Annotated in this window: 53 protein-coding genes and 1 tRNA gene (1 of these 54 cut by a window edge); 34 read left to right on the plus strand and 20 right to left on the minus strand. The window is 69.5% G+C overall.

The features are described 5' to 3' along the window. From O2L52_RS21000 to O2L52_RS21030, 7 genes are all read left to right on the plus strand, one after another. Window positions 1-876: carbohydrate ABC transporter permease (locus O2L52_RS21000; protein WP_333490222.1), on the plus strand; the 876-nt coding region annotated here is incomplete at its 5' end. After that, window positions 873-1745, plus strand: coding sequence for a carbohydrate ABC transporter permease (locus O2L52_RS21005; protein ID WP_270118001.1), 873 nt, complete (start codon window positions 873-875; stop codon window positions 1743-1745). The genes O2L52_RS21000 and O2L52_RS21005, both read left to right, overlap by 4 nt. After that, a complete protein-coding gene (locus O2L52_RS21010; RefSeq protein WP_270118003.1) occupies window positions 1726-3420 on the plus strand; it encodes a hypothetical protein in 1695 nt (564 codons plus the stop codon). The genes O2L52_RS21005 and O2L52_RS21010 overlap by 20 nt, the downstream gene beginning before the upstream one ends. A gap of 241 nt (window positions 3421-3661) precedes the next feature. After that, entirely contained in the window at window positions 3662-4408 is a 747-nt protein-coding gene (locus O2L52_RS21015; protein WP_270118005.1) for an AfsA-related hotdog domain-containing protein, read from the plus strand. Then, entirely contained in the window at window positions 4392-5117 is a 726-nt protein-coding gene (locus O2L52_RS21020) for an HAD family hydrolase (protein WP_270118007.1), read from the plus strand. Before O2L52_RS21015 ends, O2L52_RS21020 begins: the two co-directional genes overlap by 17 nt. Before the next feature lie 75 nt (window positions 5118-5192). Next, window positions 5193-5813: a hypothetical protein gene (locus tag O2L52_RS21025; RefSeq protein WP_270118009.1), complete on the plus strand. Its 621-nt coding sequence runs from the start codon at window positions 5193-5195 to the stop codon at window positions 5811-5813. A 274-nt stretch (window positions 5814-6087) separates the two neighbouring features. After that, window positions 6088-7125, plus strand: a complete 1038-nt coding sequence (locus O2L52_RS21030) for a 3-oxoacyl-ACP synthase III family protein (RefSeq protein ID WP_270118011.1) — start codon at window positions 6088-6090, stop codon at window positions 7123-7125. Window positions 7126-7187: 62 nt separating this feature from the next. Here the strand turns inward: O2L52_RS21030 and O2L52_RS21035 are convergent, their stop codons facing one another. Next, window positions 7188-7787, minus strand: a complete 600-nt coding sequence (locus O2L52_RS21035) for a TetR/AcrR family transcriptional regulator (RefSeq protein ID WP_270118012.1) — start codon at window positions 7785-7787, stop codon at window positions 7188-7190. Window positions 7788-8064: 277 nt separating this feature from the next. Between O2L52_RS21035 and O2L52_RS21040 the strand changes: the two genes are divergently transcribed. After that, window positions 8065-8859, plus strand: coding sequence for a carboxymuconolactone decarboxylase family protein (locus O2L52_RS21040; RefSeq protein ID WP_270118013.1), 795 nt, complete (start codon window positions 8065-8067; stop codon window positions 8857-8859). 51 nt (window positions 8860-8910) lie between these two features. On the opposite strand, the gene O2L52_RS21045 is transcribed toward O2L52_RS21040, so the two are convergent. Further along, complete coding sequence (locus O2L52_RS21045; protein WP_270118014.1) at window positions 8911-9288, minus strand: DUF4267 domain-containing protein; 378 nt, start codon at window positions 9286-9288, stop codon at window positions 8911-8913. Window positions 9289-9391: 103 nt separating this feature from the next. Between O2L52_RS21045 and O2L52_RS21050 the strand changes: the two genes are divergently transcribed. From O2L52_RS21050 to O2L52_RS21060, 3 genes are all read left to right on the plus strand, one after another. After that, window positions 9392-9967 carry a TetR/AcrR family transcriptional regulator gene (locus O2L52_RS21050; RefSeq protein WP_373897026.1) on the plus strand — a complete coding sequence of 192 codons (576 nt, stop codon included), beginning with the start codon at window positions 9392-9394 and terminating at the stop codon, window positions 9965-9967. A 40-nt stretch (window positions 9968-10007) separates the two neighbouring features. Next, complete coding sequence (locus O2L52_RS21055; RefSeq protein WP_270118017.1) at window positions 10008-10391, plus strand: VOC family protein; 384 nt, start codon at window positions 10008-10010, stop codon at window positions 10389-10391. 181 nt (window positions 10392-10572) lie between these two features. Beyond that, window positions 10573-11052 (plus strand): GNAT family N-acetyltransferase, encoded by a 480-nt coding sequence (locus O2L52_RS21060; protein WP_270118019.1) that lies wholly within the window; start codon window positions 10573-10575, stop codon window positions 11050-11052. Window position 11053: 1 nt separating this feature from the next. Here O2L52_RS21060 and O2L52_RS21065 read toward each other — a convergent pair whose 3' ends face one another. Both O2L52_RS21065 and tig read right to left on the minus strand, forming a co-directional pair. Further along, the gene (locus O2L52_RS21065) at window positions 11054-11884 is read right to left on the minus strand and encodes an NmrA family NAD(P)-binding protein (protein WP_270118020.1); all 831 of its coding nucleotides are present in this window, start codon (window positions 11882-11884) and stop codon (window positions 11054-11056) included. Window positions 11885-12001: 117 nt separating this feature from the next. Further along, window positions 12002-13402: a trigger factor gene (gene tig, locus O2L52_RS21070; protein WP_270118021.1), complete on the minus strand. Its 1401-nt coding sequence runs from the start codon at window positions 13400-13402 to the stop codon at window positions 12002-12004. A gap of 332 nt (window positions 13403-13734) precedes the next feature. Here tig and O2L52_RS21075 point away from each other — a divergent pair, with 332 nt between their 5' ends. The 7 genes from O2L52_RS21075 to O2L52_RS21105 all read left to right on the plus strand — a co-directional run bounded on the left by O2L52_RS21075 (window position 13735) and on the right by O2L52_RS21105 (window position 20127). Further along, window positions 13735-14403, plus strand: a complete 669-nt coding sequence (locus O2L52_RS21075; RefSeq protein WP_270118022.1) for a ThuA domain-containing protein — start codon at window positions 13735-13737, stop codon at window positions 14401-14403. Between the two features lie 42 nt (window positions 14404-14445). Continuing rightward, window positions 14446-14516 (plus strand) — tRNA-Gly (locus O2L52_RS21080). Between the two features lie 146 nt (window positions 14517-14662). Then, complete coding sequence (locus O2L52_RS21085; RefSeq protein WP_270118024.1) at window positions 14663-15217, plus strand: hemerythrin domain-containing protein; 555 nt, start codon at window positions 14663-14665, stop codon at window positions 15215-15217. Between the two features lie 318 nt (window positions 15218-15535). After that, window positions 15536-17167: a glucuronyl esterase domain-containing protein gene (locus tag O2L52_RS21090; protein WP_270118025.1), complete on the plus strand. Its 1632-nt coding sequence runs from the start codon at window positions 15536-15538 to the stop codon at window positions 17165-17167. A 98-nt stretch (window positions 17168-17265) separates the two neighbouring features. After that, a complete protein-coding gene (locus tag O2L52_RS21095; protein WP_270118026.1) occupies window positions 17266-18474 on the plus strand; it encodes an MFS transporter in 1209 nt (402 codons plus the stop codon). Between the two features lie 86 nt (window positions 18475-18560). After that, a complete protein-coding gene (locus O2L52_RS21100; RefSeq protein ID WP_270118027.1) occupies window positions 18561-19217 on the plus strand; it encodes a hypothetical protein in 657 nt (218 codons plus the stop codon). A 103-nt stretch (window positions 19218-19320) separates the two neighbouring features. Further along, the gene (locus O2L52_RS21105; RefSeq protein WP_270118028.1) at window positions 19321-20127 is read left to right on the plus strand and encodes an alpha/beta hydrolase; all 807 of its coding nucleotides are present in this window, start codon (window positions 19321-19323) and stop codon (window positions 20125-20127) included. 1 nt (window position 20128) lies between these two features. On the opposite strand, the gene O2L52_RS21110 is transcribed toward O2L52_RS21105, so the two are convergent. Further along, the gene (locus O2L52_RS21110) at window positions 20129-21322 is read right to left on the minus strand and encodes an ROK family protein (RefSeq protein ID WP_270118029.1); all 1194 of its coding nucleotides are present in this window, start codon (window positions 21320-21322) and stop codon (window positions 20129-20131) included. A gap of 59 nt (window positions 21323-21381) precedes the next feature. On the opposite strand from O2L52_RS21110, the gene O2L52_RS21115 reads away from it, so the two are divergent. Continuing rightward, window positions 21382-22008: an HAD-IA family hydrolase gene (locus tag O2L52_RS21115; RefSeq protein WP_270118030.1), complete on the plus strand. Its 627-nt coding sequence runs from the start codon at window positions 21382-21384 to the stop codon at window positions 22006-22008. Then, window positions 21998-23110 (plus strand): MFS transporter, encoded by a 1113-nt coding sequence (locus O2L52_RS21120; protein ID WP_270118031.1) that lies wholly within the window; start codon window positions 21998-22000, stop codon window positions 23108-23110. The genes O2L52_RS21115 and O2L52_RS21120 overlap by 11 nt, the downstream gene beginning before the upstream one ends. Window positions 23111-23196: 86 nt before the next feature. Here the strand turns inward: O2L52_RS21120 and O2L52_RS21125 are convergent, their stop codons facing one another. From O2L52_RS21125 to O2L52_RS21150, 6 genes are all read right to left on the minus strand, one after another. Then, window positions 23197-24198, minus strand: a complete 1002-nt coding sequence (locus O2L52_RS21125; RefSeq protein WP_270118032.1) for a TerC family protein — start codon at window positions 24196-24198, stop codon at window positions 23197-23199. Between the two features lie 216 nt (window positions 24199-24414). Next, entirely contained in the window at window positions 24415-24957 is a 543-nt protein-coding gene (locus O2L52_RS21130; RefSeq protein ID WP_270118033.1) for a hypothetical protein, read from the minus strand. 85 nt (window positions 24958-25042) lie between these two features. Then, window positions 25043-25609 (minus strand): TetR/AcrR family transcriptional regulator, encoded by a 567-nt coding sequence (locus tag O2L52_RS21135; RefSeq protein ID WP_270118034.1) that lies wholly within the window; start codon window positions 25607-25609, stop codon window positions 25043-25045. A gap of 100 nt (window positions 25610-25709) precedes the next feature. Next, window positions 25710-26114: a YchJ family protein gene (locus tag O2L52_RS21140; protein WP_270118035.1), complete on the minus strand. Its 405-nt coding sequence runs from the start codon at window positions 26112-26114 to the stop codon at window positions 25710-25712. A gap of 54 nt (window positions 26115-26168) precedes the next feature. After that, on the minus strand, window positions 26169-26984 hold the full coding sequence (locus O2L52_RS21145; protein ID WP_270118036.1) for an SGNH/GDSL hydrolase family protein: 816 nt from the start codon (window positions 26982-26984) through the stop codon (window positions 26169-26171). A 122-nt stretch (window positions 26985-27106) separates the two neighbouring features. Then, entirely contained in the window at window positions 27107-27928 is an 822-nt protein-coding gene (locus O2L52_RS21150; RefSeq protein ID WP_270118037.1) for an SGNH/GDSL hydrolase family protein, read from the minus strand. A 267-nt stretch (window positions 27929-28195) separates the two neighbouring features. Between O2L52_RS21150 and O2L52_RS21155 the strand changes: the two genes are divergently transcribed. Continuing rightward, entirely contained in the window at window positions 28196-29233 is a 1038-nt protein-coding gene (locus O2L52_RS21155) for a LacI family DNA-binding transcriptional regulator (protein ID WP_270118038.1), read from the plus strand. Between the two features lie 25 nt (window positions 29234-29258). Here O2L52_RS21155 and O2L52_RS21160 read toward each other — a convergent pair whose 3' ends face one another. Then, entirely contained in the window at window positions 29259-29579 is a 321-nt protein-coding gene (locus tag O2L52_RS21160; RefSeq protein WP_270118039.1) for a DUF2218 domain-containing protein, read from the minus strand. 247 nt (window positions 29580-29826) lie between these two features. Beyond that, complete coding sequence (locus O2L52_RS21165) at window positions 29827-30234, minus strand: MarR family transcriptional regulator (protein ID WP_373897072.1); 408 nt, start codon at window positions 30232-30234, stop codon at window positions 29827-29829. A 194-nt stretch (window positions 30235-30428) separates the two neighbouring features. Here O2L52_RS21165 and O2L52_RS21170 point away from each other — a divergent pair, with 194 nt between their 5' ends. Further along, window positions 30429-31271: an NAD(P)H-binding protein gene (locus O2L52_RS21170; protein ID WP_270118041.1), complete on the plus strand. Its 843-nt coding sequence runs from the start codon at window positions 30429-30431 to the stop codon at window positions 31269-31271. Window positions 31272-31296: 25 nt separating this feature from the next. Here O2L52_RS21170 and O2L52_RS21175 read toward each other — a convergent pair whose 3' ends face one another. Beyond that, window positions 31297-32457: an MFS transporter gene (locus tag O2L52_RS21175; RefSeq protein WP_270118043.1), complete on the minus strand. Its 1161-nt coding sequence runs from the start codon at window positions 32455-32457 to the stop codon at window positions 31297-31299. A gap of 76 nt (window positions 32458-32533) precedes the next feature. Between O2L52_RS21175 and O2L52_RS21180 the strand changes: the two genes are divergently transcribed. From O2L52_RS21180 to O2L52_RS21195, 4 genes are all read left to right on the plus strand, one after another. Continuing rightward, window positions 32534-33292 (plus strand): AraC family transcriptional regulator, encoded by a 759-nt coding sequence (locus tag O2L52_RS21180; RefSeq protein ID WP_270118044.1) that lies wholly within the window; start codon window positions 32534-32536, stop codon window positions 33290-33292. Window positions 33293-33496: 204 nt separating this feature from the next. Continuing rightward, a complete protein-coding gene (locus tag O2L52_RS21185) occupies window positions 33497-35740 on the plus strand; it encodes a rhamnogalacturonan lyase family protein (protein WP_270118045.1) in 2244 nt (747 codons plus the stop codon). A gap of 111 nt (window positions 35741-35851) precedes the next feature. Next, a complete protein-coding gene (locus O2L52_RS21190) occupies window positions 35852-36427 on the plus strand; it encodes a TIGR03086 family metal-binding protein (RefSeq protein ID WP_270118046.1) in 576 nt (191 codons plus the stop codon). Window positions 36428-36708: 281 nt separating this feature from the next. After that, entirely contained in the window at window positions 36709-36939 is a 231-nt protein-coding gene (locus tag O2L52_RS21195; RefSeq protein ID WP_270118048.1) for a hypothetical protein, read from the plus strand. An 80-nt stretch (window positions 36940-37019) separates the two neighbouring features. On the opposite strand, the gene drmC is transcribed toward O2L52_RS21195, so the two are convergent. The 3 genes from drmC to drmA are packed head-to-tail and all read right to left on the minus strand — an operon-like array spanning window position 37020 to window position 43323. Next, window positions 37020-37766 carry a DISARM system phospholipase D-like protein DrmC gene (gene drmC, locus O2L52_RS21200; RefSeq protein ID WP_270118049.1) on the minus strand — a complete coding sequence of 249 codons (747 nt, stop codon included), beginning with the start codon at window positions 37764-37766 and terminating at the stop codon, window positions 37020-37022. Then, window positions 37763-39619, minus strand: coding sequence for a DUF1998 domain-containing protein (gene drmB, locus O2L52_RS21205; protein ID WP_270118050.1), 1857 nt, complete (start codon window positions 39617-39619; stop codon window positions 37763-37765). Before drmB ends, drmC begins: the two co-directional genes overlap by 4 nt. A 2-nt stretch (window positions 39620-39621) precedes the next feature. Next, on the minus strand, window positions 39622-43323 hold the full coding sequence (drmA, locus tag O2L52_RS21210) for a DISARM system helicase DrmA (protein ID WP_270118052.1): 3702 nt from the start codon (window positions 43321-43323) through the stop codon (window positions 39622-39624). A gap of 178 nt (window positions 43324-43501) precedes the next feature. On the opposite strand from drmA, the gene O2L52_RS21215 reads away from it, so the two are divergent. After that, window positions 43502-46738: a leucine-rich repeat domain-containing protein gene (locus O2L52_RS21215; RefSeq protein WP_270118053.1), complete on the plus strand. Its 3237-nt coding sequence runs from the start codon at window positions 43502-43504 to the stop codon at window positions 46736-46738. 82 nt (window positions 46739-46820) lie between these two features. On the opposite strand, the gene O2L52_RS21220 is transcribed toward O2L52_RS21215, so the two are convergent. Continuing rightward, complete coding sequence (locus O2L52_RS21220) at window positions 46821-47195, minus strand: hypothetical protein (RefSeq protein WP_270118054.1); 375 nt, start codon at window positions 47193-47195, stop codon at window positions 46821-46823. 553 nt (window positions 47196-47748) lie between these two features. Next, window positions 47749-49383, minus strand: a complete 1635-nt coding sequence (locus O2L52_RS21225) for an LPXTG cell wall anchor domain-containing protein (RefSeq protein WP_270118055.1) — start codon at window positions 49381-49383, stop codon at window positions 47749-47751. 270 nt (window positions 49384-49653) lie between these two features. Between O2L52_RS21225 and O2L52_RS21230 the strand changes: the two genes are divergently transcribed. From O2L52_RS21230 to O2L52_RS21260, 7 genes are all read left to right on the plus strand, one after another. Continuing rightward, window positions 49654-49884, plus strand: a complete 231-nt coding sequence (locus O2L52_RS21230; RefSeq protein WP_270118056.1) for a nucleoside triphosphate pyrophosphohydrolase family protein — start codon at window positions 49654-49656, stop codon at window positions 49882-49884. 375 nt (window positions 49885-50259) lie between these two features. Then, window positions 50260-51021 (plus strand): hypothetical protein, encoded by a 762-nt coding sequence (locus tag O2L52_RS21235; RefSeq protein WP_270118058.1) that lies wholly within the window; start codon window positions 50260-50262, stop codon window positions 51019-51021. After that, window positions 51011-51454, plus strand: coding sequence for a hypothetical protein (locus O2L52_RS21240; RefSeq protein ID WP_270118059.1), 444 nt, complete (start codon window positions 51011-51013; stop codon window positions 51452-51454). Before O2L52_RS21235 ends, O2L52_RS21240 begins: the two co-directional genes overlap by 11 nt. A gap of 305 nt (window positions 51455-51759) precedes the next feature. After that, complete coding sequence (locus O2L52_RS21245) at window positions 51760-52941, plus strand: hypothetical protein (RefSeq protein ID WP_270118060.1); 1182 nt, start codon at window positions 51760-51762, stop codon at window positions 52939-52941. Further along, window positions 52932-53348: a hypothetical protein gene (locus tag O2L52_RS21250; protein WP_270118062.1), complete on the plus strand. Its 417-nt coding sequence runs from the start codon at window positions 52932-52934 to the stop codon at window positions 53346-53348. Before O2L52_RS21245 ends, O2L52_RS21250 begins: the two co-directional genes overlap by 10 nt. A 118-nt stretch (window positions 53349-53466) precedes the next feature. Next, window positions 53467-54321, plus strand: a complete 855-nt coding sequence (locus tag O2L52_RS21255; protein WP_270118063.1) for a hypothetical protein — start codon at window positions 53467-53469, stop codon at window positions 54319-54321. Beyond that, the gene (locus O2L52_RS21260; RefSeq protein WP_270118073.1) at window positions 54318-54794 is read left to right on the plus strand and encodes a hypothetical protein; all 477 of its coding nucleotides are present in this window, start codon (window positions 54318-54320) and stop codon (window positions 54792-54794) included. Before O2L52_RS21255 ends, O2L52_RS21260 begins: the two co-directional genes overlap by 4 nt. A gap of 684 nt (window positions 54795-55478) precedes the next feature. Here O2L52_RS21260 and O2L52_RS21265 read toward each other — a convergent pair. Next, on the minus strand, window positions 55479-57199 hold the 3' portion of the coding sequence (locus tag O2L52_RS21265; RefSeq protein WP_270118074.1) for an Eco57I restriction-modification methylase domain-containing protein. 2524 nt of this gene lie beyond the right edge of the window; only the last 1721 of its 4245 coding nucleotides appear in the window; its start codon lies off the right edge, out of view — the gene reads right to left on this strand; its stop codon occupies window positions 55479-55481.

Genomic DNA, 57199 nt, shown 5'->3' on the forward strand with positions numbered 1-57199 from the left:
GGCCGGGGCCGCCGCGCCCAGTACCGGCTCGCGCCGCTCGCGCTCGCCGGCCTCAGCATCGTCCTGTTCCTCGTGTTCTTCGTGTGGCCCGGCGGACTGGGCCTCATCTACTCCTTCACCGACTACTCCGGCATCGGCACGCCCGAGTTCATCGGCCTGGACAACTACGAGAAGCTCTTCGCCGACCCGACCTTCTACGAGTCGCTCACCCGCACCCTGCTGTTCGCGGTCATCAGCGTCCCGCTCATGTACGTCATGTCGCTCTCGATCGCCGCGCTCGTGGTCTCCAACTACGCCAAGGGCTCCTCGTTCGCGAAGGTCGTGTTCTTCTTCCCGTGGCTCATCTCCCCCATCGTCGCGGGCGTGGTGTGGCGCTGGATGTTCGGCGAGAGCTTCGGCTTCGTCAACTACGTGATCTCGCGGCTCGGCGCCGACCCGCTCGCCTGGCAGACCGACCCCGACCTCGCGCTCATGGTCGTCGTCATCGCCGCGACCTGGGGCGGCACCGCCTTCAACATGCTCATCTTCATCGCGGCGCTCAAGAACGTGCCGCGCGCCTACTACGAGGCCGCGCAGATCGACGGCGCGAACGCCTGGCAGCGCTTCCGCCACATCACGCTCCCGTCCATCGCGCCCACCTCGTTCCTGGTGATCCTCCTGTCCTCGCTCGGGGCCATGAAGGAGTTCGCGATGGTCCAGGCGCTCAACGGCGGCGGGCCCGGCACCTCCAACGTCATGATCATCCAGTACATCTACGAGACCGGCTTCAAACGCGCCGACATCGGCTACGCCAGCGCCGTCTCCATGATCCTGCTGCTCATCCTGCTCACCATCGCCCTGGTGCAGATGGCCGTCAACCGGAGGCGCTCCGCATGAGCACCACGACCGCACCGCAGAAGCCCGTCCGCAAGGCGCGCAAGGCGAAGGAGCTCGGCACCGTCGTCCCGGTGACCACGTTCATGTGGCTGCTGGCGGCGCTGTACGCGTTCCCGCTCGTCTGGTTCCTCCTGAGCGCCTTCAAACCCGGCTCGGAGTTGTTCCAGTACCCGCTCACGATCCTCCCGGAGAACCCCACCATCGCGGGGTTCGAGAAGGCCTGGGACCGGTTCGACTTCATGCTGTACTTCTCGAACACGCTCGCCGTGGCGCTCACGACCACCGTGCTGACGGTGTTCGCCAGCGCGATGTGCGGGTACGCGCTCGCGAAGTACCAGGACAAGGTCTGGATCCGGATCTTCTTCGTGTGCCTGCTGGCGACGACGATGCTGCCGACCGAGGTCATCCTCTCGCCCACGTTCCTGGTGATCCGGGACCTCGGCATGTACGACTCGATGGCGGGCCTGGTCGTGCCGTCCATCCTCACGGCCACCGGCGTGTTCATGTTCCGGCAGTTCTTCGTGTCCATTCCGGACGACATCATCGAGGCGGCCCGCATCGACGGGGCGCGCGAGACGGGGATCTTCTTCCGGATCATGCTGCCGATGTCGCGGCCGATCATCATGACGCTGGCGATCTTCTCGTTCCAGTGGCGCTGGAACGACTACATCTGGCCGCTGATCGTGGTGGGCGACGAGCGCAAGTTCACGCTCCAGATCGCGCTGCGGTCCATTGTGGGGGCCGAGAACATCGACTGGCCGCTGCTGCTGGCGGCCTCGGTGATGTCGATCCTGCCGCTGGTGCTCATCTTCATCGTGTTCCAGAAGTACGTCATGAACGAGGACATCAATGCAGGGCTCAAGGACTGACACCGCTTTTCTCACCGCCGTGGCCGCGGCGGCCGACGAGCGGGCCCGGGAGGTGCTCGCCGGGGTCGACGGGCTCCTCGCGGGCGCGCCGCACCACCGCCGGGTGATGTCGGCCGCGAAGACGCTGGTCGCGTGCGCGGTGCATCCGGGCTCGGCGCTGTTCGGCTCGCCGGAGGCGGCCGGGGCCGCGGCGCGGCTGGTCGCGTTCCTGGCCGGGATGCAGGGCGCGAACGGGCTGTTCGACGGCGAGAACCTCGCCTCACCGCCCGACACGGCGTTCACGGTCAACGACCTGTGCGACACGTACGGGCTGCTGCAGGGCGAATCGGTGCCGGAGCCGCTGCGGCCCTTGGCCGGGGCGCTGGAGGCGATCGCGGCGGCCGCGGCCGGGCCGCTGCGCCTGGGCGGCGTGCACACGCCGAACCACCGGTGGGAGCTGAGTGCGGCGCTGGCGCGGCTCAACGCGCACTGGCCCGATGCGCGCCTGGTCGCGCGGGTCGACGAGTGGCTGGCCGAAGGCGTGGACATCGCGCCTGACGGGATGTACTCGGAGCGGAGCCCGAACTACGCGCTGTTCGTCTCGAACCCGTCGTTGACGGCGATCGGCACGCTGCTGGAGCGGCCGGAGCTGCTCGACGCGGTGTGCCGGAACCTCGAGGCGGTCGCCGCCACGGCGCTGCCGGACGGCACGGTGGAGACCGTGCACTCGCGGCGGCAGGACCAGCTGGGTTCGATCGCGTTGGCGCCGTTCCTGATGCAGTTCCGGCGGTACGCGATCGCACGCGGGCGCGGCGACTTCGCGGCGGTGGTGGCGCGGATCCTTCAGGAGCAGGGCCTCCAGGAGCCGGTCGCCTACCCGGCGGACGCGCTGGCGGAGATCCTGCTGGAGCCCGAACTGGCCGGTGTCCTGCCCGAACCTGAAGCGCCGCAGGCGGTGAGCACCGTGTTCCCTTCGTCGGGGCTGGCGGTGGTGCGGGACGGGGCGTTCGCGGTGACCGTGTTCGGCGGCACGGACTACGCCGAGCACGGCTGGATCCGTTCGGGGCTGTCGAGCAATCCGACCTTCCTGCGGATGTACGCCGGCGGGGCCGTGCTGGACTCGGTGCGGCTCTCGCGGGACTTCTTCGGCATGGGGCCGTTCAGGGCCGGCGAGTTCGCGTTCGAGGACGGCGAGTTCGTCCTCCGCGAGCGAGTGGCGGCGGCCTACTACCAGCCGCTCCCGGCGGAGCACCGGCGCGCGGGCGGCGACTACGCGCTCATGGACGACGGCCGGTTCTCGGCCTCTATGGACTTCGCGAATCGGCCGAATGACGCGTTCGCGCTGTCGACCGAGGCGCGGGTGCGCATCGGCGATCGCGAAGTGCGCCTGGAGGTCGAAGCGGATCCGGGCGGCGTGCGGCAGGTGCTCGAACTGTCCTTCCGGGACGGCGGCGAGCTGGAGGGCGTGCGCCCCTCGGTGGGCGGCGGCTTCGAGCCGGTGGACGAGGGGTTCGTCTATCGTCTCGGTGACGACCGGATCGCGGTGCATGTGAACGGGAGGGGTCGGGCCGGGCTCGGCTACCACCCCGGCGAGGACTACACGCACCTGTCGGGAACGGATGCGGCCCAAGGCATGCGGGTCTACGTGCCGCTCCCCGCGTCGGGCCGTTGCGTGGTCGCACTGGTGTCGCACTAGTCCGTTGTGCGGCGAGACGTAATGATTTGTCAATCGATACGTAATCCTCTGTCAATAGTATAATTTGTGATAGCTATCACACAACCAACTAGATGGTTGCCACGAGGCGGTTACTCCTATACGTTGAGTTTCAACACGCTTCGTTACCCTCTGATCCCCTTGCGGAGCAACGGTTTCTTCTTGACACCCTCTATCTAAAGAGGTCAATGCCATGTTGACTGACCACTCCACCCTGCTACTCGTGGGCAATCGATTCTCGGGATTCAGCGCCGCCCACCCAGGAGTCCTCACCGTCAGTGAGTTCATCCGCCGCCTCCGCAATGATGCGAACGGCACCGCTCCCGGACACCTCACCCTCCAGCCCGGACAGGGCATCGGCGAGTCCCAATGGGACCTGCTGCGGATCGAGATCGCCGAGCGCGGCCTCGCGCACCGCATCCACCTCATGCCGGCCATCCCGGCTCCGGCCGCACGCCATGAGACCCACAAGCACGTCGAGGCCAACCGGCTCATCGCCCGGCCCCGGCAGACCGGCCCCGGCCGGTACCGCGCGGACCTGCGCGTGCACAACGACAACGAGCTGCTCATCGACCACCAGACCGGCCAGCACGTGCAGGGCATGGTCGCGGTCGAGGCGGCCCGCCAGATGTTCCTCACGGTCACCGAGCGGTTCCTGCTCCCCGACGAGCGGAAGCGGTACTTCGTCATCAACTCGATGGGCACCGAGTTCGAGAACTTCCTGTTCCCGCTGGCCGCCGAGATCGACTACCTGATCACCGAGTCGGACACCGCGAACCCCGACCGGCTCGCGTTCACCGTGGAGATCGCCATCGAGCAGGCCGGGCGCCGCTGCACCCTGACCTCGGTGCGGTTCACGGCCTTCGAGAACCGGCTCATCGAGTCCAAGGAGCAGCGCCGGGCCGAGCAGGCCGTCGCCGCGGTCGTGGCGCAGCACGGAGGGGCCCTCGCCGATGCAGCGGTCCACTGAGCACGCCGCGGCGTACGACTCCGCTTCCTACGACGCCGCGTTCTTCGACGTCGACGAAACGCTCCTGGCGCACAAGAGCATGTTCCGCTTCCTGCGGTTCTACCTGCAGCGCAAGGGTGAACCGGAGCTCCTGTACGAGCGGCTCGCCGCCGAACTGAGCGCGCTCGCCGCCGCGGGCGTGCCGCGCGAGGAGGTCAATCGCGCGTACTACCGGCTCTACGCCGGCGAGTCCGCCGAGTACCTCTCCACAGTGGGCCGGGAGTGGTTCGACGCCGAGCTCGCCGACCCCGGGTTCCTCCTGGAGGCGCCCGTGGCCGAGCACGAGGCATTGCGCGAGCAGGGCGTCCCGACCCACTTCGTCTCCGGTTCGTTCTTCGCCTGCCTGGAGCCCGCCGCCGCGCTCCTCGGGGCCTCCGAAGCGCACGGCGCGCCGGTGCGGATCCGCAGAGGACAGCTCACCGGCGAGATCGACTACCCGGTCATCGGCGCGGGCAAGGCCGAGACCGTCCAGGCGGTCGCCCGCCTGCGCGGGTACCGGCTCGACCACTGCATCGCCTACGGCGACCACGCGACCGACCTGCCGATGCTCGAGACCACCGGCACCGCCGTCGTCGTCGGTGACGACCCGGTGCTCCGCCGCCGCGCCGAGACGGCCGCGTGGCGGACCCTGCCGCAGACACCGCGCACCGCCGCGCGACTCCCCGCCTGAGCGGGAGCGTTTCCCCACGCTCCGCTCGAACCGGTCCCCCCACATCGCATCCGCACACCCCATGGAGGCACCGCCATGTCCGCGACCTATCTGCTGACCACCGAACTCCCAGTGCAGGCCGACCGCGCCGACGAGGCCGTCGACGCCTGGAGCGAGCTCCTGGCCGCCGCGGCCGACAAGGACCGCGCGCTCTACCGCTGCTTGGAGGCCAACACCCTGCTGGAACTGCGCGCGCTCACCGGGCTCGACGAGATCGCCGCGGCCGACGCGGACTTCGAGCCCCAGTGGAACACCGTGGGGCCGTACGCCGCCGGGGACTTCCGCCGCCAGGCGCTGCGCTTCGTCGAGGCCCCCAAGGAGCCCGGCACCGCGCTCCCGGTGACCCCGTACGTGCAGCTGCGCTACGTCGAGGTCAAACCGCAGGCGTACGAGGCCTACCGGGCCTGGCGCGAGGCCACCGTCTTCGACGTCGTCCGCGACGCCGAGGAGGTGGAGTCCTTCAGCACCTACCACACGGTGGTCAGCACCCAACCCGGCGTGCTCTTCCTGAGCGGCTTCTCCTGCGCTCCGGAGCAGTACCAGCGGCCGTTCTCCTCCGACCGCTTCACCGAGATGGTGCAGCAGGCCGGCGACCGCTACTTCGCCGGCGGCCCCGGCGGGCTCCAGACCCGCTGCTACGAGCGGGTCGACGCCTGAGCGGGGGTCGACGTCCACGTCCTGGGCGTCACCGCAGCCGCCGAGGAACGCGCTTACCCTCCATCATGGACGACGCGGGCGTCGTCCCGGGCGGGGACCTCCACGAGCGCCGCGCCGACCGCACCGTTCCTGCAAGACCTGATCACGCACCCAATGCATCGCGCTCGCGACCGAGCGAGGCGAGCGATCCCCGGGACCCCGGGGCCGCGACGATGCGGCACCGGGGCGTACACCCTCCCACCACCGATCGCCGACCCGATTCGAGGTACCGATCATGGCTACGCACCTGTCGACTTCTCCCACCTACACGCCCGATTCCCGCAGCGCCGCAAGGCGACCCGTGGGCGTCCTGGGCACCGGCTCCTACCTGCCCTCCCGCGTCGTCAGCAATGACGAGGTCGCGGCGAAGGCAGGCGTCGACGCCGACTGGATCCTCCGCAAGACCGGCATCGGCGCCCGCCGCTACGCCGCGGCCGGCGAGGCCACTTCGGACCTCGCCGCCCGCGCCGGAACGGCGGCGCTCGAGGACGCCGGGGTCGATCCGGCCACGCTCGACTGCATCATCGTCGCCACGTCCACACCGGACCACCCGCAGCCGGCGACGGCCGCGATCGTCCAGCACCGCATCGGCGCCGACGGCGTCCCGGCGTTCGACGTGAACGCCGTCTGCACCGGGTTCCTGTTCGCGCTCGCCGCGGCCTGGAGGCTCGTCGCCGACGGCGGCCGCGCGCTCGTCATCGGCGCGGACATCTACTCGCGCATCATCAACCCCGCCGACCGGCGCACCGCGGTGCTCTTCGGCGACGGCGCGGGCGCGGTCGTCCTCGGGCCGGTCCCCGACGGGCGCGGCATCACCGCCGCGGCACTGCGCACCCACGGGGCCCACCACGAGATGATCAACGTCCCGGTGGGCGGCAGCCGCCACCCGGCACGGCTGCGCGACGCCGACGACGACGCGCACTACTTCGCGATGGACGGCAGGGCCGTGCGCGCCTTCGTCACCGAGCAGCTCCCGCTCTCGGTGAAGGAGGCCGTGGAAGAGGCCGACACGACCGCCGACGACATCCGGCACTTCGTCCCCCACCAGGCGAACGGCCAGATGCTCGACGAGATCCAGCCGAGCCTCGGCCTGGTGAACGCGGCCAGCCACCGCACCGTCGCGGAGTTCGGCAACACCGGGTCCGCGTCGGTCCCGGTCACGCTCGACCGGGCCAACCGGTCCGGCGCGCTGAAGGACGGCGACCAGGTGCTGCTCTCCGGCTTCGGCGGCGGCATGTCGATCGGCAGCGCCGTGGTGCGCTGGAGCCGCTGATGCGACTGGGCCCGACCGGCGGTGTCGCCGGTCGGGCCTTTTTCGTTGTCGCGGAAGCCGACCTAGCCTTTGAGCAGCCGCACCGCCCCGGGCGGGAAGTCGTCCGGGGCGCTCGCGACCGCTTCGATGCTCGCGCGCCCGAACGCGTTGAGGGAGGAGCGCAGCGCCTCGATCGTCGTGACGCCCGGACACAGCTTGATGAAGAGCAGGTTGCGCTGCTGTGGCATCACGAACGGCCAGGAGGAGATCCCGATCAGGGTGATCAGGAGCGCGGCCACCGCGGGCGCGTTGTCGACCCCCAGCGCGCGCTGGAGCGCGGCGATCTTGTCCTCGTAGAAGGCCTGGCGCTCCTCGCGCCACGGCAGCGGCGAGTCGCCGAAGGTCAGTCCCTCCCAGGCGATGAGCCGCACCATGCTGGGGTCGTGGAGGTGGAAGTCGAAGACGGCGCCCACGTACTCGTCGAGTCCGGCGCGGTCGGTCGGCAGCGGCACCGCGTCGCCGAGCCGCTTGTGCGCCTCGCGCAGCACTTCCGCGAACAAGTTCTCCTTGCTCTGGAAGTACGCGTAGAGGCGCTGCTTGTTGCAGCCCGCGAGGGCGGCGATACGGTCCACGCGGGCCCCGGCGGGGCCGTGCTCGGTGAACTCTTCATAGGCGGCTTGCAATATGGCATCCCGAGTCCGGTTCGATGCCGGCCGGGTGATGGGTTGAGCAGGCATCGCCGCATCATATCGCGCCAACTAACCGGTTGGGTAGTGTCGTCCCGACTGATAGAACCGACCCGGGCGGCCCGCGGCGGACGCCCGGTGCGCGAGGGCCTGAAGCTCCACAGTGGGGCTCGGCAGCAATCGGCGCCGGACGCCGGTCAACGAGCATAACGCGGCCGCGTCACGAGTTCGCGGGCGCGCCTGCGGGTACGAACCAACGAAAGGACTGTCTGGAATGGATGAGCAAGCCGAACTCGGTCGCTACGACCGGGGCCTGGAGATCCTGCGGCGCCTGGCCGGTGAGGACGAGCCCGCGGTGACGCGCGACTTCGCCGACGTGGCACCGGATCTGGGACGCCTCACCGTGGAGTTCCCGTACGGGGACGTGTACCACCGCTCCGAGCTGGCCCTGCGCGAGCGGCAGCTGGCGACGATCGGCGGCCTGGCCGCCCTCGGCTACGCGCTGCCGCAGCTGCGGTTCCACATCGCGGGGGCGCTGAACATCGGCTGCGGCAGGCGCGAGGTCGTCGAGGCGATCATGCACCTGGCGTCCTACACGGGGTTCCCGGCGGTGCTCAACGCGATCACCGTCGCGAAGGAGGTCTTCGCGGCGCGGGACGACGACGAACCCGGATACGCGGACGCGGCGCCCGAGCTGGAGGGCTCGCGGTACGAGCGGGGTTGGAAGGCCCTGTCGGAGATCGACGGGCACGCGGGCGAGGCCGTGATCGAGAACCTGAAGTCGATCGCTCCGGACCTGGGGCGGTACATCATCGAGTTCGCGTTCGGCGACCTGTACTCGCGCGGCGGTCTGGACCTGCGCTCGCGCGAGATCGTGTCGGTCGCGGCGTGCACCGCGCTCGGCAGCGCGCTGCCGCAGCTGAAGGTGCACGTCCACGGCCTGCTCAATGTGGGCGGGACGCGGGAGGAGGTCGTGGAGACGATCATGCAGATGGCCGTCTACGCGGGCTTCCCGGCGGCGCTCAACGCGATGAACGCCGCGAAGGAGGTCTTCGCCGACCGCGACTGACCGCTCCGACCCCGAAGGCCGGTCCGCACGGGGACCGGCCTTCGGCGCGTCTCAGGCGAGGAGCAGGAGCACGCCGATGACCGCCATCGCGGCGGCGGTGGAGCAGTGGACGCCGTAGGCGGCGGCGCGGGGTCCCTTGGCGCGCAGCACGACCAGCGTGTCGCAGACGGGCATCACGACGGCGGCGAGCATGACCCAGCCGGCGAGCGTGGTGGTGCCGAGCGCGACGGCGACGACGAGCATGAGTCCGCTGCCGATGTCGCGGCCGGCCTTGACGGCGAGCCAGGCGCGCAGGACCGGGTCGTCGGCCTGCGTGCCGGGGATGCCGAAGCCGGCGAGGACCTGGGGGCGGAGCAGGTTGTTGACGCCCATGGCGACGACGGCGACGCCGACGAGCCAGGCGAGGACGATGGCGGTGGTGGCGAGCATGGGGTGGTTCCTTCCGAGAGGCGTGGCAGTGAATCTAGCATTGCTAGGTTCTTGTGCAAAGATAGGCTTCGCTTGCACAAAAATCTAGCGCTGCTAGAATAATGTGGTGACTGCCACCGAACGCCGCGAACGGCAACGCGCCGAACGACACCAGCTGATCATCACCGCCGCCCGCGAACTGGCCGAATCCGAAGGCTGGGAGGCGGTGACCACCAGGAAGCTCGCCGACAAGGTCGAGTACAGCCAGCCCGTGCTGTACGGGCACTTCGCCAACATGGAGGCCATCCGGGACGCCGTCGCCATCGAGGGCATCGCCGAGATGGCCGAGCAGCTCCGCGCCGCGCGCGAGGCCGCCCCCGCATCGGAGGGCGTCCGCGCGGTCTGCACCGCCTACCTGGCGTTCGCCGCCGCGCACCCCGCGGCCTACCAGGCCATGTTCACCCTGCCGACCAAGGTCAAATTCGCCCACGCCGAGACGCCGGCCCCGCTGCGGGCGGCGTTCGGCGAGATCGTCAGCGCCTTCGGCCCCTTCGACGACCGGAACGCGGCGCTGGCCGAGCTCATCTGGGGTTCGCTGCACGGCATGGCGGTCCTGCTGCGGAGCGGGCGGATTCCGGAAGCGGCGCAAGAGCAGCGGCTCGACCTGCTCATCGCGCTGTTCGCGAACGCCCCCGCCTGAGCGGGGCCGCCGGGCCCGCCGCGTTCGTATACTGGCGGGCATGGCATCCCGCATCAGCGAGCTGGTCCTCGACTGCGAGGACCCCGAACGGCTGGCCGCCTTCTGGAGCGCGGTCCTCGACTACGTCGAACTCGACCGCGAAGAGGACGGCAGCATCGAGATCGGCCCGGCCGGCGTCGGCTTCGGCGGCCTCCAGCCGACCCTGATCCTCAGTCCCAGCACCGATCCGAAGCCCTGGAAGCTCCCGCTCCACCTCGACGTCAACGCCACCGACCGCGACCAGGACGCCGAGCTGGAGCGCCTGCTCGCCTTGGGCGCCAGGCCCGCCGACGTGGGCCAGACCGGCGAGGAGAACTGGCACGTGCTCCAGGACCCCGAGGGCAACGTGTTCTGCCTCCTCCACCGGCGGCTCAAGCCGGTCTGAGCGGGCCCGCTCGGTCGACGGCCGGACGGCGCACCGTTCCCGTGCCGGTAGCGGTGCGCCGCCGTTCCCGACCCGCCCGGATCGCCCCCGGCATCGCGTTCCCCCTCGGCTACAGCCCGCGTCTAGACGGTTCGGGCGCTGGGGCCCGTCCGGACCGTCCATTCGTGACAGCATGTGAGGCATGGACATCCCAGAAGTGATCGAGATCAGCCTCGCCCGTCCCGACGAGTACCCGGCCGTCGCCGAGTTCCGATGGGAGGAGGAGGTCAAGGGCGATGCGGTGCCGAGCGTGACGCAGGAGGCCTTCACGAAGGACTTCGCCGAGTGGGCGCTGCGGAACGCCGACACGCATCGGTGCATCCTGGTGCGCCGCAACGGAATCATCATCGGCATGGCCTGGCTCGCGGTCGTCGCGCGGGTGCCGTCGCCCGGCAACATGTCACGCGCGGGCGGCGATCTGCAGGCCGTGTTCATGTCGGAGCAGGCGCGCGGAGGCGGCTATGGCCGCCGTCTCATGACCGCGGTCGTCGACGAAGCGCGGCGGCTGCACCTGAAGAAGATCACCGTGCAGGCGACCACCACCTCCAAGGAGTTCTACCTCCGCACCGGCTTCGTCGACGCCCCCAAGATCCTCCAGTACAAGGTCAAGGCGAACCTCTGACTCAGCGGAAGTCGCGCACGTGGGCTTCGGCCCACTGCTCGAACGTGCGCGGCGGGCGGCCGAGGAGCTCCTCCACGGTGGGCAGCACCAGGGACTCGTCGAGCGATCCGTCCACATAGAAGTCCCAGAAGGCGTGGACGTACTTCTCAGGCATGGTCGCCTCGAGCTGCGCCCGGGTCTCCTCCAGCGTCAGCCCTTCGAAGCGCAGCCGGCGGTCGAGGACGCGGCCCAGGACCGCCAACTGCTCGGCCGGGAGCATCGCGCGCGACCCCGTGAGTCGGTACACGGCTCCGGCATGGGCGTCGTCGAGCATCGCGGCGACCGCGACGGCGGCGATGTCCTCCGCGTCGATGCAGGCGACCGCAATGTCGCCCCAAGGCGCGCGGACCACGTCGCCGGCCCGGAGCTCGGGAAGCCAGCGCAGGGTGTTCGACATGAAAGCGCTGGGGCGCAGGACGGTCCAGGAGATGCCGGACTCGCGCGCGGCGGCCTCGGAGTCCATCATCATCGCCGTCACGGCATTCGTGGTGTCACCGCTCCCGGCCGAGCCGCCCGAGAGCTGGACGGCCCGCTTCACGCCCGCGTCCCGCAGCCGCTCGTACAGTGCGGGCATGTCCGGGTAGCCCGGGAGGACGAACGCCGCTTCCACGCCGTCGAGCCAGGGCACGAGCGAATCCGGGTCGTCCAGGTCGCCCACGGCCGCGGTGACCCCTTCGGGGAGTTTCGCGCGGGCCGCGTCGCGCACCAGCGCCCTGACGGGCAGGCCCTGCCCGGCCAGCGCCCGGACCACTGCCCCACCGATGTTGCCTGTCGCTCCTGTTACGAGGTACATGGCGCGATCTTATCGCGGAGCCCTTGCGCCGCAACCGACTCCGCGTCCCGGTGGAACGGCGCGAAAAAGGGGCCCACCGCTGATGCGGTGGGCCCCTTCGAAAACCGTTGCGAGGAACTAGTCCTCGGTCTTCTCCTCTTCGTCGTCCTCAGCCTCGGCGTCGGCCTCGGCGGCCTTGCGGCCCGGGAAGAGGTCCTCCTCGGTGAGCTCGGTGCCGGAGGCGTCGGTGATCGAAGCCTCCTTGACGACCTCTTCGAGGGCGAGCTGCTGGCGCAGCGACGCGGCGATCTGCTGGAGGCCGCCGTTCGTGCGCAGCTCGTCGACGAACTTCTGGAACTGGTCCTGCGGGACGCCGCGCTGCTGGGCCTGGCGCACGACCTCGGCGGTCATGAGCTCGCCGGAGACCTCGAGCTCGCGCTCGCGGGCGATCTTGCCGAGGATGATCGACTGGCGGAGGCGGGCCTCCGAGTCGGCGACCATCTCGGCCTTGAACTCGTCCTCGGACTTGCCCATGAGCTTCAGGTACTCGTCGAACTGCGCGAGCGCCTCGGCGGTCTCGCCGTCGTGGCCGCCCTTCATGTGCATGATCTCGTGCTCGACGTCCTCGGAGACGACCTTCTCCGGCAGGGGCAGCTCGACGGCCTCGACCAGCGCCTCGAGGGTCTTCTGGCGGGCCTCGTTGGCCTTGCCGGTGCGGGCCTGGGTCTCCAGGCGCTCGCGGGTCGAGTCGCGCAGCTCGGCGAGGGTGTCGAACTGGCTGGCCATCTCGGCGAAGTCGTCGTCGAGCTCGGGGAGCTCGCGCTCCTTGACCTGGGTGACCTTGACCGCGACGTCGGCGGTCTCGCCCTCCTGCTCACCCGCGAGGGTGGACTGGATGGTCTTCTCGTCGCCCGCGGACATGCCGATGAGGGCCTCGTCCAGGCCGTCGAGCAGGTTGCCCGAGCCGACCTCGTGGCTCATGCCGGTGACGGATCCGCCCTCGACCTCGGCGCCGTCCTGGGTGGCCAGCAGGTCGAGCACGACGAAGTCGCCCTCGGCCGCGGCGCGCTCGACGGTCTTCAGCGACGAGAAGCGCAGGCGCTGGGACTCGAGGTCCTTGTCGATGTCCTCTTCGCTGACGCCCTCGGCCTCGACCGTGACCTTCAGCGAGGCGAAGTCGGGAAGCTCGAACGAGGGGGTCACGTCGGTCTCGACGACGAACTCGAAGGGCTTGCCCTCTTCGATCGGCTTGACCTCGGTCAGTTCGGGGCGGCCCAGCGCGTTCACGTCGTTCTCGGTGACGGCCTTGTTGAGGTTGGCCTGCACGGCCGGGTCCATCGCCTGCGCGTAGACCGACTCGCGGCCGATGCGCTGGTCGATGACCTGGCGGGGCGCCTTGCCGGGACGGAACCCGGGGACGCGGACCTGCTGCCCGACCGTCTTGTACGCCTCGTTGATGAACGGCGCCAGCTCCTCGAACGGCACCTCGACCGACAGCCGCACCCTGGTCGGGCTCAGGGTCTCGACAGTGCTCTTCACAGACGTACTCCTAGATCATTTCGCTCAATTGCCTTGCGACATTGACTTGCGTCGGGGCGGGGGGTTGCCATGGGCGCATCGGTCCGCCGGCAGCGCAGCATCGACCCCCGCTCCGAACGAGTCTAGGCCGCCGTACCGTCGCGGCCCCGGCGGGTGTGGTCGATATCGCCGCCCGCCACCCGCGGCGGGCACCGCGGCCGGGCAGGATGCGGCGCGAGCCGCCGGCGCCGAGATCGCCTAGACTACGCCCTGCAATCGTTCTCAGGAGGAGTCGGACGGCCCGGCGTCCGGCACCGGGGAGCGACGCCCCACCCCGAACAGGAGTGAACGCTGTGGTTTCACCCGCAATCCTCGTCTTCACCCGCACGACCGGCTTCCGGCACGACTCGATCCCGGCCGGCGTCGCCGCGGTCGCGTCGCTCGCCGCCGAACTGGGCTACGAGACCGAGCACACCGAGGACCCGGCCGTGCACAACCCGCTCGACCTCGCCCGCTTCGCGGCCGCCGTGTGGCTCTCCCCCTCCGGCGACGTGCTGGACGAGCTCGAGCGCGCCGCGCTGGCCGATTTCGTGACCGGCGGCGGCGGCTGGTGCGGCGTCCACGCCGCCTCCACCGCCGAGCGCTCCTGGCCGTTCTTCCGCGAGCTCGTGGGCGCCCGCTTCATCGGCCACCCGCCCGGGTGCACCCCCGGGGAGATCGACGTGGTGGACCAGGGGCATCCGTCGACCGAGCACCTGCCGAAGCGGTGGGCGTGGACCGACGAGTGGTACAGCTTCGACGAGCGGCCGAAGGGCTGGGAGATCCTGCTCGAGGCGGACGAGGCCTCGTACGACACGGCCGATCTGGCCATGGGGAACCCGCACCCGATCGCGTGGCACCGCCGCCTCGAGGCCGGCCGGTGCTTCTACACGGCGCTGGGCCACGCCGCGGAGGCGTACGAGGACGACGTGTTCCTCGCTCACCTCAAGGGCGGCCTCATTAGTGTGTTGCCGCCGCGCTGACGGCATGCGCTACACTCGTCTGCGTCCGCTTCGGCGGGCCGCGCGGGTGTAGCTCAATGGTAGAGTCTCAGTCTTCCAAACTGATTGCGCGGGTTCGATTCCCGTCACCCGCTCAGCAAATCGAAGCCCTCGGCCGACAGGCCGGGGGCTTTCGTCGTGCCCCGGCGCGGGGCGCGGGTGCATGAAATCCGGGCGCGGCGGGTATTTCCCGTTCCTCTCGCCTCGCGAGGAGGCGACCGACGCACGGAGGGGACAGGCCATGAGTGGCGATGTCGTAGACCTGATCATGCAGGACCACCGCGAAGTGGAGCGTCTGTTCGACAAGATGCGGCAGTTCCCGGACACGCGCGCTCTGGCGGCCCCGGTGCTGTCGGCGCTGCTCATCGCGCACAGCCGCGCCGAGGAGGCCGCGGTCTACCCGGTCGCGAAGGACGAGGCGGGCGACTCGGAGGAGGTCGCGCACAGCCAGGAGGAGCACACCCAGGCCGAGCAGCTGCTCAAGCGCCTGGTCGAGACCGACCCCGACTCGGCGAAGTTCGTGGAGGTGCTCACCGAGCTGGAGGATTCGATCACCCACCACGTGAAGGAAGAGGAGTCGACGGTGCTCCCCCACATGAAGGAGCACCTGTCGGAGCAGCGGCGCATGGAGCTGGGCGAGGCGTTCGCGGCCAGCCGCGCCGAGCACCTCGGCGAGCGGCCCGGCGAGGCCACCAAGGAGGAGCTCCAGTGGCAGGCCCAGAACATGGGCCTCACGGGGACCTCGAGCATGGGCAAGGCGGAGCTCGCCAAGAAGTTGAAGGCCAAGGCCGGCTGAACCTGCCGTCAGGGGGCAAGGGAACGGCCCCGTCCGCGCCGCCGCGCACTACGCGGCCAGGCGCGGGCGGGGCCCTCTTTCGCGTTGGGGCGGAACGCGACAGGCGTAGGCCGAACTTGTATCCGTAAAGCTCGGAAGCGCTTGCCCCGAATCGTTGTGCATCGAAGTTGGTCAATGTAATCTGTGGGGACCCTCACGGAAGTCTCACTCGTATTCACGGCATGAGTGGTCTCACCGTTGACGCCGGCCGCGCTCCCGAGCCGTGCCCTCCTCACCGTCGATGATGGACTGTGCCTCTGGTCGGACAAGGAATCTGCCATGGCATCATCGATCGACCCCCCGATCACCCCGCGACGACAACTCCGGTTCACCCTCGTCCTGGCGGCCGTCTTCGCGGTCGCCGCCGCCTTCGTGCTCACACCGCACCTCACCCGGGCGGAGGCCCAAGTGACCGCCGCTTCGGAATGGGACGGCGCGGCCTGCAACGTCGCCGTCCCGGGCAGCTGGGCCTCGAGCTCGCTGCTCCCCGACCCGTTCCTCAAGATCGACGGCACCCGGGTCACCGCCCAGAGCCAGTGGGAGTGCCGCCGGTCCGAGATCAAGGAGCTCGCCGAGCGCACGATCTACGGCGACAAGCCGCAGCCCGACAGCGTCACCGGCACCGTGACCTCCTCGCGGATCACCGTGAACGTCAGCGACAACGGCCGCAGTACCAGCTTCTCGGCGAGTGTGCAGCTCCCGAGCGGCACCGGTCCGTTCCCGGCCGTCATCGTCTACGGCGGCTTCGGGGCCGACACGGCCACGATCCTCGCCACCGGCACGGCCGTCGTCAACTACGACCCCGCCGCGGTCGGGGCCGAGGGCACGCCGCGCAGCAACAAGCAGGGCGCGTTCTACAACCTGTACGGCGCGACCAGCACCACCGGCGTGCTCATGGCCCAGGCCTGGGGCGTCAGCCGCATCATCGACGTGATCGAGCAGTCCGGCGGGAGCGTCCTGGAGCCGACCACCGGCGTCACCGGCTGCTCCCGGTACGGCAAGGGCGCGTTCGTCGCCGGGGCCTTCGACCAGCGCATCGCCCTGACGATGCCGATCGAGTCCGGCAGCGGCGGCGTCTCGGCGCTGCGCTCGATCCCGCAGGAGAGCGGTTCCCAGCCGCTGAGCAGCACCTACAACGAGCAGCCGTGGCTCGGCGACGCGTTCAGCGCGTACACCGGCAACCCCGCCGGGCTCCCGGTCGACACCCACGAGGTCGTCGGCATGATCGCCCCGCGCGGCCTGTTCATCATGGACAACCCGCACGTCGAATGGCTCGGCGCGCGCTCCGGCGCGCTCGCGGCCCTGGGCGGCGCGGAGGTCTACAAGGCGCTCGGCGCGGGGAGCAACATCTCGTACCACTCGAACGTCTCGGACGGGACCCACTGCGCCACCCGCAGCGAATGGCGGACCCCGCTGCAGCAGAGCATCAACAAGTTCCTGCACGGCACCGGCAACCCGCCCGCGCTCATCAATATGCACTCGAGCAAGTCGGCGAACCTCGCGCAGTGGCGCAACTGGACGACCCCGACGCTCACGCCGGCCGGTCCGACCGAGACGACCACCCCGGCCGAGACCACCACGCCCGCCGAGACCACCTCGCCGCCTCCGGGCGGCGCGGGGTGCACCGCGACCGTGCAGATGGTCAGCCAGTGGAACTCGGGCTGGCAGGGCAACGTGCTCGTCACGGCCGGGGCCACCGCGATCAGCGGCTGGACCCTGAGCTGGACCTGGCCGGGGAGCCAGCGCATCACCAGCTCCTGGAACGCGTCGGTGACGAGTTCGGGCGCCGCCGTGACGGCCGAGGACATCGGCTGGAACGGCGCGATCGCGGCCGGGCGGACGGCGACCGCGTGGGGCTTCGTCGCCAGCGGCGCGAGCGCGGCACCGGTGGTGACCTGCACGCCCGCCTAGAGTGAGGGCCGGGGCGCCGCGGCGCCCCGGCCCGAACGCGTCACAAGACACTCCCGTGACGCGAGTGATCATCACGCCCGCTTGGTACGTTCGCGAACGTGTCCGCGCCCGATTCGTCCATCCGCCTGCGACGCCTCGCGCTGCCGATCTACGGGCCCACCATCCTCATCTCGGTCGGGATGGGCGCGGTCATGCCGCTCGTGGCGCTCTCCGCGCTCGACCTCGGCGCCAGCGTCACGCAGGCCGCGATCATCGTGGGGCTCATCGGCTTCGGCCAGCTCATGGGCGACCTCCCGGCCGGGGCGCTGGCCCAGCGGTTCGGCGAGAAGCGGGTGCTGCTCGCCGCGTGCGTGGTCGAGGCCGCGGCGCTGATCGCGGCGTCGCGCACCGATTCGCTCCTGGTGCTCTCGGCCATGGTGTTCGTGATCGGGATGTCGGCGGCCGTGTTCGGGCTGGCCCGGCACGCGTACCTCTCGGAGGCGGTGGCGGCCGGCTTCCGGGCCCGCGCCATGTCGACGCTGGGCGGCACGTTCCGCATCGGCGGGTTCATCGGGCCGTTCGTGGGCGCGTTCCTCATCGAGCAGCACTCGTTCGGGGCCACCTATGCGTTCGCCGCAGCGACCAGCCTCGCGGGCGGCCTCCTCAGCCTCGCGCTCCCCGACCTGCCCGCGTCCCGCACGACGACGACTCCGGAGAAGCGGAGCATGTGGTCCGTGCTGGCCGAGCACCGCCGGGTGCTCGCCACGCTGGGGATAGGGGTCCTGCTCATCGTGATCGCCCGCGCCTCGCGGCAGGCGATCATCCCGCTGTGGGCCGAGCACCAGGGCCTGGACGCCACGGCCACGAGCCTCATCTTCGGCATCGCGGCCGGGGTCGACATGCTGCTGTTCTACCCGGGCGGCGCGATCATGGACCGCTTCGGGCGGATGTGGGTGGCGCTGCCGGCGATGCTCGTCATGGGCGCCGGATTCCTGCTCCTGCCCATGTCCGGAACGGCGGTCGCGATCGGGCTCGTCGCGTGCTTCATGGGCCTGGGCAACGGGATCTCCTCCGGCATCGTGCTCACCCTCGGGGCGGACGTGGCCCCCGACGAGGGCCGCCGCCAGTTCCTCGGCGGCTGGCGGCTGTGCGGCGACCTCGGCGGCGTCGCCGGGCCCGGCCTCATCAGCCTGGTCTCGCTCGTGTTCCCGCTCGGCGCGGCGGCGATCGCGCTCGGGCTCATCACCTGGTTCGGAGCGGCCTGGCTCGCCAAGTGGGTCCCGGTCTACGACCCGGCGCGCGAACCCCGCGAGAAGGCCGCCGTCTAGCCCACGAAACCCGCTGGCCCCCAAGCGGTCACGCTGGGCATACTCGTGCGGTGGCGCCCGTCCGGGGCGGTGCGGGGAGGAGTCCGGTGCGGATCGCGGGAAGGCAGTGGCGCACGCTCGTGGGGACGGCCCGGCTGGGTCCGACCGCTTACCGCGTGATCCGGCCCGAGCGTCCTCCCGCGCACGCGGTGCTGCACGAGGACCGCGCGGGACGCCAGCTCTCCGTCGACAGGGCCGCGAGCGTCGAGCTCGCGATCGCCTGGTGGCTCGCGGCCCGGTCGCCCCGGAGCCTGGTCTGGCTCCCGCTGCGGACGGGCGCCGTCGACTGCGGCTCCTCCCCCGGGGCGCGCCGGCTCGACCTCGTGCTGCTCCACCACAGCCTGGGTCTCCGCGTGTCCGAGTGGAAGCGGGTCCGCTCACGGTTCGCGGAGCCGAAGGCCCACAAGGTCACCTTGCCCGCCGGTGCGCTGCCCGCGCCTGAGGCGGGCTTTGCGGAAATGCAGTTCCATCGCGAGTTCCGTGACCATCTCGCCGCGACCATCGCGGCCGACACGCTGTTCGTCGTCGGCAGCCGGATCGCCTTCGAACGCGCCGGCGGTCATCTGCGCGAACTCGCCGAGGAGGCCCCCGCCATGCTGGCGAAGAAGCCCGAGGCGCACTGCTGCGCCGAGATCGGCATGGGCCGCTACGGGTCCGGCACCTACGCTGAGCTGCATGTCGAGTGCTGCAACCGGCACTGGTGAGGCGCGTCAGCACTACGACAGGGGCGCGACAGGTCCGGCGCGCAGTCTAGGGGCACAGCGGGAGCACCCGCCCAGCAACGCCTCTCAGCGAAGGACACGAACGATGAGCGTCACCGACACCGCCTGGTCCGGTCTGGTCCCCGTCGAAGACACCGCCCTCTACGTCACCGACACCGGGGGCGACGGCGTCCCCGTCGTCTACTGCAACGGCCAGTTCGCCACCCTCGGCTACTGGAAGCACGTCGTGGAGGAGCTCGGTTCGGGCTTCCGGCACATCAACTTCGACGAGCGCGCCCGCGGCAAGCAGTCGCAGCGCTCCTCGGACTACTCCTTCGAGGCGTGCGTCCGCGACGTCGACGCCGTGCTCGAGGCCCGGGGCGTCACCGGCCCGGTGCTCATCGTCGGCTGGTCGTACGGCGCGTTCGTCGCCGCGCACTGGGCGAGCCGCAACCCCGAGCGCTGCATCGGCGCGGTGCCCGTCGACGGCGCGCAGCCGCACGACTGGCTCGACGACGCCATGGAGATCCGCATCCGCAAGCTCTTCAAGCGGCTCCGCCCGGTCACCGCGATCCTGCGCCCGACCGGTCTGACGCCGAAGCTCAGCGCCGCGCAGCAGGCCGAGTGCAACATCGAGCTGGGCAGGATCTCCCTGGCGCGCAACCTCGGTCCGGTGCTCGACGCGATCACCGTCCCCACCCGGTACGTGCTCGCCTCGGGCGCGTCGTTCGGCAGCAAGGGCGACGAGCAGGAGCTCATCCGCGCCAGCCTGGACCAGGTCGTCGAGCGCAACCCGAACATCGAGGTGTTCGCGAAGGTCGCCAGCAACCACGACCTGATCCTCAAGAAGGACTTCAAGGCCGTCGCCGGGGCCGTGCGCGAGGTCGCCGACCTCGGCGGGGCGATCGATTGAGCTACTCGGCGTGCCGTTCGGTCCAGGCGGCGATGCCGTTCTCGGTGAGGATCATGTCCCAGGCTGCCTCGGCGGCACCGAGGATGGGGGCGTCCGGGCCGAGGGCGGAGGGGAGCACGCGGGGCGGGTCGTCGCGGCGGAACCCCATGAGGCCGTTGCCGTACGCGTCCTCGAACGGTTCGCGCGCGGCGCGGCGCAGTTCGGGGGCGAGGCCGCCGAGGCAGACGATCTCGGGGTCGAGGATGTTGACGAGCCCGGCCGTGCCCCGGCCGAGCACGGCGGCGCACTCCTCCACCGCCGCACGGGACCCGGGGTCGACCAGCGCCTCGATGAGGTAGGCGCGGGGGTCCTCCGGTTCGGCCTCGCCGCGCAGGCGCGCGACCGCGCGGCCGTCGACCGCCACGTCCCAGCAGCCCAGCGCCCCGCACGGGCACGCTACGAGCGGATCGCCCAGGGGCGCATGGCCGAACTCGCCGCCCGCGCCCGTGGCGCCGGTGACCGCGTGGCCCTCGTCGACGAAGATCCCGCCGATGCCGACCTCGATCGTCAGGAACAGGACGCTCCGACCGGGGTGGGAGAGCCGGGCTTCGGCCAGGCCCGCCAGGGTGGCGTCGTTGCCGAGCGCTTGGGGCACACCGGGAAGCAGCGGCTCGACTTCGAGGTCGCGCCAACCGAGCACACTGGACTGCACGATCGCGTTGCGGCGCACCGTGCCCGTGGCGGAGATCGAGACCGCCTGGACCCGGTCGTCGTAGCGGCCCGCGAGTTCGCCCACGGCGGCGCGGATGTCCGCGAAGACCCGTTCGGGGCGCTTCGAGGCGTGGCGGCCGGTGGTCGTGTCGACCAGGGTCCCTTCGAGGTCGGCGATCGCGACGACCCAGTCGGCGAAGCGGAGGTCGACGACGGCGGCGAGCGGCCCGTCGGGGTGCGCGTGGAGCGTGGTCGTGGGGCGGCCGCGGCCGGTGGGCGGGGCGGGGGCCTCGGCGAGGAGGCCGAGGGCGCGCAGGCGCGCGGAGATCTCGGTGGCGGTGCCGCTGCCCACGTGCATGGCCCGCGCGGCCTCGGCGCGGGTGACGCCGGGCCGGGAGCGCACGAGCTTGAGGAGGTCGAGCGCGCCGCTCCAGCGGGCGGCCTCGGCGCGCCCGACTTTGGCGGGGCCCGGGTCGTCTGCGGGAGCAGGGGTTCTGGCTTGCACTCGGGGACCTCCAGGAATTATCCTCGCGTTACGAGTTTATTTCTACCCCGGAGGGCTTCATGCGAAGCTACAGCACCCCTGAGGCCGTCCTGCTCGACATGGACGGCACACTCGTCGATTCCGACGGCGCGGTCGAACGCGCCTGGGCCGCTTGGGCCGCGGAGTACGGCGTCGACCCCGCGCTCGCCCTCGCGAACGCCCACGGCAGCCCCGCCACCGTCACCGCCGCCCGCCTCCGCCCCGACCTCGACCCCGCGCAGGTCGAGACGGCCGCCGCCCGGCAGCTCGAGCTCCAATACGACGACCTCGCCGACGTCGTCCCCACCGCAGGTGCGGAACGACTGCTCGCCGCACTCGACCGGATCGGCCTGCCCTGGGCGGTGGTGACCAGCGCCGACGACCGGCTCGCCAAGGCCCGGCTCGCCGCCGCCGGCATCCGGCCCCCGCTCCTGTTCACGTTCGAGGACGTCGCCCGCGGCAAGCCCGACCCCGAGGGATACCTGCTGGCCGCCAAGGCACTCGGCGTCGACCCGGCCGCGTGCCTCGTCGTCGAGGACTCCGAACCGGGCCTGGCCGCGGGCCGCGCGGCGGGCGCGATGACCGCCGCATTGCGCGGCCTCGACGCCGACGTGCGCCTCACCGACCTCGGACACCTCGCGGAGCTGCTGGTGCCCGATGGCCGTTGACACCGAGGCGCAGCGGGCGGCCACCCGCGACCTGAGCCGCGTCGTCGCCTTCGCGCAGATCGGCCTCGGCCTGCTCGTCAGCTCCTACGGCCCCTACCTGGCCGGGATCGCCGCCGAACTCGACCGGCCCCGCGGCGAACTCGTCTGGCTCACCATGACCTTCGGCGCCGGCCTCGTGCTCGCCGCCGCGGCCGGCCCGGCCGTACTCCGCGCGGGCGCCGGCCTGGTCATGCGGCTGGCGTGCGCCGTCATCGCGGTCGGCGCGGTGGTCATGGCCGCGTCACCCCAACTTCTCCTCGCGGGCACCGGCTCGGTGCTCGTCGGATTCGGTTGCGCTGCAGTCGCTCTCGCAACCCCGTCACTGCTGCGCGGGCCCGGGGCGGCGAAGCGGATCACGATCATGGTCGGGCTCGCCAGCGCCGCCGGCGTCTGCGCGCCCCTGGCGTTCGGGGCACTGGAATCGGTCGGCGTGCCCGGCCGCTGGGCACTGCTGAGTGCGGTCCCGGTGCTGTGCGCGGGGGCCCTGCACCGGACTGTGGCGGGCCCGCCGGACGACGCCGTCGCCACCGGCGGCGGTGTGCCGGTCGGTCCGGCCGCGCTCGCGTGGTCGCGGATCGTCCTCTGCGTCGGGATCGAGTTCTGCTTCTCGATCTGGAGTGTCGCGCGCTTGGTGGACACCGGGGTCGCGCTGGGCACCGCGTCGGCGCTCGGGGCGAGTTTCGGGATCGGCATGGCCGCGGGTCGCCTGGTGGGGCCGCGGTTCGTGGACCGGCCGTGGGCGGAGCCCGCGGCGCTGGCGACGATCGCGGCAGGCACGGTGGTGGTGTACCTGGGGCAGGACCCGGTGACCGTGACGGCCGGGATCGCGGTCGCGAGTCTGGGGATCGCGCCGCTGTACCCGATCATGCTGGGGCGCTTGGTGGGCATCCCGGGTCTGAGCGGGCGGCACTCGGCGTCGATCGGGTCGCTGGCCTCGGGTGCGGCGATCCTGTCGGCGCCCGCGGCGCTGGGCTGGCTGGACGGGCGGATCGGGCTGCGGGAGGCGTTCCTACTGCCGATCCCGCTGCTCGTGATCCTGCTGGTTCTGTCACGACGCAAGTAGCGCAACCGCTCCGGACGCGAGAAGGGCCCGGATCGTCCTATTTCCTATAGGAAATAGGAGGTACGATCCGGGCCGCTTCGCGTTTGCTACTGCCCGTCTTCCTTCTTCTTGGTGGCCGAGAGCGAGCCGGCGTGGGCCTTCTCCTCCGGGCTCATGCGGGTCTTGATGAGGCTGGCCACGGTGACGATGACGAGGACGCCGATGACCACCGCGAGGCTGACCGGCGTCGAGACCTCGGGGATGGCGGTGTTGATGTCGACGTGGGCCCAGTGGAGGACGAGCTTGACGCCGATGAACAGCAGGATGATCGCCAGGCCGGCCGAGAGGTAGACGAGGCGGTCGAGCAGGCCCTTGACGAGGAAGAACAGGGCGCGCAGGCCCAGCAGCGCGAAGGCGTTCGCGGTGAAGACGATGTACGCCTCCTGCGTGACGCCGAAGACCGCGGGGATGGAGTCGAGCGCGAAGAGCAGGTCGACGCTGCCGATGGCGATGAGGACGATGAACAGCGGCGTGAAGAGCCGCTTGCCGTCCACTTTGGTGATGAGCTTGCCGTCGACGTAGTCCTCGGTGATGGGCAGGAAGCGGCGCGCGCCGCGGACCATCAGGTTCGACTCGACGTCGGGGTCCTCGTTGCGGTGCCGGAAGAGCTGGATCGCCGTGTAGACGAGCAGCAGGCCGAACACCAGGAACATGAACGAGAACGAGTTGATGAGCGCGGAGCCGAGCGCGATGAAGATGGCGCGCATGATGAGCGCGAGCACGATGCCGAACGTCAGGACCTTGTGCTGGTGGTGGTCCGGTACCGCGAAGGTGCTCATGATGATCACGAACACGAACAGGTTGTCGACCGAGAGGCTCTTCTCGATGATGTAGCCCGCGAAGTACTCGGTGCCGGCGGCGTTCCCGTACTGGCTGCCGAACCAGATGCCGAAGACGATCGCGATGGCGATGTAGAAGACCGACCAGGCCGTGGCCTCTTTGAACCCGACGTGGTGCGGGCGCACTGCTGCGAGGATCAGGTCCACCGCCAGCAGGACGACGATGAGGCCGATGGTTCCGGCCCAAGTGAGTGGGCTGATATCGAGCAACGCTTCCTCCGTCAGATTGCCATCATCACGACTGCAGGGCTGACATCATCCCTCCAGTGCCCGCATCCTAACGGCCGCATGCCCCGTTTGTCACGACCACCCTGACGACGGTGACCTCGACCAAAGCATGATCACCGCCACGGCGCGGCCGATTCGGCGCTCCCGGGGCGGGACGCCGCCGGGGCATGGGAAGGCCCGCAAGGGAACCCCGGGCGGTCACCTGGCGGGCGTGGAGGAGAACCCCGCGAGCGCGGCGGCCTGGACGCGGCTGAGCCGGTACCCGGCGTGGGCCGCACGGGGGTAGACCTCGGCGGCGTGCCAGTGCTCGGCGCGGACGCTGGTGGCGACGCCGATGCGCCGCATGTACGCGTGCAGGGCCTGGGTGAGTTCGAAGGCGTCGAAGAGGTAGACGTGGTCGATGCTCCAGGGCCGGTGCGTCCCGGGCCTGGCGGCGGTGCGCGGGCCTGTCATGACCAGGTAGTGCTCGAGCTCGTCGGATTCGACCACGTCGAGCAGGCCCTCATGGCGGGTGTAGTGCTTGATGTTGACCGTGCGCCCGGCGAGCGGGCCGCTGCGGAACCAGCCGTCGACGACGTGGTCCCCGCCCGGTTCGAGCTCGATGTCGAAGACCTGGGCGGCGATCCAGTCCGAGAGGTGGCCGTGCGCGAGCGGGCGGCCGACGATGTCGGCGATGCGGGCCTCGATCTCGCCCCGCGCTTGGAGCAGCATGGCGACCGACTTGAGTCCGTCTTCGTCCATCAGCGCTCCTCGGGTCTTACCTCGCCGCTCATCGTACCGAGGGGCCGCCGGGTCCGCCGCCTTCGCGGGGTCGGCGAGAAGCCCGTCAGTTCCGGGCCGCGTGCGTTTCGAGGGCGGTGGTGAGGAGGCGGCCGATCGACTGGAGGCGGTCGGCCATGGCCTCGGGGTCGAGCGGGTCCTCCCCCGAGTCGAGCCAGGCGGCCATGAGGGCCGCGCCGCCGCCGGTGACGAACACGGCCAGGTCGTCGACCGTGCGGTCGGGGACGGTCCCGCCGAAGCGGGCGAGGAGGGATTCGCGCCGCAGCGGGGCGAGGAGGCCGCTCACGACCTGGTTGAGGGCGAAGGCGCTCGCGGTCGCGAACATCGCCCGGTAGAAGCCTTGGTGGGCGGCGAAGTGGCGGGCCACCGCGAGGGCGTGGTCGCGTCCGACGGCCTCGCCGGGGGCGTCCTCCCAGGGTTCGGCGAGGTCGCGGCGGGCCAGGTCGAGGGCCGCTTCCAGGAGGAGGGTGTCGCGGTCGCCGTAGTGGAGGTAGACGAGCTGGCGGCTCACTCCGGCCGCGTCGGCGATGTCGGAGACCGGGACGTTCGCGGTGCCGCGCGCGCTCACGAGCGCGGTCGCGGCGCCCAGGAGGGCGGCGCGAGTTCGTCGCACCCGGCGGTCTTTGGCGGGTGGTGGAGTCGGGAGGCTCACCCGACGAGGTTAGACACCTGTCAATCGATCGACAAGTCGTTCGACGGACTGATTGCGCCGGTCAGGAGAAGCCGAGCGCGTCGACGTACATCCAGTCGCCGCCGATGCGCTCGAACTCGCTGTGCTCGGTCTGGGAGCCGGGGCCGTCGGCGTCGGTGTAGTCGGCGCGGAAGCGGACGGTGCCCTGGGTGTGGAGCGGGGAGCCGCCGGTGGTCTCGAGGATGTGGAGGCTGGTGAAGCGGCGGCCGTCGTCCTTCAGGTCGAGGTGCTCGGGCCGGGTCGCGGGGTGCCAGGTGCGCAGCAGGTAGGCGGCGTCGCCGAGGGCGAAGGCGCTGTAGCGGGAGCGCATGAGGGCCTCGGCGGTGGCGGCCTTCGCGGTGCCGGCGTGGAGCGGCCCGCAGCAGGCGGTGTACGCGGCGCCGGAGCCGCACGGGCAGGAGCGCGTCGGGCGTGAGCGTCTGGGCATACCGGGATTGTGCCGGAGCGCCGCACCGGCCGCGGGGCCGGTGCGGCGTTCCCTTTAGCAGTCCTCGAGGTACGGGGTGACGACCTCGGCGTACGCGGCCTGGCCGGCCGCGTTCGCGTGGAAGGACTCGATGTTGCCGGTGTAGCCGAGGATCCACGGGTCCGCGGAGCAGATCTCGTGGCCCGCGAAGGCGTCGCGGACGTCGGCGAACGCGAAGCCGTGCTCGTCGGCGACCGAGGCGGTGGTCTCGGCGAGGAGGTCCGCGGTCTCGTTCAGCAGCCCCTGCTCCTCGGGCGTGATCGCCAGGGTGGCGGAGCAGCTGGTGCCGCTGAACAGCCGCGGGTTGCCCACGACGGTGACGTCCGCGAACAGCGCGCGGCCTTCGACCTGGGTGTACAGGTCGTCGAGCTCGGCCGGGAGCGAGCCGGTGATGACGGCCTGGGCGTTCGTGATCGCGGTCTTGCACAGGGCCGTGTCGGTCCCGGCGCATGCGGCGAGGACCGAGGAGAACCCGGCGTCGTTGCCGCCCACGCCGATCGAGACCTCGCGGGTGCGCCAGGTGAGGTTGCCGAGCTGCTCGGCGACGACGTCTTCGACGCGCGCGCCCGAGCAGGCGTCGAAGGACAGGCGGGCGCCCATCGCCTCGGCCGCGAGCTGCGGGTAGGCGTTCGCGGAGCGGTAGCAGTCGGTGCCGTCGTCGGCGTAGTCGCCCGCGCCGACGCCGGAGACGTACGAGTCGCCGAGGGCGACGTACCGCGGCGACCAGGAGTTGCCGGCCGAGGCCGGGGAGGCGAACGACGCCGCGGCGATGCCGGCGACGGCCGCGGCCGCGAGGGTGCGCGCGATGCGCTTGGTGGAGTGTCGGTTCATGGGTCTCCTTCTGATCGGGTCGGGCCCGGGAGGCCCGTCCCCTGGGTGTGGGAGGTGAACGCCGACCCGCGAATGCGAACCGGCCCCGAGGGAAGACTCCCGCGGGGCCGGTTCCGGTTGCTTTAGTAAGCGAGCGCGGGGAGGACGACGTCGGTGTACGCGTCCTGTCCGGCGGCGTTCGGGTGGAACGACTCGAGGGTCCCGGTGTAGCCGAGGATCCACGGGTCGGCCGAGCACACGCCGTGGCCGTCGAAGGCGGCGCGCGGGTCGGCGAAGTCGAAGCCGTGGTCGGCGGCGACGGCGGCGGTGGTCTCGGCGAGCAGGTCGGCGGCGTCGTTCAGCAGCGCCTGCTCCTCCGGGGTGATCGCGAGCGCGCCGGCGCAGGCGGTCTCGTTGAACAGGCGCGGGTTGCCGACGACGACGATCTCGGCGGAGAACGCCCGGTTCTCGACCTGGGTGTAGAGGTCGTCGAGCTCGGCCGGGAGGGAGTCGGTGATGATCGTGCGCGCGTTGGTGATCGCGGTCTTGCACAGCGCGGTGTCGGTGCCGGCGCAGGCGCCCAGCACGGACGAGAACCCGGCGTCGTTGCCGCCGACGCCGATGGTCACGTGCTCGGTGTTGACCCGGTAGAGGTGGTTCAGCTGGTTCGCGACCACGTCTTCGACCCGGGCGCCCGAGCAGGCCTCGAACCAGAGGCGCTCGCCGAGTTCGACGTTGACCTGCTTCGCGTAGGCGTTGTCCGAGCGGTAGCAGTCGGTGCCGTCGTCGGCGTAGGCGCCCGCGCCCACACCGGAGGCGAACGAGTCGCCGAGGGCGACGTACTGCTGGATGGTGATGTCGGCCGAGGCGGAGCCGGCGAGGCCGGCGACGCCCAGTCCGGCGGCCGCCGCGACGGCGGCCACGCGGGCGAGGATGCGGCGCGACTGGCCTTCCTTGAAGGACACGGGGTCTCCTTGTTGTCGACAGGGTCGGCGGGGCGGCCCGGGTAGGGCTCCCCGCCGGAGGACCGCGTCATTATAGACAGGCAAGTCCATTGTGTCGCAATAGAAACGATGCGTGACTTTGCGTCACGCCAGGCCCCTCCGGGTACAGTTCCCTCAGTCGCACCAGCCCCGGGTCCAAAACTGTTTCCAAGAGTTTCGGGCTTCCGTTTGGAAACTGTTTCCAGTTCTGGCTAGAATGGCCGCACTTGATCTGAAGAGGTGCAGCTGATGGGCAACCGTCCCCGGGCGACGCTGACCGAGGTGGCCGCGCGCGCGGGCGTCTCCAAGGCCACGGCCTCCAAGGTGCTCAACGGCCGCCCCGGCGTCGCCGACGAGACCCGCAAGGCCGTGCGCGACGCCATCGCCGAACTCGAGTACGTGCCGAGCACCGGCCCGCGCGAGTCCCCAGCGCCCCAGACGATCCACGCGGTCTTCGACACGCTCCTCAACATGTACGCCGTGTACGTGCTCGACGGGATCATCAGCGGCGGCAGGGAGCTCGGGGTCGAGACCGTCACCAGCTCCCTCGAGGCCGAGACGCCCGGGCAGAACGACCCGATCGGCGTCGACCGCATCAAGGCGATCGCCGCGCAGGGCGCCGCGGGCCTGGTCCTGGTGACCGCGCAGCTCACCACGGCCGAAATGGACATGTGCGACCAGCTGGGCCTGCCGCTGGTCGTGATCGACCCGGCCAATCCGCTCGACGAGCGCGTCACGAGCCTCGGCGCCACCAACTGGGCCGGGGGCGTGCAGGCCACGCGGCACCTGCTCGACTTGGGGCACACCAGGATCGGCTTTGCGGGCGGCCCGGCCGGATCGCTGCCCGCGCGCGAACGCCTCCACGGCTACCGCGAGGCGCTCGAATCCGCCGGGCTCGAAGTGGACCCCGCGCTCACCGGCGCGGGCACGTTCTACGCCGAGACCGGTGCCGTGCTGACGAATCGGATGCTCGACCTCGCCGACCCGCCGACCGCGATCTTCGCCGCGAGCGACAGCATCGCCGTAGGGGTCATCCGCACCGCCCGCCAGCGCGGCCTGGAGGTCCCCCGCGACCTGAGCGTGGTGGGCTTCGACGACACGTACAACGCGATGTGGATCGAGCCGCCGCTCACCACGGTGAAGCAGCCGCTGCGGCAGATGGGTCGCGTCGCCGCGCGCACCGTGCTCGACCTCGCCGCCGGGAAGGTCCCCGACTCGCACCACGTGCAGCTGGCGACGAGCCTGGTGGTGCGCGAGTCGACCGCGCCGCCGCGCAGAACGGGCTGACTGGGGCCTTGGCGCGGCGGGGAAGTCAGCGCCAGGCGACCCGGAGGTGCTCGAGCCGACCCACGTGTTCGAGCTGGGTGCCGAGGGCGTCCCGGAGCTGGGCCAGGGCGGCGGGGGCGTCGGCGCTCACCAAGAGCGCCAAGGTCTCCCCTTCGATGACGAGCAGGACTTCGCCGATGCCGAAGACGAGGCGGTAGCCGCCGGGGAGGGGCTCGACCACCGCGTGGCGGTGGAGGCGCTTCACGAGCAGGTCGGCGTAGGCGGCGGGGCTGCGAGTGGGCACACGCGCGGTCGCGGCCAGTCGCACGCCGCGGTCGTCGCAGAGTATCGCCGCTTCGCTCACCATGCCCCCTTCGGCATTGCCCGTCGGCCCGCACCGGTGCCGCGGCGCTGGAGCCGCGTTCGCCGCTCCTGAACGATAATGTTTACCCGCGTAGTGTGTTGTGTCAATACGTTGGATCGAGTGCGTTTCAGGAATGCGTTTGCACAATGACGATGAAGCGCTTGCCGTAACAAGAATGCGGTTACCAGTGCAAACGCGATGCTGCGCCGAACGCCGCAAACCGGAGAATCCAACAACCGCGCGGCCGCCATTACGGCGAGCCGGGTTCCTCCAGGGCGCGCTCGTAGGCGAGCAGCGTGTCGACGAAGCGGCGGCGCTGCTCGTTCGTCAAGGGCGCCAGTGCTTTGCGCCAGGCGGCGGCGCTGCCGGCGAGCCAGGCCTCGATGTCGCCCCGCTCCTCGTCGGTGATGCTGACGATGCGGCGGCGGCGGTCGGCCTCGTCCTCACGGCGCTCGAGGACGCCTTTGCGGCTGAGCTCGGCGACCATGAGGCTCACGGTGGTGGGCGCGACTTCAAGGCGTACGGCCAGGTCGTTGACGGTGGCGGGGCCGTCGAAGAGCAGTAGGGCGAGCAGCGAGAGGTGGCGCGGGCTCAGCTCGAGACTGCGGACCCGCTCGGGCACGGGCAGGCGCTTGGCCCGCCCGACCATGCGGGGCATGAGCAGCAGGAGCTCGCGGATCGCATCGTCGGTGCTCCCAGGACTTGACACGGGCACGCCTCCAGATTACCTTTGTACTCAAATAATGTTTGCTTGCAAAGCAAATAGGTTCCAGGTTCATGCTACCCGAGGGCGCGGCGCGCGCCCCTCGCTCGCATGCCCGACGCACACCCACCGACCAGGAGCGACACCCAATGACCGACTTCGACGGCACCATCCTCGTGACCGGGGCCCGCGGCAACATCGGCTCCCGCCTCACCGCCGCCCTCGCCGCGGCCGGACTCCAGGTGCGGGCCACGGCTCGCGACACCTCCGGCCTCGACGTCCCCGACGGCGTCGAGACCGCCGCGCTGGATCTCACCGCACCCGACGCCACCGTCCTCAAGGGCGTGCGCACCGCGTTCCTCTACCCCACGTTCGGCGACATCGGCGGATTCCTCACGGCCGCAGTGGAAGCCGGGGTCGAGCACGTCGTACTGCTCTCCTCCCCCGCCGCGTACGACCCGGTCGAGCACGCCGGCCCGATCGGCGCCGCGCACCTGGCGATCGAGGCCGCCGTCCGCGACTCCGGGCTCGGGCACACCGTGCTCTACCCGTCCTGGCTCGCCACCAACCCCGCGCGCGACTGGTCCGCGCAGATCCGCGCCGGCAAGGTCGCGATCGCCCACCCCGAGTGGCGGATCAACCCGATCCACCTCGGCGACGTCGCCGAGGTCGCCGCCGACCTCCTGGTGAGCGAGCGGTTCCGAGGCCGCAGCATCATCCTCACCGGTCCCGAGTCCCTCAGCCAGCGCGAGGTCGTCGCGCAGATCGCCGCCGCGCGCGGCAAGCCGATCGCGGTCGAGGAGCTGACCCGGGATGAGGCCCTGGCGAGCCGGCCGGACTGGTTCCCTGAGGCGATGTTCGCCTCGCTCCTCGACGTCGCCGCGAACCTCGGCGACCGCCCGGCCACCGTGAACAACAATGTGGAGCGTGTGACCGGGCGTCCGGCGCGGTCCTTCGCGCAGTGGCTGCAGGACAACGGCTCCGAGTTCTAGGCCCGGGGCGGCCTCGGCCCCCCGCTCAGGGCCGTTTGAGGAAGAGCCCCAGGACGACCGCGGCCAGCGGGACCGCGCAGAGGAGGGTGAAGACCCCTTCGGGGCCGTGGTGCTCGGCGACGAGCCCGAACGCGGGAGCGAAGAGGCCGCCCGCGCTCATGGCCAGGCCGAGCGTGACGCCCGCGGCGGTGCCGGGGCGGGTCGGCAGGTAGTCCTGGGCGAGCTTGACGAGCACCGCGAACGGGATGTTGATCGCGATGCCGACGGCGAGCACGACCAGGACGGCCGCGTACTCGTCCGTGGTGAACCGCAGCAGCACGAGCAGCGGGACGATGAGCACCCCGCCGATGCGGGTGGTGCGGACGGCGCCGAAGCGGTCGGCGAGGCGCCCGCCGAGGAGGGTGCCCGCGACGCTGCCGAACATGAAGCCCGCCAAGGCGATCCCGCCCACGGCGTGGCTCGCGCCGAGGTGGCGGATCCAGTACAGCTCGATGAAGGTGATGATCCCGACCCACAGGATCGAGCGGACCACCTCGATGCCGGTGAGGACCGCGAACGGACCCCAGCGGTCGCGGCCGGTGCGGGCCTTGGGTGCCGCGGCGGCGGTGCGGGTGCGGTGGCGGAGCATGACGAACGCGATGAGGACCGCGGGCGGGATGAACAGCGCGGTCGCGCCGACGCCCATCGCCATGAGCGCGGGCGTGGCGAGCACGGGGGCGAGGAAGAAGCCCACGGAGCCGCCCGCGGCGAAGATGCTCATGCCGGCGGCGCTGTCGCCGGCGGCCTCGCGGGCGCCTTTGCCGGCGGCCGGGTGGAACATTGCGACGCCCAGGCCGGAGAGGAAGAGCAGCGCGAGGACCAGCGGGTACGGTCCGGCGAGCCCGGCCAGGCCGAGGCCGAGCCCGGCGAGGGCGACCCCGGCGGGCGCGAACCAGTCGAGGCGGCGGCGGTCGACGAGGACGCCGAAGAACGGCTGCGGGATCGAGGCGCCGAGCGCGGCGGCGAGAGTGAGGCCGGTGGCGGCGACGTATCCGTAGCCGCGGTCGAACACGAAGTAGGGCACGACGGCGGGCACGAGCCCCTGGTAGAGGTCGTCGACGGCGTGGGCGGTGCCCCACAGCCACATGCGCCGCAGCGGCGACTGGGCGGCTTCGGGGGTCTCGGGCGGGGCGGCGGTCTGGGCCATGCTGGGTGCTCCTTGTCCGTATGCGCCAAGGATTCCGACTCGCCGCCGCCTCCGGCTAACGGTATTCTGCCGAGTTATGTCGACAGACGGCCACGTCATTCCGAGCAGGCCCATCAGGATGCTCACGCATCTCGAGCGGATCGACTGGCACCGCCACGACGGCCACCAGCTGATCTACCCGCGGCGCGGGGTGCTGCGGGTGTTCACGGCCTCGGGCGTGTGGGTGGTGCCGCCCTCGCAGGGCGTGTGGATGCCGGCCGGCCGCGACCATGCGCACCGCGCGTGCGGGTCGACGGAGATGCGCGCGATCCTCTTCGCGCCCGAGGGGCCGGGGCCCTTCATCGGGCACCCGACGGTGCTGGCGTTCACGCCGCTGCTGCGCGAGGCGGTCACGTGCCTGACCGACGACGCCGGGCTCGAGGCGGGCACCCGGGGGCGCCTCGAGCGGGTCGTCCTCGACCTGCTGCGCGGTGTCGAAGCGCCGCAGCGGTTCCTGCCCGCGCTGCCGGACCCGCGCCTGCGGGAGGTGGTCGCGCTCCTGGAGGACCACCCGGCCGACCGGCGGACGCTGGCGCAGCTGGGGATGGCGGTCGGCGCGTCCGAGCGGACGCTGAGCCGGCTGTTCCGGGAGCACGCGGGGATGACGTTCGCGCAGTGGCGCGGGCAGTTCCGGCTGCACCACGCGCTCGTGCTGCTCGCGGAGGGGCACCAGGTCACGCGGATCGCGGGGGCGTGCGGGTACGCGAGCCCGAGCGCGTTCATCGGGGCGTTCCGGGAGGCGTTCGGGTTCACGCCGGGCGAGTACCTGCGGCGCGAGCCGGGCCTTCGGCTCTAGCCCCCCATTGCCTTGATGGCGCTTTCAGGTTATTCTGACTCAACGCCATTATATCGATTCAATTCAATGTTTCGATGTCAATGCAGGCGGTCGCGCGCTCCGGCACGCCGCGTCGCCCGCCGCCTCACCCTGTGCCAATGCGCGCCTCCGCGCGGCCCTTTCGCGCGCCCGCGGCCGGTGCCCCTCACCAGATACGGAGTGAACATGAACGAGTCCAACGCCCGACGGGCCAGGCGCCTGCGGGCCCCGGCGGCCGCGGCCATAGGCCTGGTCGCCGCCGCCGCGACCTTCATCGCGATGACCAACGCGAACGCGGCCACCGTCCGCTACGAGGCAGAGAGCTCCCCCGCCGTCTGCAACGGCACCATCGACACGAACCACGCCGGGTACTCCGGCTCAGGGTTCTGCAACTCCAACAACGCGGTCGGCGCCTCGGCCCAGTTCACCGTCAACGCCTCCAGCGCCGGCACCGCGACCCTCGCGATCCGGTACGCCCACGGCGGCACCGACACCCGCTCGGCCAACATCCTGGTCAACGGCGCCACGGTGCAGTCGGCGAGCGCGTTCGCCGCCACCGGCGGGTGGACGGCCTGGTCGACCAAGACCGTCACCATCCCGGTGAACACCGGGAGCAACACGGTCCGCCTCGAGGCCACCGCGGCCGCCGGGCTCGCGAACATCGACTACGTCGAGCTCACCGACGGCGGCACGGCCCAGACCGGGCCGATCATGGAGGACCTCGGCCGCGGTGTCACCGTGGTGCCGTCCGGCGGGGGCAGCCTCGTCAGCTGGCGGCTCCTCGGCACCGACAGCGCCAACACGGCGTTCAACGTGTACCGCAACGGGACCCTGCTCAACAGCTCGCCGATCACCGGCGCCACCAACTACCTCGACTCCGGCGGCAGCGGCACCTACACCGTCGCCGCGGTCAACGGCGGGACCGTCGGCACCCAGGTCGGAGCCGAGGCGGTCTTCAACTCGAGCGGCTACCGGGACGTCCCGATCCAGCGGCCCGCGGGCGGCACCACCCCCTCGGGCGAGGCGTACACGTACAACGCCAACGACATGAGCGTGGGCGACCTCGACGGCGACGGGCAGTACGAGTACCTCGTCAAGTGGGACCCGAGCAACGCGAAGGACAACTCGCAGTCGGGTTACACCGGGAACGTCTACATCGACGCGTACAAGCTCAACGGCCAGCGGCTGTGGCGGATCGACCTGGGCCGCAACATCAGGGCCGGGGCGCACTACACGCAGTTCCAGGTGTACGACTACGACTCGGACGGCGACGCGGAGATCGCGATGAAGACCGCGGACGCCACGGTCTCGGGCACCGGGCAGGTCATCGGCAACGGGAGCGCCGACCACCGCAACAGCGGCGGCTACATCCTCTCCGGGCCGGAGTACCTGACGATCTTCAACGGCGCCAACGGGGCCGTGCTCGACACGATCGACTACCAGCCCCCGCGCGGCACCGTCGCGAACTGGGGCGACAACTACGGCAACCGCGTCGACCGCTTCCTCGCCGGAACGGCCTATCTGGACGGCACCCACCCGTCGATGATCTTCAGCCGCGGCTACTACACGCGCAGCGTCATCTGGGCGGTCGACTTCAACGGCACGGACCTGGTGTCGCGCTGGGTGTTCGACTCCAACAGCGCCGGCAGCCAGTACGCCGGGCAGGGGGCGCACAGCCTCTCGATCGCCGATCTGAACGGCGACGGCCGCCAGGACGTGGTCTTCGGCGCGATGGCGGTCGGCTCGAACGGCCAGGCCCTGTACAACACCGGGTTCGGCCACGGCGACGCGCTGCATGTGAGCGACCTCGTGCCCAGCCGCGCCGGGCAGGAGGTGTTCATGGTCCACGAGAGCGCCAGCCAGCCGTCGTCCAGCCTCAACGGCTCGAACGGCTCGATCCTCTTCCAGACCGGCGCGAGCGGCGACAACGGCCGCGGCGTGGCCGCGAACGTGCTGGGCAGCAACCCCGGCGCCGAGTACTGGTCGTCGAACGTGAGCGGCCTGCTCAACGCCTCCGGTTCGAACATCGGCGCCAAGCCGGCCTCGATCAACTTCCTGTCCTGGTGGGACGGTGACGGCGAGCGCGAGCTGCTCGACGGCACGCAGATCACCAACTACCCGTCCGGCACGGCCCTCTCTGCCTCCGGCGTCGCGACCAACAACGGCACGAAGTCCACACCGGGCCTCTCGGCCGACCTGTTCGGCGACTGGCGCGAAGAGGTCGTCTGGCGCACCAGCGACAACAGTGCGCTGCGCATCTACGCCACGTCCTCCACCACCAACCTGCGCATCGCCACGCTCATGCACGACCCGCAGTACCGGGTGGCGATCGCCTGGCAGAACACGGCGTACAACCAGCCGCCGCACCCGAGCTTCTACATCGGCAGCGACGTCACGAGCTACCCGTTCCCGGCCATCAGCACCCCCTGACCCCTCACGGAAACCGGGGCCCGCGGCAGTCGCCGCGGGCCCCGGCCCGCTGCCCCGATGAATCCGGGCGATCCGCGTCGTCTCCATTCGTGAACCATCGAAGGAGCGCAGATGATCGACTTCAAAGCGGTGACCGGCCAGGTGGCGTCCCTGCTGGACCGTGTACAGGACGACCGCCTCGAGGACGCCACCCCGTGCGGGCACTACACGCAGGCGCAGCTGCTCAACCACCTGATCGGCCTGTGCCTGGCCTTCACCGCGGCCGCCCGCGGCGAGACCGGCCCCCACAACGACGCCCCGCCCGGTGAGCCCCCGACAACCCTGGATCCCCAGTGGCGCAACGAACTCGCGCACCGCCTCGCCGAGCTCGCCGACGCCTGGAGCGAGCCGTCCGCCTGGGAGGGCGAGTCCCTCGCCGGCGGCGTGACCCTCCCGGCCTCGATCATGGGCCTCGTCGCACTGAACGAAGTCGCGGTCCACGGCTGGGACCTCGCCGCCGCCACCGGCCAGCCCTACGCCCTCGACCCGGCCGTGATCGAGACCCTCACCGCCTTCACCGGCCAGGACTCCGACGACCAGGCCGCCCGCGAGGGCATCTACGCCCCCGTCGTCGCACTCCCCGCCGACGCCTCCCCCCAAGACCACCTCCTGGCCCTCACCGGCCGCAACCCCGCCTGGCGCCCTTAGCAAGCGCGCGACATGACCGGGCGCGGCAGTGCGGGGTAAACCCTCCCGCGCCCTCGCGACGCCGCGCCCTTCGAAGCGCTCAGGCCAACGGCCGCAACATGAACCGCAGTGGTCACCGCACCACCCGCAGTGGACTCCGGCCCATAGAATCGATGCATACGGGCTGCGACGACACGAGGGGTGAACTGCGTGGAGGTTTTAACGGCGGTTCGGCCGGGGTTCGGGGCGGGCGGATGCGCGAGCACCGGTGCCCCTGCACGGACGCTCAGGAAGGCGCGGCGGTGATCGAGAATCTGCTCTGCGTGCTCTGCATGGCCTCGGTGGTGCTGTTCCCGATCATCGCGATCTCCCGCGCCGTCTGGAAGTCCAACTTCAAGTTCCGCCGGTTCTGCGGCGAATGCTCTTACAACACCGGCTGGACGAGCGAATCCGTCGCTGGCGACATCATGTACGCGCACTATCTCCACAGGCATCCGGGCGTGCCTCCTCGGGGTCTCATCCAGTGGCGTTGAGCCCGGCTCGAGCCCTGAGGTCCGGCCGTCTCCGCAGACCCGTCGCGGCGGACGGCACGACGGAGGCGCCGCTCGACGGGTCAGATTCGCGTGAGGTGCCCGCTTCGCACGAGTGCCTTGAGGTGCTCGGCGGCACGCTTGGGCGCCGACCCGCCTTTCACCAGAAGCCCGGCCTCGAGGTTCCGCTCCAAGCCTGAAGTGGTGAAGTTCGCGCTGGTCACAAGCAGGGTGGTGGCGTCGGCGAGGGCGAGTTTGGCGTGCAGTTTCGCGTCCGAGGGTCGAGATGCCACGGGCCAGGTGTAGAGCTTCGCTCCTTTGAGGAGGGCGAAGGCGGCGGCCGGTTCGGACCCGGAGATCGCCGATCCTGCGCCGGCGAGGATCTCGATCGCGATGGCGACGCTGACTCCGCGCTGCATGGCCCGCTCGATCGCTTCGAGCAGGGGCGCATGGGGTTTCGCGGAGTAGGTGGAGAGCCAGAGTTCCCGTGTGCTGCCTCCGACCAGGTTGAGCAGGGCGAGTTGGGTGGATCGGACGGGGACGCCGTGCACGGCGGGGCCGGTCCACACTGTCTCGATGTCCTGCGGCCGCAGGGCGTGGCCGTCGGCGAGCCCTTCGAGGTAGGCCTCGGCCCGGTCGGGTCCGCAGCTGCGGGCGGCCTCGGCGACCGCCGCGATGACCGGCGCCGCGTCCGGCCTGCCGAGCCGCTCGGCGACGATCGAAGGCGGCGTGCCGTCGGTGATGGCGCCGGCCTGGTCGGCCAAGGCGACCGGTCCGACGAGTTCGAGGAGCTCGGTCGCCTTGGCCCGCAGCGTATCTTGCGCGCTCATCGCCACGGCTCGAGGAAGCTCAGGCCGTCGCCGAGGTCGGTGACGAATCGGCGGTCGAGGAAGCGGTTCCCGCGCTCGCAGGTGGTCTCGGAGACGAACAGGCACGCGTGACAGGCGGCGCCGTGGAGTGAGTCGGCCGGGTCGGCCGGAAGGTGGTCGGCGCACACGGGGTCGCTCGAGCAGCGGCCGGCCTCGGTCAACGCCCTACCGACGATGCGTGTCAGCGATCCCGCCTCGGCGAGGCTCACCAGACCTCCCAGGGTCCCTTCGGCGTCCGGGACGGCCGTGTAGATGAGCAGGCCGGCCCGGTCGTTCCCGTCGTAGTAGATCCGTTCGGAGAGGCTGGCCGAGTTGTAGCCGCATTCGAGCGCGATCGCCCGGATGAGCAGGTGCGAGAGGGTGTGCAGCACGACGTATCCGATGCCCGGCCAGCCGGCCATGGGGTCGAACTCGCCGCCGCGCCGGCGCGAGCGCCGGCGTCCGCGGAAGTTGCGCCAGGCGGCTTGGAGCCGCTCCACGGCCTCCTCGTCGGCGACCCGGGCTTCCCAGGTGCGCAACGCATCCGAGTTCAGGCGCAGGAAAATGCCCTCGCCGAACACTTCACTGGCCGGGGCCCAGGTGGGTTCACCGCGGCTGATCCGCGCGACCGGCACCAGGTCGGGGTCCTCGGGGTCGGGCGCGTCGAGTCTCGTGAACCCGTGGAAGGCCCGCACTTCGCGCAGCCGCTCGGCCTGCACCACATCGGTGAAATACGGTTTGAGCGGGTCCGGCACGCCCTCGGAGTCGCGCACGGCGGTGAAGTACTCGTTCGCGGGCAGCTTCTCAGCGGTGAACGCCTTCCATTCCGGGGCCTGGAGGTCGCCGGCCTCCCTCTGGTCGGAAGCCGGGACGTGGGCGTCCATCGCCGCCCGCAGCTGCTCGGGCTCGAAGTCCAGGAACGGTTTGAGCGCGGGCATGTGGCGCATCAGCCCTGCAAGGGTCTTGGCGTCCACGCTCCACACCGTCTCCCTGAGGACTTCCTCGTGCTCGGCCACGAGTCCGCGCAGCCGGTCCTCGTCGTCGGGCGGGACGGAGAGCACCGAAACCGTCTGCGGGAACCAGAGGTTGGACGCGCCCACCACGATGGTCTGGAGCGGCGCCCGGCATTCGCCGAACTCGTGGAGGTGCGGGTGCCGGCCCCGGCAGTTCGGCAGCTCGCCGCGTCCGGTGTCGCCCATGGCGTCCTTGAGGTTGCGCGCCGCATTGCAGGACTTACAGGTGATGCGCACGTCCACCTGGCGGTTCCCGGCTCGGTCGACCATCTCCAGGATCGGGTACTCCGCCTTCGGGCAGGCGCTGCCGCGATGCACGAACGGCTCGTACGGGAACTCGTCGAGGTGCCCGTCGTCGCAGACGACGACGAACCGGGCCGGGACGGCCTTCGCGTCCAGACCGCGGCGGCCGCCGCAGTTCTGATGCTGGAACACCGCCAGATCAGGGCGGGTGCGCTTGTAGTTGACATAGGTGAAGGCCTCGCCCCAGACCGGGGCGAGCAGGTTGCATCTGGTGCAGCGCAACCAGGACGGGAAGGCTCGCACCGGTACCCCGACGAGCGCTCGGTCGTCGTCGTCGGACAGCGGGATGAGCCGCAGCTCCCGCACCGATTGCGAGAGGCGCTTCCGCGTCAGCTCCAGCAGCCGTTTCTCGTGCACGATTCGCACGTCGCTGTTGCGGTAGAACGGCTCCCAGTCGTCGAGGCCGCCCACGAGCGCGGCGAAGTTCGGGAGGTCGACGATCCCGCCGATGCCGCCGGTGAACATGAGGTGGCTGGGTCGGGCCGAGCCGACCTGCCGGAACTGCTGTCGCGCGGCCATCGTCAGGAACCGTCCTCAGTGTCGGGTCGGGAGCCGTACGACCACTGCGGGCCGCGCAGCGTGGGCGACTTCATCTCGTGGTCCGCGGGGAAGATCAGTTTCGCCTCGCCTTCGGTCTCCCGCATGGAGTTCGCCACCGTGAGGGTGGTCCATTCGGTGCCGTCCGCAGGCCGCAGGAGCCCGGCGCGGTTGGCCTTGCCCGTTCCGGCCCGGTAGACGAGTCCGCCGCGGAGCTTCTCGAGCTCCCAGTCGTCGAACAGGTTCTCGGCCCGTTCACGCAGGTACTGCGCCGCTTGGGGGTTCTTCACCTGCTGGGCGCGCTCGATCAGGGTCTTGACCACGTCGTCGACCGCCGCCGCGTTGCGGTCGAAGCGGGCGGCGGCCGCGTTCGGCGAGGCGTCGCGGTCGCCTTGGCGTATCGCGGCCACGAGCGCCCCGGTCGCGCCGCGGTCCAGCGCGCGCCGGGTGAACGGCGTGACGGACAGCGCCTCGACCTGCCGGTAATAGGAGTCGTGGTAGTGGTAGAAGTCCTCGTAATGGTCGAGATCGCGGGGTCGGGTCCAGTTGTAGAGGGTGACGACGAGCCCCGGCCGGTTCGCGTCGCGGCCGACCCGCGAGGACGCCTGGATGTACTCTGCAGTGTTCTTCGGCTGCCCGGTCACGACCATGAGCCCGAACCGCGAGACGTCCACGCCGACCTGCAGCATCGAGGTCGCCAGCACCGCGTCGGTGCGGGAGCCGCGCTCGCGCAGCTCCACCGCGAGCGGGTCCGGTTCGCGCTTCTCCTTGCGGGCTGCGAACATCTCGCGGCCGATGGCGCTGCGCCGGGCGGCGGTGTCCCGCTCAGGGTCGAAGCCCTGCTCCAGTTCGGACAGTGTGGCGGAGATGTCGCTGGAGGCGATGCGCGAGGTCAGTTCGGTGATGCGGAGCGTGTTCGCTGAGCCCAGCCGCGCCGAGAAGCCGTCGCGGGTGCGCCGCACGCGAATCGAAACGTCGTCGTCCAGGTACCGTCGCATCCCGGCCAGCTCTCGCGTGGCGTTGAAGTACCCGACCGGGGTCATGTACGGGTCGGCCGGAGAACCGTAGCGGTCGAACAAGGTCTGCCCGGCGATGAGCAGGGTGTCCCAGAGCCGGATCTCGGCCTGCTTCAGGCGCACCCCGTGCGCGCACAACCCGAGGTAGCGCCGCCCAGGCGTCTTCTCAGCGATCGGGTCCTGCTTGGAGAAGAACGTGTCCTCGACGTCGAGCACCGGCGGCGGGAAGATCGCGACCCGCCGGTTGTAGATGCCCTTCACCTGCGCGGCGGCCCGCTTCGTGGTCGCCGTTGACGCCACGATCTTCGGCCCGGCCACGCCCTCCTCGGTCTCCCACTGCAGCAGGTAGTCCACTGCGGACTCGAACAGGGCGACGCTGGTGCCCAGCGCCCCTGATATCAGGTGCAGCTCGTCCTGGATGATCAGATCCCAGGGCCGGGGCCGGATCACCGGCTCACTTACCACGGCCGGAAGCTTGCCTTTCGGCACATGCTTTCCCCCGCAACCGATCCGCTCGTCCAAGTCGGGGTGGCGGTAGCCGTGCCTCGGGCACTTCGACCGCGTCTGCCCGAACAGCAGCCCCGCCTCGCCCTTCCAGGGCAGCTGCGCCAGCTTGTCCACTGTGGCGATCATGAAGGCGGGCAGCAGCCGGTAGATCTCCTCGTCGACGCTCACCACCGGCACGCCCTCACCGGGCGACGAACGGCGGGAGAACGGGCACCGCCCCTCCCCCACCGAACGCGGGCAGTACAGCAGGACCCGGCGGCGCCCCTCATCGGTTTCGATCGCGTTGGCCTCGAACCGCTCCCCGCACCATGGGCACGCCTGCAACTGGAGCGTCTTTGACTCGCCGACCTTCCCTCGGACCTTCATGTCCGCGATGTCCATCGCGGCATCGTCATACGTGTTGGGGGTGACCTTCAAGCCCACCCACAGCCCGATGCGGAACGGTTCGTCACCGTAGACGTCCGGCGCTTCCCGGCGGAGCAGCTCGGCCGCGCACACCAGCGCCGACGCCCGCTGGAACTGCTGCGAAGTGAGCAGCCGCAGCGTGTACCGCATGAACACCGCCACCCCGGCGGCCGCGTCGCGGGCCTCCTCACCGGAGCCCGTGACCCCTTGCAGGCGGCGGATCGCCATCGTGAACGCCGCGAGCCCCAGGTACGCCTCGGTCTTGCCGCCGCCCGTGGGGAAGAAGAGCAGGTCGACCAGGCCCTGCGGGCCGATCCTCCGGTCGGGGTGTCCGGGGTCGGCCAGGCTCGCGAGATTCAGCAGGAGGAACGCGAGCTGGAACGGACGCCACGAGGCGGCGGCCGGGCCCTTCGCCTCGATCGCCGCCTGCGCGGTCGCGTAGTCCGAGCCGTTCGTCGCCCGGTGGGCGGCGATCTGCGTGTGCAGCCGCTGGTCGGCCATGGCGCGCTGCGCGAATTTGAAGGCCCGCAAGGCGATCGCGTGATGCTCGTGGCCCGGCTCGGTGAGGAGCCGCACGCCTTCGCCGATGCGGTCGGCGATTGTGCGGGCCTCGCCGAGCGCTTCACGCGCGTAGACCCGCAACTGCTCGGGCAGGCCGTCGATCCGGGCTTCCTGCTCCTCGAGCCAGACCCGGTAGCCGTCGGCGAGCGGGGCGAGGCCGGCCCGCAGCGCCTCGGCGTCGGCTTCGGCGAGCGCGGTCATGGAGAGTTCGAGCCCGGCGAGGAGCGCGGACTCCTCGGGTGTGGGCGCGGAAGTGCCGGGCACGTCCGTGACCGGCATCCATTCGGTCCGCAGCTCGCGGGCGCGGCGCTCGCCGCGCACTTCGTCGGCGTGCACGGCGACGTTGCGGCCGCGCGTGTACTGGAGCCGATTGCGATACAGCAGCCGCAACCGCATGTCCTCGGCGTCCAGGTAGGCGCTCTCGGGGGCGTCCTCCCGCATCGGGTCGTCCATCGGCAGGAACACGGCGGTTTCGCCGTCGAGGGCGCGGACGGTGAGCTGGGGCTGGAACAGCCAGGCTTCGTCGGCGTTGTGCTGCGGTTCGCGCTGGCCGTTGACGAGGCCGAGTTCGACCACGATGCTGTGGTCGCGTCGCCTGGTCTCGACCGTGAGGAACACCCCGTGGTCGTCGTCGCCGGTGAGGACGATGCGCTGGCGGTCGTCGCTGAGGTCGATCTCGCGGCCGTGCTCGTCCCCGGCCGGGACGCGGCGCCATCCGCTCTTGGCTTTGCCGTCTTCGTCGGTGAAGGAGGTCTTGAGGTAGTGGCCCCAGGTGGCGCGGACGTGGATCTTCGCGGTGTCGACCGGGACGCGGAAGGAGAGGCCCATGCTGGAGGCTTCGAGGCGGCCGACGTCGGCGGTCTTGGCGGCGAGTTCGGCGTCTTCGGTGCCGGCGTTGAGGTTCTCGCCGTCGTCGTGGTCGTCGTGGGTGTTCGCGTCTTCGATGTCGCGCTTGGTGCCTTGCGGGAGCAGTTCCTTGGGGCCGAGCTGGCCGACGAGGTAGCGGGACCGGGGGCTGTCCTTGCCCACGATGTCCTCGTTGAGGCCGTTCCAGGGGCCGAGGAGATCGCGGGTGAGGTAGCCGAGCAGGTCTTCGCGGACGCCGAATGACGTGGCGTCCTCGAACAGCTGCGGGCGGCGCAGCAGTTCGGACGGGTTCGGACGGTCGGCCGGTTCCTGTCGTCCTTGAGAGGCCATGGCGCTCCGTTCACGGCTGAGACGACGCATCGGTGCTGGTGCGCCGCGTCGGTTCATTCTGCCCCACGGGGGTGACGTCGGGGGTCGCGCCGGTGCGGGTGGGCCGTTTCGGGGATCGCGCGGCGTGCGGAGGGTGCTTAGACTCGTGGTCATTCCCCTAAGGAGCCTTGCCATGTCAATGGAAGTGGCGGAGTTGCGGATCGCTGAGGCGGTTGAGACCGGTGCCGAGACGTTGAACCTCTCCGGTCTGGACCTCTCTGAGGTTCCTGTCCGGCTTCGCAAGCTCACCGGTCTGATCGATCTCGATCTCAGTTTCAATCGGATCACCGCGCTTCCGGACTTCATCGGTGGGCTCCGCGGCCTGCGCAACCTCAATCTTCAACGCAACGGGCTTCTCTTCCTGCCGCGGCGCGTCGGCGATCTGTCGCGCCTGACCCGATTGCAGCTTCATTCGAACGGCCTTCGTGATGTGCCCAGGGCGATCGGCCAACTCGTTCGGCTAGAGGAGCTAGCGCTGGGCGGCAACCGAATCGAACGCCTTCCCGGCTTCCTTCTCGATCTCCACCGCCTCAACTCCCTAGATTTGTACGGCAACGAGATCACAGAGCTCCCCCACGAGTTCGAGTCGTTGCAAGGCCTCACGGACCTCGACCTCGGCGGGAACCGCCTGACCGGTCTGCCCGGGTCGATCGGCGAATGTTCCGGTCTGACCCGGCTCGTCTTGAGCGGAAACTCCCTCAACAGGATTCCCGAGGAAATCGGCGCGCTCAAACGCCTGACCCATCTCAATCTCAGCCGCAACGACCTCGGGCGGTTTCCGAATGCCGTCGTCGAACTCGAGAACCTCACCCACCTCGACCTCGGAGGCAATCGCATCAGGGCGATCCCCGCCGACATCCGCAGGCTCACCCGCTTGACGCACCTCAACTTGAGCGGCAACCGCCTGAGGTCGCTCCCCGACGAGATCGGTGAGCTGCGGGAGACAGTCACGATCAATCTCCAGGGCAACCGCCTCACCGACCTCCCCCCGAGCCTCGCCCGCGCCACTTCGCTCCGCACGCTCGCCGTCGAGGACAACGACCTGTCTCCAGAACTCAAGGCCGCGAGTACGCAGGGGACCAAGTCGGTCTTGACCTACCTTCGCGAGCAGGCGATCGCCTCCGTCGCCGTCCGCGAGGCCAAACTGGTCGTGATCGGCGAAGGCGCGGTCGGCAAGTCCTCGCTGCTCGCGGCCCTGCGCGGCGAGGCCTTCGTCGAGCAGCGCCCCCTCACGCACGGGCTCGAGGTCGGCCCTGTGAACTTGGCAGACGCTCTCGGGCGACCGTTGACCCTCAACGCCTGGGATTTCGGCGGCCAGTCGACCAACCGCCCTGTGCACCAGTTGTTCTTCACCTCGTGGGCGGTGTACGTCATCGCTTGGAATCCCCGCAGCGGGGCCGCGCAGGGATTCGTCGAGTACTGGGTGAACCTGGTGCGCCGGCGAGTGGGAGCCGAAGCTCGCATCCACATCGTGGCCACCCACGCCGACGCGCACGACCATCTCGGCGACCTCGACCGGACCCGCCTGCAACGCAAAGCCGACAGCGAGATCGCCGGGTTCCACCGCATTGACAGCAAGACCGGCCGTGGCATCGCGGAACTCGCCTCCGCTATCGCCACCACCGCCGCTGACCTTCAGCATCTGGAGCGGCGCCTTCCGGCCCGCTGGCGAGCGGTGATGGAAGAACTCGCCGAAGGCGGAGAGAGCCACCTCGCGATCGACGATTACCTGGGCCGTACCCGGAGCCACGGTCTCGACGACGACTCGGCGCTGACGCTCGCCCGTGTCGCCACCGAGCTCGGGCACTGGTGCTACTTCCCCGATGCCAAGGGGCTCGACGAGCTCGTGGTTCTCAAGGGGGACTGGCTCAGTCGAGCCATCAGCCTGGCCTTGAACGACCCGGTGACACGGGACCGGGAAGGGCTCGTCTCGCACGATCGGCTCAGGCGAGTGTGGGACGATCCGAGGAGGCCCGAGCATGAGCGCTACCCGCGGCGCGTGCATTCAGCACTGATCGAGCTCATGCACGAGTTCGAGATCGCTTACCCCGTCCGGGATTCCTACGACGGTCCGACGAGCCTCATCACCCAACTGGTATCCACTGTGGAACCCGACCTGGAGGACTGGACGCGGTACGACCCCGGGCTCCCGGAGCAGTCATATGTGATCGAGTTCCGCGACGCGAGCGACCGCCCCGCGAAGCCCGAAGGGCTCATGTTCCGGTTGATCGCGCGGTTCCATCGCTTCGCGCTCCAGAGGGGGGACCTCGGCCGCGGCGTGCACTGGGCGTCCGGAGTGGTCCTGGACGACGGCAATCACGGCAGGGCCCTGGTGCGGATCGAAAACGATCGCCTTTCGGTGACCGTCAAGGCGGCGTACCCCACGTACCTGTGCAAGTTGCTCGCCGACGAGATCTGCAACCATCTGCCCGAGTGGAAGGGCCTGACTCGAGTGACTCGCGTACCGTGCGGCGCCGTCTGCGCGGCCGCGGGTTCGCCCAAAGCGGGCTCGATGCTGTTCGACCTCGAAGCGCTCCAATCGTTCAAGGCCGAGGGCCATGTGGGCGCCGCCTGCAACAAGTGCAACCAGATGGTCCCGCTCGACGCGCTGATCGGGGAGTTCGGAGCAATCGCCGGGGCCCGGTCCGAGTCCGAAGACGGGATCGTCGCGGACATCCAGGCGAGGCTCGACTCGCTTCGCGAACTGGTCGACGAGCAGGGCTCGCTGACGCGGGCGCATGTGAGCACCGACCTGCGCCGCGCCATGACGGAGGCGGACACCCGGGTCGAAGAGCTGATCGAGATGGGCTTCCGGCTGCTCGCCGACGACGGCATGCACGGCCCGCGATTGTTCACGGTGACCCAGGACGACTCGGGCCCGCGCATCAAAGGCCTTGCGCAGCAGCGCATTCGAGTGATCCTCCACTGCGAGCACTCCCGCAGGCCCGTGCATCTCCTCGACGGCGACCCGGACAAGGGGGTCTACACGTTCGACATGGACCGGGAATGGCTCACCAAAGCCAGGCCGTGGATCAATTTCACGGCCAGGATGCTCAGGCTCGGCGGCGAGCTGGTGCCCGCGGGTCTGCGGCTCGAGCTCGCGAGCTCGGATTGGAAGGGCATCGAGAACGAGGTCGGCTTGGCGGCTAGCGCCGTCAAGGAGCTCGCCTCCAACGCCTCCGACTTGGCCGCCTGGAAGGACGCCGACGCGGATCTCGGCGGTGAGGCGCAGTTCGACGAGCTCTCACGCGGCCGGATCCATCGGCTCCGCGCCTTGGTGGAGCAGCAGGACCCGGACTTCGCGGGGCTGGTGCGGGTCCGGTCCGGCGACCGGTTCCGCTGGGTGCACAAGGACTTCGCCGACCGCTACCGGTGATCCGCGGACGCCCGCTTCGACCGGGCGCGTGAGCTTGACCGGCAACGGGGTCGGCGCCGCGGCTCCGGCGCTGACCGCGCCCTCAAGCGGAGCGGTAGGCGGCGAACGCCGACTCGCACTCCCATTCCACGAACGTGCGCTTGGCTCCCAGGTCGTCGGTCAGCGGCAGGCGACGGAGGTCGGCTGCCAGCGCGAAGAACCCGGGCCCGGGGAGGCCCGAATCAGCGCCGTGCACAAGCGCTGAGATCATGAATCGCTCGCCGGTGACGGCCTCATGGTGCTTGTTGATGTCGTCGCATAGCTTCCCGATCCTGCCGGGGAATCCGGCCGACGGGGAGGCGATGGGCGAGCCGAGTTCCTTGTTCAGTTCGCCGTAGGTGAGGGTGTCGCCGCGGGCGGCATACTGCTTGAGGACTTCGAGTCCGGCTTCCACGAGTTGGGGGTCTGGTTCGGGCATCACGGGCCTTTCAGCGAGGGGTTGCGGCCGGAGGTGTGGCGGGCCAGGGTGGCGGCACCGTACCACGCACGCACGGTCTGCACCAGGCTCAGTCCATGTTCGACGGTCGGGTGTGCACGCGGCGGCCGGACGCAGTCTGTGTCGCCGGCTTCGAGTCGACGGGAGTGATGCAAGCCCGGCCGTGCGGCCGTGCGGCAGGGTCGATGGCGCGGGTCCCGGCCGTGACCGGGCGGGGCCTCGCAGAGCGGCTTATCCGAAGAACGGGCCCGGCCGAGCCGCCTAGCCGCTGTGATGCCTCAGCGTGAGGTCGAACCATGGCGCGAAAGCCCAGCCGTTCGGCCGAACTCGGGGATGCCGAGCCCGCGCAGCCGCAGCCGCGCTGATGTTGCAGGAACGCCCGTCTCCCGGTCGACCGACCACGTGGAGGCCCGCCTCCCAACCAACCAACGACATGGAGAGCCCGGCCTTTCGGCCCGACCGACGACGCGGGGGCCCGGCCGTCAGGCCGAGCCCCCGCTTTCCCATTACGCAATACCGTTGCGCTGCAACATGACTACCAGCTCGCGGCGGCCTTGCGGCGGCGCAGGAGCACGAACACGACCACGCCCGCAGCGAGCACCGCGGCGGCCGTCGCGCCGATGACCGTGAGCGAGACGCCCGTGGTCGGCAGCTGCTCCGAGCCGTTCCCGCCACCGGGGACGGCGGCGTTGAGGCTCAGTGCGGCGACGTTGTTCTCCAGGTCGCCGTCGATCGTCGGGTAGTCAGCCTCGGTGAGGCCCCAGTTCTCCTCGAAGCCGGTGAAGTCCCAGGTGTCGGCGCTTTCCATGACTGAGACGAGGCCGTCGGTCGAGGGCTTCGCGACGGTCACGGTCACGGGGAGGTCGAATGCGAACTCCTCATCGACCCGAAGCCTGTCGGGCCCGTCGCACATGACGTCGACGCGCTCGAGCCCGTAGAGGGCCGGGTCGACCGTCCACTCACGGATTTCCATGCTGTTGCAGAAGGTGCCGTCGAGTTCGATGTAGCCGTACTCGTTGAAGCCGGTCGCTTCGACACCGGTGGGCAGCTGGATCGCGATGTTGAATCGGCCTTCGCCGGAGCCGGGGTGCGGCCGGGAGAGGCCGTCGGCCGGGCCGAGGTTCTCGATCACGACGGGAATGGTGGTGTCCGCGCCGGCTTCGCCGTCGATGCGCTGGCCCGCGACGGTCATGTCGAACGGGTTGGCCGCCGAGACGATCGTCGTCTGCGGGGACCGCTCGATCTCGGTGCGGTCGGTCAGTTCGAAGACGAGCTCCTGGTCGGCGTCGAAGAACTCGACTTCATCGAGGTAGTACTGGCCCCAACCGTCAAGCGGCGAGATGTGGAAGCCCTGGCGGAACGTCATCGGGCCGGGCACGTTCGCGCCGAGGGTCACGCTGATCGGCGAATCCGCGGAGAGTTCGTAGACCTCACCGGGCGCCGGCGTGAGTTCGGGGAACGCGCACATCACTTCGTCTTCGCGGAAGATGCCGCAGTTGCTGTAGTCCGAGGCGACCGAGAGGTCCGAGGAGTCGCTCCAGTAGCTGAAGATGACGCCGCGGATGGTGGACTCACCAGTGTTCGCGAACTCGATCGCGGGGGTGACGGTGTCGCCGGCCGCGACGTCCTCGAAGTCGCTCGCGTTCACGGAGTAGTCCCACTCCGCGTCGTCTGGAGCAAGGAAGGTCCAGCTGCCGGGGATCTCGGTGGGCGCGTACCCGCCGGGCTCCACGGTCACCAGCCAGTCGACCTGCTCGTTGGCGATGACTCCAGGGCCGGGGAGCACGTCGAACCGGATGTCGTACATCGAGTTGGCGTGCATGTCTGCGAAGTTGCAGTCGAGGGTCGCGCCGTCGGCGACGCAGGCCGGGTCTTCGGTCACGAAGGTGGTGCCCTCGTCCGCGAGGCCGAACTTGATGTGGACGTTCTCGAGGATCTCGTCATCGGCGGCACCGCCGGTCTCGACTACGAGCCGAGCCTGCTGCGACTCGGTCTCCTCGGTCCAGCCGACGTAGAAGTCGGAGGTCTCCCAGGGCTCGGCCCAGGCTTGGACGTCGAGTTGTTCCTGGGCTTGGGCGGGGGCGGCGGTGAGGCCGACCGCGAAGGCGGCCGCGGTGAGCGCGGCGCCCGCACCGGCGAGGACTCGCCGCGTGGGGTTCGGGGAGGTCATGTATTTCCTTGCTTCTGTTGTGAATGAGGGGTCCTGGTTCAGGGGGTGCCGGAGATACCGGCCTCATCGACACGCGTCGCGGCCAGTGACGGTTGCAGGGTTCGACCGAATTGAAACGTTCGAACCAAGGACGCGGGCGACCACGGTCCTTCGGGCCTGGTCAACGGGCCCGAGCCACCGACCATCTAATTTGCGCATAATGGACTGACGACGAATGAGGCCACCAGGGCGCGAGGCAGACTGAGACGACCAGAGCCCGAGACGATAGCCATGCTGCAGGAGCAGAGACAGGCCCAGACCGCATGGTTGGCGAAGTACCGCGATCGCTACCCTGCCGACCCCGACGCGCTCGACGAGGACGGCGAACCACTCGACCTCCTCGCGCCGCCGGAGATCGTCGCCGAGCTGGAAGCCGAGACCGACCGGATCCGCGAGCACTACACCGCCGCCTACCGAGCGCATCGCTTCCAGACTGCCCTTATCCCCGAACGAGGACCGTAGCCACTCGACCCGATGCCTGACCCACATCGAACGCAGACCCCGATCCTGGTTCCCCGACCCGGACTTCTCGCCGGGCTGGGCCCTGCGCCCCCAGTGAGGACACGCAACGGCACGAGCGGCGCTCTGCCCGCCGGTTCGAGTTCGTACAGCGATGTTGCGGCCTCCCGAGCGCAGGTCGCTCTCACCTCGGCCGATACGCGTGGCCCTCGGTTCGGGGCCGCCTTGCGTCCTGCGCGAAAGCCTCGATTCGGGTAACGTTTTGTCCGCCTCCACCCCCAGACAGGAAGGCCCCCATGGCGAGTATCGATGAGGTCGGCACGCCGACCGGCTCGAACGGTGATGCCGCAACCGACGTCGAGCGCGCCTAGCCGGCCGATGTCGAGTCTTTTGGAGGTCGCGGCGAAGATCGCGGCCGATAAGGAGCAGGCATCGCAGCTCGCCGGACCCCTTGCCGCGGCGAAGGACCAGGTCGAGGAGACGGCTGACCGGTTGAACGCCATCGGGATCGAACGCAGTGCGGCGCAGATGCAGCAGGTCGTGACGGCGCTCGAGGAGGCCGAATCGATTCGGGCTGCGCTTGAAGGCGGGCTGCAGAAGGCGCACTGGCAGGTGATGTCGGCGGCTCACGGGAGGATCGGACCGGGCGCACCCGGATCGGGCGCGATCGTCCCGCTGGTCCGGAAGGAAGGTCGGGACGGCGCGCTCGCAGGCGGACTCGATGCTGTCCCACCGCATGTGCGGCACGGCGCCAGCCCGAGTGGCGAAGAGTTGTCGGGCATCGACCCGAGCCTCAGCCCCTTCCAGAAGGAGCATGAGGGCGCTGGCGACGACTCGAAGATGGGCAAGCTCAGCCGCTTCGGCCGCAAAGCGGTACGCAACACCGGCGACCTGGTCGACGCTTCGAAGAAGATCGTCGACGCTCGTGCCGATACATTCCAGCGGGACTATGACCCTTGGGGCCCTTCCGCTCAGACCACCACCGAGGTTCCGACCGCGCCGCCATCGACACCCGGCTTCTACCGCCCTGAGGGGACCGACATCCGCGCCGGGGATGTCATCGGCACTAGCATCGTGGTAGCTGTGATCGCTGTCGAAGGGCTATCGCGGATTCTCAGAAAGAGGGAGCATGGCAAGTAACCAGCTGATCCGGGACCTGGTCCGAGCCATCGCGCTCGGCGACGGAGCCAAGATGAAGGAACTGAACAACCAGCTTCCCGACGCCGATCGCAACGACTACGTCATTCATGTCGCGGCGATGTTCGCCGGGGTGGCCGGGCACGTCTTCGAGCAGGACCAGAGCGCTACGGCGGTTCGCGAATTCGTCGACAAGATGTCCTTCGCCTACCGCAATGCCAATCCTCCTTTCAAGCCGCTTGCGATGGAGGCGATTTGCCGAGGGCTTTTGGGTGAGGATCACCTGCTCGATGAGGTCTCGGCGGTGGATCAATTGGATATGGAGATCCTGGCGATCCGCTTGATCGTGGACCAGTACCCAGCAGTTTCGGCTCAACTCGAGAGCTACCTCAACGACGCGGAGGTCCTTGCCGCAGAGTGGCAGAGCGAGGAGTAGCGACTCCGACAGTTTCGGGAGAGTTTGGGGGCAGGGCCTTTTGCCTTGTCCCCCTTGGCATGTCAAGAATCTTCTAGACACTCTGGTCACGTAAGTTGACACGTAAGTTTTCGCTGCGTCATCATCGAAGAAGGTTCTCGCGCAATCGCGATCGAACCACGTTCTTACGTCTCGAACGGAGATTCTTACGAAGCATCCGCATCACATTGACCTTTATGGATAGGTCAGAATATAAACGCCGCCCGGTGGCCCAAAGGCTACCAACCAGTTCCACCGGGCGGCCCAACACAAGAAGGAGACCTTCCGTGTCGTCTACGACGATACGCTATTCGGGCGTACCTGAAAACAGCCATTCCCGCGACTTCGACAACAGCCGCGCTTACATCGGCCTTCGTCACCTGACCGATGGCTACTACGACTGGGCGGGCCGTCGCCTGCTCCTCACCGACGGGTCGCCGGACCCCCTGACCCCAGGGGCCTACCGGTTCCAGCACAGCCCTGACCTGTGCGACCAGTCCGCTCGCGAGTCCGATCCGGCCTCGCCTCGCTACGAACCGCCGCACCTGCGCCACCAGCCCGGCGACACCTACGAGATCGGCGGCAAGCCCGACGACCCCGATGACCCGGGCGTCTTCGGTTCACCCGGTTGGCAACCGGACACCCGAACCGGCCGACACCGTCGCGGCGAGCTGCCCGACCCGATGCCGCCGGAGGAGCCGAGCACCGCGCCGGTCGCGAAGCCCGATTTCTCGGACCGGTCGGACCGTCCGAGCACCGGGCCGCGCAGGAACAGCCGATTTTGGCGGGAGGCCCACGAGGACAGGGACGATCAACCTGCAACGCAAGAACAGTCGTACCAGTTCTCGAGGCTCCGAGAAGAGGCCTGGACCCAGTTCCTCCTCAAGTCCGAGCCGCTGGCCGCAGCCCATGAAGGCGTCGACCACAACACCGACCGCATGACGCTCTCGGCCATCGAGCGCGAGTGCGGGCCCGTCCTGCGTCCGTGGATTCAACTGATCCGCTGGATCATCAGCGTCTTCCGAGCCCCGGAAAGGGACGAGGCAGTGCCGGAGTTGCCGGAGTCTCAAGGTCAGCAGGGGAACCAGGCCGAACATGAAGTGATGGCGACTTCCGCTTCGCCGAACGCCGCCGTACCCGTGCAGCGCAAGCCGAGTCCGCACCCGCAGCGCAGCCCGGGATCACTCATGGCCCAGGCGATCAACGGCGCCCGCATGGCTCGCGCAGAACGCGAAGATCCGAAAAGCGACGAAGCGATCGAACGTCACTGGCGCGAGCGTCCGGTCCAAGAGCGGGCGCGCCGCACCCAGTACTCGCCGTTCATCCGCGAGTGGGAAGAGCAGTTCGACACCGGAAGCCAGAACGGCGTCTTCCCCGTCAACCTGACCGGCCGACTCACCGACAACCTGGCCGGTGGACTCGCAGAAGGCTTGGCGGACAAGCTGACCCGAGGTGCGGCATGGGCGTAGGACGACTCGCACCGCACCGCGTCCGGGCCAAGTACGCCCGCGCACTCGCCGAGATCCCGCTGCCGGTCAGGTCGCGCGAGGGGACCGACCCGCGTGCGCTGGTGATGATCGCTTCGGCGACCGTCGCCGACCGAGAGCTGCTCTTCGGGCTCATCCCCCACCACCCCCGCCTGTGGGTGGTCTTCGCCGAATGCGAACCGCCGATCCTCGGCCACCTCACCGGGCTCTCCGACGCCACGTTCAACGGCGGCACCAGCCCCGGGTCCGCGACGGCCCCAGGCGAACCCGAACTCCACATCACCGCGCCGGAACACCTCGACTGGACCCGCCTCGGCGGCCGGTCAGCGACGATCAAACGCGAAGCCGTCGCCGCCTGGCAAGCGGCCCAACGCGATTGCGAAGGGTAGGAACACCATGAACCGAGAAGCAACCCAGACGCTCTTCCGCACCCACGCCGCCGCCCGACTGCGCGGCGACACCCTCGAAGCGGCCCGACTCGCCTCGCAGATCGGCCCGGAACTGCGCATGAACCACGTGCTGTTCCTGACCGCCCTGCTCGCGGGCGTCATCGTCGAGGAGTACGGCTCCCAGCCCGACCCGACCGACCTCGCCAAGATCACGAAGCGCCTGCACGACAAGCACTTCCGCACCGATCCGACCTTCAACGCGCTGCGCGCCGAAGCGATGATCCGAGCCGTGTGCGGGGAATCGATCCTGCTCACAGAGATCCCGTTCGCCGAGCAGCCCGGCTACATCTGGGCGCTCCTGGCCGAACTGGTCCCGCCCGACATCACCGACGACGAACTCACCGACCACTTCGACCTCGCCGAAGAGGCCGGACTGACCTGGATGAGCGAAACCCTCGAGGCCACAGTCCAGAACTACCCCAAGCAGACCCGGCCGGAGTCCGATTCTCCGGCTGAACCACCAGTCGGCCCGCCAGTCGAAGTGCGGGTGGATCTTCCAGTCGGGCCACCAGCCGCAACGCGGGTCGATCCGCCGGTCGAGCCACCAGCTGGGGCACGTGTCGAACCAGCGGCCGAACCGCCGGTCGTTAGGTCGATCGATAGGCAGGTCGAAGACCCGATCGCTATGCCGGTCGAGCAGCCGGTCAGGAAGTCGGTCAAACCTGCGGGCGCGACTCCAGCCGAGCCGCCCGCAGCGCGATCCGCCGTTCAATCGGCAAAGCAATCTGCCGAGCAAACGGCCGACCCAGCGAGCCCGCCACCCATCCAAGATCCAGCCGAATCGACGGAACAACTGACCGAAGCCTTGAACCCGCGAACCGACACACCAAACCCCGAGACGCGGGGCCCCGACGCGCCGACACCGCGATCGGCGTTCCGCGGAACCGCCACACCCGCAAAGGAGTGCGAGTGAACCCCTACGACCTGCATCGCCGACACCTCGCCGCCCTCATCACGGGCGACCACGAGGCCGCCGCGAACCTCCGTCAACGGCTCGGCAGGAACGGCGACGATGCCGCCGCCGACCTCCTCTGCGCCGCGACCGCCATCAGCCTCGAATACCGTTTCGGCCCCGGAGCCGGACTCGGCGCCGGCCCGATCGACTTCGACGAACTCACCGAGTTCCTGACCGAGCTCAGACGCGCAGGTCACGGCACCGAACCTCCGCTCGATTACCTGGCCATCGAAGCGGTGGTCCGCGCCCTCTACGGCGAGCCGCACCTGACCGAACCCCTTGAGCCGCAGAAGAAAAGCCAAGCGCTCTACGCCGCGCTCCAACACCAGGTCGAACGGCATCCCTGGCTCGCCGAGAACGCGGACTGGGTTGTCGAACGCGCCAAGCAGACGGCCCTCATCTGGCTCGTCGGCCGCCCGGTAGCGGACTGAGGTAGGAGGGGGCCGGTCAATCGGTGGGAATCGACCGGCCCCCTCGACCTGCTCGTCGCTGGCCCCCGTGCACGATTCTGCGATTTTCTCGGCGACACCATCGATCCAGGGCCGCATGGTGACCTTGACCATGGGAGAGATCGACCAAGAACTCTCGCCTCGTAGTTTCCTCACGGAGTTCTCAGCCCAGAACGCGTGATCCTACTGTCCCGTATGCCACATACGTTCGATTTAATAGACGGTTTTGTGACAGCGGCGCACCACTGGTCAGCGACTAACCTGGGAAGATGGACTTCACGACCCTCGGCCCCTGGATCGCCGCAGCCGCAGCGACTTCGGCGCTCGTTCGCGCCTTCATAGTCTGGATGGCCCTGCGCGGCACCAAGCCTCAGGATCGCCCCGAAATCCTGCGGGCCTTGCCGAGTCTTCGACCGATCGGCCGCCTCGACCGGCCTAGCCAATCGTGGGAGTATCCATCCGTCGCGACCGCTGGGCCTGAGGGTCGAGAGGCATCCTCAGTCTGATTGCCGCTCTTGGCGTTCAAGCAAAGAGCTACCCGCAAGCGAAAGCCAACCAACGCCGATCCAAGCCGCACCCGCACCCGCTCACCTCGAAGGCAACAAGGTAACCGCTCGGTACGCTTGACCGGCGCAAATGGCACCGAATCCCTCACTCCAGCCACGCTCAGAAGAGCGAATCCTGGCCTTCGGTCTGCGGCTTCGGCTTAGACGCCTTCTTCGCAGCCTTCTTGGCTGCACTGCCTTTCAGGTGAAGTCCCTGCTTAACCTCTTCAGCGTAGCGACGCTGGTTCTCCTCAAGGAGACGGTCAAGGATCTCTTGCCGAGGCCCAGGCGCGATCGTGTACCGGTCGCCCTGACGGGTTTCGTAGTGATCATGGGCCAGCTCAGGAATCAGGTCGTCCCACCCATAGCACCGACAGACTTCGATGTCGATCAGCCGATGAATCTCCCGCAAGTTCAAGATGTCCGCGTCAGATTTCGCCCGGTCATGAACCATGTTGTAGGTGTCAGTCAGTCCAGCCTGCCGAGCCAGCATCAGCTCACGACGCTCAGAATCCAGTCGCTCCCCCAACGCCCGCAGGACGGAAGAAAGCTCCGGCCGAGGAAGTGTATGGAATACGTCGGTTGGGCTGTAGTTCAGATCCCCCGTCCGAGTTGAGCTGTACTTGATTGACCACCAATAATGCGGGGAACTCGACAGCAGTGCAAGGAGCCCGAAATCATTTGATGCGAAGACTACAATCTTTTCATTGAAGACCTGACCGGTTTCGACCATCAACGGTAGTGCAGTCTTGCTGACTCTCGCAAGAACGATGGTCCGTTCCATGCCAGATATGGCGTCATAAAGCTCGAGAGTTGGCCTAGTGAATCTCCACCAGAATTCGCGACGCTGCCTGTTAGCATTTCCTGATCGCTCGGGCTTAACAAGTCTGACTACCTGCTCGTAACAACGCGGGTAATCCTTCGCGCGAGCTTCGGTCCAGTCGCGAAAATTTATGACCCACCGACTGGAAGTGATACTGGGGCTCTGATTTAGATCTTGCCCGTTCAGGTACGGGAACAAAACTTCAGCGTACTTTCGCTCCTCATTGATTATTGATTTTGCAGAATCAGGATCCATCGTAAAACCTAGACCGAGAATATTCGATCCCTGAAATGCAATATCGCTGTTCGCTTCCAATCGCTCAAGCCTACCCGTGGCACGGGACTCCAAATCGAGTGAGGAGCTGATCGCTTGCTCTACGACCGCCCGATCAAAGTAACGTTGAGAATTTTCCCCTAGCTCGAACTTAGAGGTCCAAACTACGCAGTATTCCAAAACCGCGCTCTTCGATGGCCATGGCTCACTCTTAATCGCTGACCTGATCGCACCCCCTTCAGCCACAACTTGGTCCAGTCCAACTTCTCGGGTATCCCCTTGAGCAAGGGTATTCGTTGCAATGAGTCCCGTTTGACCGCTTGTCGACAGGAGGTCTTCAGCTCGAAGCAAGAAGTATGCGACGAGGTCAGCGCTACCTCGTGCTCCCCGGCCGATGAACTCGACCACATACTCGCGGTAGGAATATCCAAGACTTCCCCTGAGCCGCTGACCTCCCAAGAACGGCGGGTTGCCGATGACAGCATTGAACCCACCAACTTCGAAGACTTCCGGAAATACCAGCGCCCAATGGATCGGATCTCTCTCAAAGGCTCCGATCGGCTTGTCGGTTCGAAGCCATTGGGCTGCTTGGCGGTCAAGGTACTCACGAGCCTCATCGGTCTGATTACTGCCGAGATCGGCTGCAATGAGCCAGAGGTTCTCCTTGCGTCGCTCGTCCTCGTCGGCCATCGCTTCGCGTCGATTCGGGTCCTTCGAGCCTCCCGACTTAACACTCCCAGCAAGCC

The organism is Glycomyces algeriensis (assembly GCF_027622855.1).
GTDB lineage: Bacteria > Actinomycetota > Actinomycetes > Mycobacteriales > Micromonosporaceae > Glycomyces > Glycomyces algeriensis.

Coding starts and splice junctions, on each gene's coding strand:
- O2L52_RS21005 (WP_270118001.1), top strand. CDS start 873: ATGAGCACCACGACCGCACCGCAGAAGCCCGTCCGCAAGGCGCGCAAG.
- O2L52_RS21010 (WP_270118003.1), top strand. CDS start 1,726: ATGCAGGGCTCAAGGACTGACACCGCTTTTCTCACCGCCGTGGCCGCG.
- O2L52_RS21020 (WP_270118007.1), top strand. CDS start 4,392: ATGCAGCGGTCCACTGAGCACGCCGCGGCGTACGACTCCGCTTCCTAC.
- O2L52_RS21025 (WP_270118009.1), top strand. CDS start 5,193: ATGTCCGCGACCTATCTGCTGACCACCGAACTCCCAGTGCAGGCCGAC.
- O2L52_RS21030 (WP_270118011.1), top strand. CDS start 6,088: ATGGCTACGCACCTGTCGACTTCTCCCACCTACACGCCCGATTCCCGC.
- O2L52_RS21040 (WP_270118013.1), top strand. CDS start 8,065: ATGGATGAGCAAGCCGAACTCGGTCGCTACGACCGGGGCCTGGAGATC.
- O2L52_RS21045 (WP_270118014.1), bottom strand. CDS start 9,288: ATGCTCGCCACCACCGCCATCGTCCTCGCCTGGCTCGTCGGCGTCGCC.
- O2L52_RS21055 (WP_270118017.1), top strand. CDS start 10,008: ATGGCATCCCGCATCAGCGAGCTGGTCCTCGACTGCGAGGACCCCGAA.
- O2L52_RS21060 (WP_270118019.1), top strand. CDS start 10,573: ATGGACATCCCAGAAGTGATCGAGATCAGCCTCGCCCGTCCCGACGAG.
- O2L52_RS21065 (WP_270118020.1), bottom strand. CDS start 11,884: ATGTACCTCGTAACAGGAGCGACAGGCAACATCGGTGGGGCAGTGGTC.
- O2L52_RS21085 (WP_270118024.1), top strand. CDS start 14,663: ATGAGTGGCGATGTCGTAGACCTGATCATGCAGGACCACCGCGAAGTG.
- O2L52_RS21090 (WP_270118025.1), top strand. CDS start 15,536: ATGGCATCATCGATCGACCCCCCGATCACCCCGCGACGACAACTCCGG.
- O2L52_RS21105 (WP_270118028.1), top strand. CDS start 19,321: ATGAGCGTCACCGACACCGCCTGGTCCGGTCTGGTCCCCGTCGAAGAC.
- O2L52_RS21115 (WP_270118030.1), top strand. CDS start 21,382: ATGCGAAGCTACAGCACCCCTGAGGCCGTCCTGCTCGACATGGACGGC.
- O2L52_RS21120 (WP_270118031.1), top strand. CDS start 21,998: ATGGCCGTTGACACCGAGGCGCAGCGGGCGGCCACCCGCGACCTGAGC.
- O2L52_RS21130 (WP_270118033.1), bottom strand. CDS start 24,957: ATGGACGAAGACGGACTCAAGTCGGTCGCCATGCTGCTCCAAGCGCGG.
- O2L52_RS21140 (WP_270118035.1), bottom strand. CDS start 26,114: ATGCCCAGACGCTCACGCCCGACGCGCTCCTGCCCGTGCGGCTCCGGC.
- O2L52_RS21145 (WP_270118036.1), bottom strand. CDS start 26,984: ATGAACCGACACTCCACCAAGCGCATCGCGCGCACCCTCGCGGCCGCG.
- O2L52_RS21155 (WP_270118038.1), top strand. CDS start 28,196: ATGGGCAACCGTCCCCGGGCGACGCTGACCGAGGTGGCCGCGCGCGCG.
- O2L52_RS21160 (WP_270118039.1), bottom strand. CDS start 29,579: ATGGTGAGCGAAGCGGCGATACTCTGCGACGACCGCGGCGTGCGACTG.
- O2L52_RS21165 (WP_373897072.1), bottom strand. CDS start 30,234: ATGCCCCGCATGGTCGGGCGGGCCAAGCGCCTGCCCGTGCCCGAGCGG.
- O2L52_RS21170 (WP_270118041.1), top strand. CDS start 30,429: ATGACCGACTTCGACGGCACCATCCTCGTGACCGGGGCCCGCGGCAAC.
- O2L52_RS21175 (WP_270118043.1), bottom strand. CDS start 32,457: ATGGCCCAGACCGCCGCCCCGCCCGAGACCCCCGAAGCCGCCCAGTCG.
- O2L52_RS21180 (WP_270118044.1), top strand. CDS start 32,534: ATGTCGACAGACGGCCACGTCATTCCGAGCAGGCCCATCAGGATGCTC.
- O2L52_RS21185 (WP_270118045.1), top strand. CDS start 33,497: ATGAACGAGTCCAACGCCCGACGGGCCAGGCGCCTGCGGGCCCCGGCG.
- O2L52_RS21190 (WP_270118046.1), top strand. CDS start 35,852: ATGATCGACTTCAAAGCGGTGACCGGCCAGGTGGCGTCCCTGCTGGAC.
- drmC (WP_270118049.1), bottom strand. CDS start 37,766: ATGAGCGCGCAAGATACGCTGCGGGCCAAGGCGACCGAGCTCCTCGAA.
- drmB (WP_270118050.1), bottom strand. CDS start 39,619: ATGGCCGCGCGACAGCAGTTCCGGCAGGTCGGCTCGGCCCGACCCAGC.
- drmA (WP_270118052.1), bottom strand. CDS start 43,323: ATGGCCTCTCAAGGACGACAGGAACCGGCCGACCGTCCGAACCCGTCC.
- O2L52_RS21215 (WP_270118053.1), top strand. CDS start 43,502: ATGGAAGTGGCGGAGTTGCGGATCGCTGAGGCGGTTGAGACCGGTGCC.
- O2L52_RS21220 (WP_270118054.1), bottom strand. CDS start 47,195: ATGCCCGAACCAGACCCCCAACTCGTGGAAGCCGGACTCGAAGTCCTC.
- O2L52_RS21225 (WP_270118055.1), bottom strand. CDS start 49,383: ATGACCTCCCCGAACCCCACGCGGCGAGTCCTCGCCGGTGCGGGCGCC.
- O2L52_RS21230 (WP_270118056.1), top strand. CDS start 49,654: ATGCTGCAGGAGCAGAGACAGGCCCAGACCGCATGGTTGGCGAAGTAC.
- O2L52_RS21235 (WP_270118058.1), top strand. CDS start 50,260: ATGTCGAGTCTTTTGGAGGTCGCGGCGAAGATCGCGGCCGATAAGGAG.
- O2L52_RS21240 (WP_270118059.1), top strand. CDS start 51,011: ATGGCAAGTAACCAGCTGATCCGGGACCTGGTCCGAGCCATCGCGCTC.
- O2L52_RS21250 (WP_270118062.1), top strand. CDS start 52,932: ATGGGCGTAGGACGACTCGCACCGCACCGCGTCCGGGCCAAGTACGCC.
- O2L52_RS21255 (WP_270118063.1), top strand. CDS start 53,467: ATGAACCACGTGCTGTTCCTGACCGCCCTGCTCGCGGGCGTCATCGTC.